General features: G+C 64.8%; 55 protein-coding genes (1 of these 55 cut by a window edge). 28 read left to right on the top strand and 27 right to left on the bottom strand.

From position 1 onward, the window contains the following. The first annotated feature begins 25 nt into the window (after window positions 1-25). A complete protein-coding gene (gene ubaA, locus NATPE_RS01935; protein ID WP_006180279.1) occupies window positions 26-862 on the top strand; it encodes an SAMP-activating enzyme E1 in 837 nt (278 codons plus the stop codon). A 35-nt stretch (window positions 863-897) separates the two neighbouring features. On the opposite strand, the gene NATPE_RS01930 is transcribed toward ubaA, so the two are convergent. The 7 genes from NATPE_RS01930 to NATPE_RS01900 form a co-directional block, all read right to left on the bottom strand. Then, window positions 898-1,800 (bottom strand): DUF5518 domain-containing protein, encoded by a 903-nt coding sequence (locus NATPE_RS01930; protein ID WP_006180280.1) that lies wholly within the window; start codon window positions 1,798-1,800, stop codon window positions 898-900. Between the two features lie 93 nt (window positions 1,801-1,893). Next, entirely contained in the window at window positions 1,894-2,865 is a 972-nt protein-coding gene (locus NATPE_RS01925; RefSeq protein ID WP_006180281.1) for a hypothetical protein, read from the bottom strand. A gap of 109 nt (window positions 2,866-2,974) precedes the next feature. After that, window positions 2,975-3,760: an SDR family oxidoreductase gene (locus NATPE_RS01920; RefSeq protein WP_006180282.1), complete on the bottom strand. Its 786-nt coding sequence runs from the start codon at window positions 3,758-3,760 to the stop codon at window positions 2,975-2,977. 59 nt (window positions 3,761-3,819) lie between these two features. Beyond that, the gene (locus NATPE_RS01915; protein WP_049804852.1) at window positions 3,820-4,278 is read right to left on the bottom strand and encodes a Tfx family DNA-binding protein; all 459 of its coding nucleotides are present in this window, start codon (window positions 4,276-4,278) and stop codon (window positions 3,820-3,822) included. Window positions 4,279-4,401: 123 nt separating this feature from the next. Next, a complete protein-coding gene (locus NATPE_RS01910; protein ID WP_015298697.1) occupies window positions 4,402-4,758 on the bottom strand; it encodes a hypothetical protein in 357 nt (118 codons plus the stop codon). Window positions 4,759-4,860: 102 nt separating this feature from the next. Next, window positions 4,861-5,853, bottom strand: coding sequence for an MBL fold metallo-hydrolase (locus NATPE_RS01905; RefSeq protein WP_006180285.1), 993 nt, complete (start codon window positions 5,851-5,853; stop codon window positions 4,861-4,863). A 124-nt stretch (window positions 5,854-5,977) separates the two neighbouring features. Further along, on the bottom strand, window positions 5,978-6,460 hold the full coding sequence (locus NATPE_RS01900; protein WP_006180286.1) for a TRAM domain-containing protein: 483 nt from the start codon (window positions 6,458-6,460) through the stop codon (window positions 5,978-5,980). Window positions 6,461-6,661: 201 nt separating this feature from the next. Here NATPE_RS01900 and NATPE_RS01895 point away from each other — a divergent pair, with 201 nt between their 5' ends. From NATPE_RS01895 to NATPE_RS01885, 3 genes are all read left to right on the top strand, one after another. After that, entirely contained in the window at window positions 6,662-7,453 is a 792-nt protein-coding gene (locus tag NATPE_RS01895; protein WP_006180287.1) for an electron transfer flavoprotein subunit beta/FixA family protein, read from the top strand. After that, window positions 7,450-8,406, top strand: coding sequence for an electron transfer flavoprotein subunit alpha/FixB family protein (locus NATPE_RS01890; RefSeq protein ID WP_006180288.1), 957 nt, complete (start codon window positions 7,450-7,452; stop codon window positions 8,404-8,406). Before NATPE_RS01895 ends, NATPE_RS01890 begins: the two co-directional genes overlap by 4 nt. A 236-nt stretch (window positions 8,407-8,642) precedes the next feature. Beyond that, a complete protein-coding gene (locus tag NATPE_RS01885) occupies window positions 8,643-9,485 on the top strand; it encodes a polyprenyl synthetase family protein (RefSeq protein WP_006180289.1) in 843 nt (280 codons plus the stop codon). 5 nt (window positions 9,486-9,490) lie between these two features. Here NATPE_RS01885 and NATPE_RS01880 read toward each other — a convergent pair whose 3' ends face one another. From NATPE_RS01880 to NATPE_RS01865, 4 genes are all read right to left on the bottom strand, one after another. Further along, on the bottom strand, window positions 9,491-10,606 hold the full coding sequence (locus NATPE_RS01880; protein WP_006180290.1) for a DUF373 family protein: 1,116 nt from the start codon (window positions 10,604-10,606) through the stop codon (window positions 9,491-9,493). 138 nt (window positions 10,607-10,744) lie between these two features. Further along, complete coding sequence (locus NATPE_RS01875) at window positions 10,745-11,047, bottom strand: sensor histidine kinase (protein ID WP_006180291.1); 303 nt, start codon at window positions 11,045-11,047, stop codon at window positions 10,745-10,747. A gap of 72 nt (window positions 11,048-11,119) precedes the next feature. Then, window positions 11,120-12,232 (bottom strand): IS630-like element ISNpe13 family transposase, encoded by a 1,113-nt coding sequence (locus tag NATPE_RS01870; protein WP_015298696.1) that lies wholly within the window; start codon window positions 12,230-12,232, stop codon window positions 11,120-11,122. Continuing rightward, on the bottom strand, window positions 12,232-13,542 hold the full coding sequence (locus NATPE_RS01865; protein WP_006180294.1) for an ATP-binding response regulator: 1,311 nt from the start codon (window positions 13,540-13,542) through the stop codon (window positions 12,232-12,234). The genes NATPE_RS01870 and NATPE_RS01865 overlap by 1 nt, the downstream gene beginning before the upstream one ends. 114 nt (window positions 13,543-13,656) lie before the next feature. On the opposite strand from NATPE_RS01865, the gene NATPE_RS01860 reads away from it, so the two are divergent. Further along, window positions 13,657-14,652 (top strand): radical SAM protein, encoded by a 996-nt coding sequence (locus tag NATPE_RS01860; RefSeq protein ID WP_006180295.1) that lies wholly within the window; start codon window positions 13,657-13,659, stop codon window positions 14,650-14,652. 551 nt (window positions 14,653-15,203) lie between these two features. Continuing rightward, a complete protein-coding gene (locus NATPE_RS01855) occupies window positions 15,204-15,926 on the top strand; it encodes a hypothetical protein (protein ID WP_006180297.1) in 723 nt (240 codons plus the stop codon). A gap of 29 nt (window positions 15,927-15,955) precedes the next feature. Here the strand turns inward: NATPE_RS01855 and NATPE_RS01850 are convergent, their stop codons facing one another. Continuing rightward, the gene (locus NATPE_RS01850) at window positions 15,956-17,128 is read right to left on the bottom strand and encodes a helix-turn-helix transcriptional regulator (RefSeq protein WP_449406625.1); all 1,173 of its coding nucleotides are present in this window, start codon (window positions 17,126-17,128) and stop codon (window positions 15,956-15,958) included. Between the two features lie 373 nt (window positions 17,129-17,501). On the opposite strand from NATPE_RS01850, the gene NATPE_RS01845 reads away from it, so the two are divergent. Both NATPE_RS01845 and NATPE_RS01840 read left to right on the top strand, forming a co-directional pair. Further along, window positions 17,502-18,731: a DUF7096 domain-containing protein gene (locus NATPE_RS01845; RefSeq protein WP_015298694.1), complete on the top strand. Its 1,230-nt coding sequence runs from the start codon at window positions 17,502-17,504 to the stop codon at window positions 18,729-18,731. A gap of 113 nt (window positions 18,732-18,844) precedes the next feature. Further along, a complete protein-coding gene (locus NATPE_RS01840) occupies window positions 18,845-19,339 on the top strand; it encodes a type IV pilin (RefSeq protein WP_015298693.1) in 495 nt (164 codons plus the stop codon). A 12-nt stretch (window positions 19,340-19,351) separates the two neighbouring features. On the opposite strand, the gene NATPE_RS01835 is transcribed toward NATPE_RS01840, so the two are convergent. Continuing rightward, on the bottom strand, window positions 19,352-19,975 hold the full coding sequence (locus NATPE_RS01835; RefSeq protein ID WP_006180302.1) for a methyltransferase domain-containing protein: 624 nt from the start codon (window positions 19,973-19,975) through the stop codon (window positions 19,352-19,354). 157 nt (window positions 19,976-20,132) lie between these two features. Here NATPE_RS01835 and ahaH point away from each other — a divergent pair, with 157 nt between their 5' ends. From ahaH to NATPE_RS01770, 13 genes are all read left to right on the top strand, one after another. Next, window positions 20,133-20,465, top strand: a complete 333-nt coding sequence (ahaH, locus tag NATPE_RS01830; protein WP_006180303.1) for an ATP synthase archaeal subunit H — start codon at window positions 20,133-20,135, stop codon at window positions 20,463-20,465. Then, entirely contained in the window at window positions 20,452-22,704 is a 2,253-nt protein-coding gene (locus tag NATPE_RS01825) for a V-type ATP synthase subunit I (RefSeq protein ID WP_015298692.1), read from the top strand. Before ahaH ends, NATPE_RS01825 begins: the two co-directional genes overlap by 14 nt. A 3-nt stretch (window positions 22,705-22,707) precedes the next feature. After that, window positions 22,708-22,968 carry a hypothetical protein gene (locus NATPE_RS01820; protein WP_006180305.1) on the top strand — a complete coding sequence of 87 codons (261 nt, stop codon included), beginning with the start codon at window positions 22,708-22,710 and terminating at the stop codon, window positions 22,966-22,968. Window positions 22,969-22,988: 20 nt separating this feature from the next. After that, window positions 22,989-23,570 carry a V-type ATP synthase subunit E gene (locus NATPE_RS01815; protein ID WP_006180306.1) on the top strand — a complete coding sequence of 194 codons (582 nt, stop codon included), beginning with the start codon at window positions 22,989-22,991 and terminating at the stop codon, window positions 23,568-23,570. After that, window positions 23,567-24,634, top strand: coding sequence for a V-type ATP synthase subunit C (locus NATPE_RS01810; RefSeq protein WP_006180307.1), 1,068 nt, complete (start codon window positions 23,567-23,569; stop codon window positions 24,632-24,634). Before NATPE_RS01815 ends, NATPE_RS01810 begins: the two co-directional genes overlap by 4 nt. Further along, window positions 24,631-24,963 carry a V-type ATP synthase subunit F gene (locus tag NATPE_RS01805; protein WP_006180308.1) on the top strand — a complete coding sequence of 111 codons (333 nt, stop codon included), beginning with the start codon at window positions 24,631-24,633 and terminating at the stop codon, window positions 24,961-24,963. Before NATPE_RS01810 ends, NATPE_RS01805 begins: the two co-directional genes overlap by 4 nt. 3 nt (window positions 24,964-24,966) lie before the next feature. Next, window positions 24,967-26,730 (top strand): ATP synthase subunit A, encoded by a 1,764-nt coding sequence (locus NATPE_RS01800; RefSeq protein ID WP_006180310.1) that lies wholly within the window; start codon window positions 24,967-24,969, stop codon window positions 26,728-26,730. A 2-nt stretch (window positions 26,731-26,732) separates the two neighbouring features. Next, window positions 26,733-28,142: an ATP synthase subunit B gene (locus NATPE_RS01795; RefSeq protein WP_006180311.1), complete on the top strand. Its 1,410-nt coding sequence runs from the start codon at window positions 26,733-26,735 to the stop codon at window positions 28,140-28,142. A 316-nt stretch (window positions 28,143-28,458) separates the two neighbouring features. Then, window positions 28,459-30,072: a long-chain-fatty-acid--CoA ligase gene (locus tag NATPE_RS01790; protein ID WP_006180312.1), complete on the top strand. Its 1,614-nt coding sequence runs from the start codon at window positions 28,459-28,461 to the stop codon at window positions 30,070-30,072. Window positions 30,073-30,190: 118 nt separating this feature from the next. Further along, on the top strand, window positions 30,191-31,336 hold the full coding sequence (locus NATPE_RS01785; RefSeq protein ID WP_015298691.1) for an extracellular solute-binding protein: 1,146 nt from the start codon (window positions 30,191-30,193) through the stop codon (window positions 31,334-31,336). Between the two features lie 6 nt (window positions 31,337-31,342). Next, on the top strand, window positions 31,343-32,263 hold the full coding sequence (locus NATPE_RS01780) for an ABC transporter permease (protein ID WP_006180314.1): 921 nt from the start codon (window positions 31,343-31,345) through the stop codon (window positions 32,261-32,263). A 1-nt stretch (window position 32,264) separates the two neighbouring features. Then, entirely contained in the window at window positions 32,265-33,224 is a 960-nt protein-coding gene (locus tag NATPE_RS01775) for an ABC transporter permease (RefSeq protein ID WP_006180315.1), read from the top strand. 79 nt (window positions 33,225-33,303) lie between these two features. Next, window positions 33,304-34,317, top strand: coding sequence for an ABC transporter ATP-binding protein (locus NATPE_RS01770; RefSeq protein ID WP_006180316.1), 1,014 nt, complete (start codon window positions 33,304-33,306; stop codon window positions 34,315-34,317). 576 nt (window positions 34,318-34,893) lie between these two features. Here NATPE_RS01770 and NATPE_RS01765 read toward each other — a convergent pair. Beyond that, window positions 34,894-36,372: a PH domain-containing protein gene (locus tag NATPE_RS01765; RefSeq protein WP_006180317.1), complete on the bottom strand. Its 1,479-nt coding sequence runs from the start codon at window positions 36,370-36,372 to the stop codon at window positions 34,894-34,896. Next, window positions 36,369-36,806, bottom strand: coding sequence for a PH domain-containing protein (locus tag NATPE_RS01760; protein WP_006180318.1), 438 nt, complete (start codon window positions 36,804-36,806; stop codon window positions 36,369-36,371). Before NATPE_RS01760 ends, NATPE_RS01765 begins: the two co-directional genes overlap by 4 nt. 215 nt (window positions 36,807-37,021) lie before the next feature. On the opposite strand from NATPE_RS01760, the gene NATPE_RS20920 reads away from it, so the two are divergent. The 3 genes from NATPE_RS20920 to NATPE_RS01750 all read left to right on the top strand — a co-directional run bounded on the left by NATPE_RS20920 (window position 37,022) and on the right by NATPE_RS01750 (window position 39,147). Continuing rightward, entirely contained in the window at window positions 37,022-37,843 is an 822-nt protein-coding gene (locus NATPE_RS20920) for a halocin C8-like domain-containing protein (RefSeq protein ID WP_015298689.1), read from the top strand. Between the two features lie 139 nt (window positions 37,844-37,982). Beyond that, window positions 37,983-38,696, top strand: coding sequence for a V-type ATP synthase subunit D (locus NATPE_RS01755; RefSeq protein WP_006180321.1), 714 nt, complete (start codon window positions 37,983-37,985; stop codon window positions 38,694-38,696). A 43-nt stretch (window positions 38,697-38,739) separates the two neighbouring features. Next, window positions 38,740-39,147, top strand: coding sequence for a DUF6276 family protein (locus NATPE_RS01750; RefSeq protein WP_006180322.1), 408 nt, complete (start codon window positions 38,740-38,742; stop codon window positions 39,145-39,147). A 30-nt stretch (window positions 39,148-39,177) separates the two neighbouring features. Here the strand turns inward: NATPE_RS01750 and NATPE_RS01745 are convergent, their stop codons facing one another. The 4 genes from NATPE_RS01745 to pepF form a co-directional block, all read right to left on the bottom strand. Then, window positions 39,178-39,576: a DUF5811 family protein gene (locus NATPE_RS01745; RefSeq protein WP_006180323.1), complete on the bottom strand. Its 399-nt coding sequence runs from the start codon at window positions 39,574-39,576 to the stop codon at window positions 39,178-39,180. A 127-nt stretch (window positions 39,577-39,703) separates the two neighbouring features. Further along, window positions 39,704-40,183, bottom strand: a complete 480-nt coding sequence (locus NATPE_RS01740) for a pyruvoyl-dependent arginine decarboxylase (protein ID WP_006180324.1) — start codon at window positions 40,181-40,183, stop codon at window positions 39,704-39,706. 285 nt (window positions 40,184-40,468) lie between these two features. Beyond that, window positions 40,469-41,701: a proteasome-activating nucleotidase Pan2 gene (gene pan2, locus NATPE_RS01735; protein ID WP_006180325.1), complete on the bottom strand. Its 1,233-nt coding sequence runs from the start codon at window positions 41,699-41,701 to the stop codon at window positions 40,469-40,471. Window positions 41,702-41,918: 217 nt separating this feature from the next. After that, window positions 41,919-43,712 (bottom strand): oligoendopeptidase F, encoded by a 1,794-nt coding sequence (gene pepF, locus NATPE_RS01730; protein ID WP_006180326.1) that lies wholly within the window; start codon window positions 43,710-43,712, stop codon window positions 41,919-41,921. Window positions 43,713-43,867: 155 nt separating this feature from the next. Between pepF and hpt the strand changes: the two genes are divergently transcribed. The 3 genes from hpt (at window position 43,868) to NATPE_RS01715 (ending at window position 47,462) form a co-directional block, all read left to right on the top strand. After that, window positions 43,868-44,413 carry a hypoxanthine/guanine phosphoribosyltransferase gene (hpt, locus tag NATPE_RS01725; protein ID WP_006180327.1) on the top strand — a complete coding sequence of 182 codons (546 nt, stop codon included), beginning with the start codon at window positions 43,868-43,870 and terminating at the stop codon, window positions 44,411-44,413. A 173-nt stretch (window positions 44,414-44,586) separates the two neighbouring features. Then, window positions 44,587-45,996 carry a uracil-xanthine permease family protein gene (locus NATPE_RS01720; protein ID WP_006180329.1) on the top strand — a complete coding sequence of 470 codons (1,410 nt, stop codon included), beginning with the start codon at window positions 44,587-44,589 and terminating at the stop codon, window positions 45,994-45,996. 152 nt (window positions 45,997-46,148) lie between these two features. After that, window positions 46,149-47,462 carry a PQQ-like beta-propeller repeat protein gene (locus tag NATPE_RS01715; RefSeq protein ID WP_015298688.1) on the top strand — a complete coding sequence of 438 codons (1,314 nt, stop codon included), beginning with the start codon at window positions 46,149-46,151 and terminating at the stop codon, window positions 47,460-47,462. Here NATPE_RS01715 and NATPE_RS01710 read toward each other — a convergent pair. The 6 genes from NATPE_RS01710 to NATPE_RS01685 form a co-directional block, all read right to left on the bottom strand. Further along, on the bottom strand, window positions 47,459-47,695 hold the full coding sequence (locus NATPE_RS01710; RefSeq protein ID WP_006180331.1) for a hypothetical protein: 237 nt from the start codon (window positions 47,693-47,695) through the stop codon (window positions 47,459-47,461). The two genes, NATPE_RS01715 and NATPE_RS01710, sit on opposite strands and share 4 nt — an antisense overlap. A gap of 82 nt (window positions 47,696-47,777) precedes the next feature. Further along, the gene (truA, locus tag NATPE_RS01705) at window positions 47,778-48,617 is read right to left on the bottom strand and encodes a tRNA pseudouridine(38-40) synthase TruA (protein WP_006180332.1); all 840 of its coding nucleotides are present in this window, start codon (window positions 48,615-48,617) and stop codon (window positions 47,778-47,780) included. Window positions 48,618-48,654: 37 nt separating this feature from the next. Continuing rightward, window positions 48,655-49,629, bottom strand: coding sequence for a M48 family metalloprotease (locus NATPE_RS01700; RefSeq protein ID WP_015298687.1), 975 nt, complete (start codon window positions 49,627-49,629; stop codon window positions 48,655-48,657). 76 nt (window positions 49,630-49,705) lie between these two features. Beyond that, window positions 49,706-50,194: a hypothetical protein gene (locus NATPE_RS01695; RefSeq protein ID WP_006180334.1), complete on the bottom strand. Its 489-nt coding sequence runs from the start codon at window positions 50,192-50,194 to the stop codon at window positions 49,706-49,708. A 182-nt stretch (window positions 50,195-50,376) separates the two neighbouring features. Beyond that, on the bottom strand, window positions 50,377-51,120 hold the full coding sequence (locus NATPE_RS01690) for an SDR family oxidoreductase (protein WP_006180335.1): 744 nt from the start codon (window positions 51,118-51,120) through the stop codon (window positions 50,377-50,379). A gap of 81 nt (window positions 51,121-51,201) precedes the next feature. Then, on the bottom strand, window positions 51,202-52,728 hold the full coding sequence (locus NATPE_RS01685; RefSeq protein WP_006180336.1) for a carboxypeptidase M32: 1,527 nt from the start codon (window positions 52,726-52,728) through the stop codon (window positions 51,202-51,204). Window positions 52,729-52,964: 236 nt separating this feature from the next. Here NATPE_RS01685 and NATPE_RS01680 point away from each other — a divergent pair, with 236 nt between their 5' ends. After that, window positions 52,965-53,333, top strand: coding sequence for a hypothetical protein (locus tag NATPE_RS01680; RefSeq protein WP_006180337.1), 369 nt, complete (start codon window positions 52,965-52,967; stop codon window positions 53,331-53,333). Between the two features lie 26 nt (window positions 53,334-53,359). Here NATPE_RS01680 and NATPE_RS01675 read toward each other — a convergent pair whose 3' ends face one another. Next, entirely contained in the window at window positions 53,360-54,472 is a 1,113-nt protein-coding gene (locus tag NATPE_RS01675) for a M20 family metallopeptidase (protein WP_006180338.1), read from the bottom strand. Window positions 54,473-54,535: 63 nt separating this feature from the next. After that, on the bottom strand, window positions 54,536-55,729 hold the 3' portion of the coding sequence (locus NATPE_RS01670) for a globin-coupled sensor protein (protein ID WP_006180339.1). It continues 453 nt past the right edge of the window; the window shows 1,194 of its 1,647 coding nt (coding positions 454-1,647); its start codon lies beyond the right edge, outside the window; it ends in the stop codon at window positions 54,536-54,538.

Raw genomic sequence — 55,729 nt, 5'->3', positions numbered from 1 at the left:
CTCGCTCTCGAGCCTACGACGACGTATGAGCGACCTGCGTCTGGACGCGACCCAACTCGATCGCTACTCGAGACACGTCATCATGGACGAGATCGGTCCGGAGGGCCAACAGCGGCTGCTCGAGGGATCGGTGCTGATCGTCGGCGCGGGCGGGCTGGGATCGCCGGCGATCCAGTATCTCGCGGCCGCCGGCGTCGGCCGGTTGGGGATCGTCGACGACGACGTCGTCGAGCGCTCGAACCTGCAGCGCCAGATCGTCCACGGCGACGACGACGTGGGGCGACCGAAAGTCGACAGCGCGGCCGACTACGTCGCAGCGCTGAATCCCGATATCGCCGTCGAGACCCACGAGACGCGCGTCACGGCCGACACCGTCGCGGACCTCGTCGCCGACTACGACATCGTGTTAGACGCCAGCGACAACTTCGCCACCCGGTACCTGCTGAACGACCACTGCGTCCTCACCGAAACGCCGCTGTTTCACGGCGCGATCTACCGCTTCGAGGGCCAGCTCACCTCCTTCACGAACGAACGTGGCGGCGACGAACCGCGGCCGTGCTACCGGTGTCTCTTCCCCGAAGCACCCGAACCCGGTACCGTCCCCGACTGCGCGACGACCGGCGTCCTCGGCGTCCTCCCCGGGACCGTCGGCTGCATTCAGGCCACCGAGGTCGTCAAATACCTGCTCGGGAAAGGCGACCTGCTCGAGGGTCGGCTGCTGCTGTACGACGCGATGGACATGAGCTTCGAGGAGGTCCCCGTCCAGCCGAACCCGGCGTGTCCAGTCTGTGGCGACGACCCCGAGATCGAGTCGGTCTCGGACGTGGCTTACGAGGGGACCTGCGAGATTTCGGCCGACTGACGGGGTCGACGCGGTCGGTCTCGAGGAGTCACCGACTACGAGGCGCTGGCGTACCGACGGCGATGGTCGAGATAGGCAACCGACGAGATCCAGAGCGCGATCAGAAAGGCGTAGACGCCGACTCCCGACGGATTCGTCGACTGGGCGATCCGTGCCGCAACATACGCGACGGCGTAGGTTCCGAGCGGCGCGCCGACGTACGCCCAGTAGTTCGGTACCCAACCCCGACCCGCCGCGCCGAGGGCGATCGCGTCCTTGAACAGCGCGACGGCGACGAAGACGGCGAACGGAACCAGTACGAACAGCGACAGTATTGCGACCAAAAGCCCGGCATCACTGACCGGATTCACGCCGAACACGTACAGTAACACCGCCGGCGCGACGACGACGTACGCAGCGACCAGCCACCACCAGCGGGAGTCGTCGGCCGCCGCGTCCGGATCCGACCGCGAACCTGCCCCGTCTCGAGTCCAATCGATCTGACTGACCAGCCAGTCACCGACGGCCGCGCCGACGACGCCGCCGAGCCCGAAGAACGCGACGAGAAGCAGGACGATGATCGGGAGTACGACGACGGCGAGCGCTCCCTGCCAACCGAAAAACGTCCACACGATTTCGGCCGTGTGAGCGATCTCCCAGCCGATCGCCGGCACGGAGCCGACGACGCCGGCGACCACACCAGCCCGGCGGCTCACGGACGGTCGTTTGCCGTACCGAACGGCCTCGAGTAGACCGATGTCGCCGTTTCCGGCCGATCGATCGGCGTAGTGGAGGCCGGCGAGAAAGCCGGCGGCGACGACGGCTTCGCCCGAAAACGACGTCGGCGCGGACTCCCACGAGAGGGCGACGGTGAACGGGATCGAAGCGAGGCCGAGGAGGACCGCCGTTCGGAACCGCTCGTCGGTCAGGTCCGCGAGGGTATTGCGAAGCAGGGGCATTGCAGTTAGATGACTATCAGTTTCCGCGGCTCTTGAAAGTACTCCTCGTGTCGGCTAGTGATCCGGCCACAGGAGCGCGGACCGGCTCCCTCGTCAGTCGCTCGAGGCGGTGCGGCCGAGTCTCGATCGGACGACGGCGGGCAATCGCAACGTACCGGCGACGGCGAGACAGGAGGCGAACGCGGTGGTCCCGAGCTTGCCGCCCGCCCCGGACAGGGACGGCACGACCGCGAAGTAGACGAGGCCACAGAGACAGCCGGCGGCGGCGACCTGTCCGGTGGTCGCCAGCCGCTCGTCGCCCGACATGCCGACGAACGAGGCACAGAACGCGACCACGGCCAGCGTCGACCCGAGCGACGGAAAGAGCGGGGGGAACGCGATGCCGGCGACGAGTCCGACCGCGGCAGAGGCGACGACGGAGCTGGCCCCACCGCGGGTCCGGAGCGCGACGGTCGCGACCGCCGCGACGCCGGCGATGAGGACGACTGCCGGGGCGAGTCGCGGCTCGAGCGCGCTGGCGGCGGCGTAGTCGACGTCGAGCAGGGCAACCGTCGTGATGCAGCCAAAGAGCGCGATCGTCCCGTACTTGCCGCCGAAGCCGTCGAACGAGCCGGTCGTCGCGACGAACGCGAGCCCGGCGATCACACCGGCGACCGCGACCGGCTCGAGGGAGGGAAACACCGCCGGCGAGGCCATTCCGACGAACGTCCCGCAGTAGGCCGGGCCGTCGATCCGGGGGAGGCCGACCCCGACGAGCAACCCGACCGCGGCGGCGGCCACGACCGGGCCGAGGCCGGCGTGAACGCTCAGGACGTACGTGACGACCGCCGCGGCTGCGACCGCGAGCGCGTCGACGGCGTCCGCGCGAGCGAGCCCGCTCCCCTCGAGTCTCGAGAGCCGCCGTCGCTCCGTCGCGGCGACGACGGTCCCGGTGAGCCCGACACCGAGGGGCACCCAGACCGCGCCGACGTGGAGGTCGGGCGGCGCACGGACGGCACCGAGGAGCAACGCGGCCGGCGTCGCGAGCAACGCGAGGTAGCCGGCGACTCGAATCGAACCGTACATACCCCCCACTCTCCCGGGGGGCTCCGAGAGGGTTGCGATTCGGAGAATCGGGAGCCGGCTGTCGGGTCGCGGGCACGGCGATCGGTCGATCCGGCCTCGCGGACCGGTCTCAACTCCGCAATAGCCCGCCGTCGATCGGGATCTCGGCCCCGTTGACGAAACTCGCCCGCGGGCTCGAGAGGAAGGCGACGACGTCGCCGAGTTCCCGCGGGTCGCCGATGCGATCCGCCGGGATGTCGTCGGCCATCGCTGTCAGGCCCTCCTCGTAGTCGTCGTAGGTGCCGCGCTCGACGCCGGCCTCGATGAGTTCCTCGATCCGGGGCGTCTCGATCGTTCCCGGCAGGACGGCGTTGGCTCGGATCTCGGGCGCGAACTCGCGCGAAATCGTCTTCACGAGGCCGATCACGCCCCGACGGACCGAGTTCGAGAGCAGGAGGCCGTCGACGACCTCCCGGACGGTCCGGGAGGTGATACAGGTGATCGTTCCGTAGTCGGACTCGAGCAGGGGTTCGTAGGCCGCCTCAACTGTCCAGACGACGCTCATCACGAGCAGATCGTAGGCCTGGTACCAATCCTGTTCGTCGGTCTCGCGGAAGGTCGTACTCGGCGGGCCGCCCGAGGAAGTGACGAGGTGGTCGAGCCCGCCGAAGGCGTCGACCGTTTCGCTCACGAGTCGGGAGACGTCGTCGGGGTCCGTGAGATCGGTCTGGACGGCGAGGACGTCGCCCGTTCCCGCCGCTTCGAGGTCCTCGCGGGCCGCGTCGAGTCGCTCGGCGTCGCGGCCACAGATCGCCACGTTCGCACCCTCCTCGGCGAGTGCGTGCGCGCTCGCGAAGCCGAGGCCGCTCGAGGAGGCTGTCACCAGCGCCGAATTGCCGTCGAGATCGAAGTCCATACCCGACGACACGGGAGCGGCCTACAAATGGGTCGGGGAGCCGGCAGCTAGCAACGCCGTCACTCCTGATGGCGAACGCGGACCATCCCCTCCGACGTGACGCCGACGATCAGCGGCGTCGAGATCTGCCGACCCGAAACGGCCGAGCCCGCGGCGTCGCTGACGATCTTCATCAGATCCGGCGCAGTGTGGTCGACCTTGACGCCGGCCTCGTCGCAGGCGTCATAGACCATCTGGGGAACGTCGTAGAGGTCCGTCCCGGCGGCGACGCGAACGCGGACCGGTGCCCGAAGCGCCTCCGCGAACGCGACCGTCTCGCGGGCCTTCTCGACGTTCTCGCGGGCGCTCGATTCGATCGAGGAGACGTTCGCCCGCGAGGTTCCGAGTTCGTCGGCGATGTCGGCCTGCGAGACGCCCCGCTCGCGCAACGCGAGTACCTGTGCCTGCCGATAGGTCAACACGCTGGTCTCGGGGTCGAAACCGATCTCCGCGAGGAGTTCCTCGACGTCGTCGATCACGGCGATCCCCTCCCGCGGGAGCCGCAGGCTCGCGTGGACATACGGTGAACTAATCGGCGGTGGGATCAAAGCTTCCACGGTCCCAGCGCGGGGCCACGGAACGAGGGTAGAACGAGCGGGGACTCAGTCGGCTGACTGGCCGGCCGCGACGCGGTCGTCGTCGGTCGGCGTCCTGGTGACGGCACCGTGGGCCTGGCGGGCCAGCGAGCGGACGAACCGAAGGACGTTCGCGGGGCCGTCGCGGGGACCGGGCGAGCGATAGCAGACGATCAGCGACCACATCGTCGCGACGCCCAGCGAGCCGAACGCGGAGAAGCGCATCCCCATCGTCGCGTAGGTCACCGCGTAGATCGTCCCGATGGTCATCGAGGGGACGCTCGATCCGAGCGGAACGTTCGCCGTCACGTCCCGAACCGTGGGCGCGAGAAAGACGATCGAGAGGACGCTGCCGGCGAGGAACACGAGGTCTTGCCACATCATACCCATTCCTAACTCGGTGCCGAGTAAATACTTCTCGGTATTGCAGCGGCGACCGTACGGGGAAAACAGGGACAGTAAAAAAAACAGGGACAGCAAACCGGCTCAGTACTCGAGGTCCCAGCGCTCCGCATCGGCCGCTGCGAGGCGTTCGCTCACGCCGTCGGCGAGCCGGTAGTCCCCACCCTCGCGGACGACGGTTCCCGCCCGCTCCAGGTGTTCGAGATGCGCGTAGGACTCGCCGGGGCCGTGGAGGATGTGGATTCCCTCGAGGTCGCCGAACAGGTCGGCGCTGACCGTCCAGGCGTCACAGGGCCCCTTCCGGTCGAGGGCGTCGAGGACCCGCCAGGAGCGCTCCTCGTGGTGATCGATGATATGCCGAGCGCGGTCGGCGGGGTCGTCGATCGGATCGCGGTGGCCCGGCCACGCGCGGTCGTAATCCGCGTCGACGATCCCCTGCAGCGCCCGGAGGTAGCGCTCGAGCGGCCGGTCGACGCGGACGTCCGCACCCCCGACGTTCGGGGTATAGACCGGCAGCAAGGCGTCGCCGGAGAAGACCTCGTGGCCGCCCTCGAGGTCGGCCTCGAACATGGAGAGTCCGGCCGCGTGGCCGGAGGTGTGGACCGCCGTGAGTTCGGTGCCGTTAATCGAGAACGTGTCCCCGTCCTCGAACGCCGTGACGGTCGGCGTCTCGACCGTCGTCTCGCCGTCGGCCATCCGCTCGAGCAATACCTCTTGTCGGTCCTCGGGCATCCCCCACTCCTCGAAGTACCCCCGTTGGCGGTCGTACATCGCGTCCCAGGCGTCCTCGTCGCCCCCGACCAGCGCCGCGTCGTTTTCGTGAACGTATACGTCGGCCCCGCTCTCGGCCTGAATCTCGCCGGCCAGCCCGCAGTGATCGTGGTGCCAGTGAGTCAGGAAGATTCGGTCGATGTCGGAAAAGGCGAGTCCGCGGTCGGCAAGCGCCGCCTCGAGTTGCTCGCGCGTGGTCGCCATCCAGTCGCCGGTGTCGATTAGAGCCGTTTCGGGGCCGTCCGCGAAGAGGTACGCGTTGTTGTCGCCTTCGAACGCCGAGTTCGATAACGAGATGCGCTCCATGGGGTCATATCGCACGGGGGCCGAGAAAACGTTATCTGAAGCGGCACATCGGAAGGCCGGGGCCCAGATATCGTCTCAGCCGCGGCAAAACCGCCGTCTCGGATCGACTGTCCACTCGCGGGGCTTACGAGCCCCAGAAGTTGTCGCGGCTGCCGAGTCGCTCGCGCTCGGGACCGCCGTCGGCGTCGTCGGCTGCGGCTTCGTCGGCGGCATCGCCGTCAGCGGCGTCGCCATCAGTGGACGCGTCGTCGTCCACGTCGTCCTCGTCGGGTTCCATCGGCAGCAACTCGAGTTCCTCCGCACGGGCGTGGTTGCTGTGAACGCGGGTGATCTCGACGCGAGCGCGAGCCTCCGGCAGGACGCCGTCGACCATGACGATGAAGCCGTCCTCGGTCCGCCCGACACCGGCACCGCTTTCGTGCATGTCGACGACGTCGATGACGACTTCCTGGCCCGCCTTGACCGGCTGGGTCTTGAGGTCCTCGATCGGCTGATTGTAGTGGTTACACCACTCCTTGCCACCCCGGTCACCGTAGTGTTGACACCCCATCCCCGAGATCCGTTCGGAGAACTCCGGGCAGTCGTCGGCGAGTGGACAGTCTGCCATGCACGCCACTACCAGCGGTGGCGTTAAACCGTTTCCGTCTCGTGGATCGACGGTGGGGCGAAACGTTGGAAGTAAAGAGCGGGGAGCGAGGCTGCACCACTAACAGTCACCGGCGGCTAGCGAAAACATGGTAACGAAACGACGCCTGGGTGACGTGCGGTTTCGAAAAGGTTTACGGTATGGACGTAGCAGTGACAAACGATGAAAATTCTCGTAACGGTCAAAGAGGTGGCGACCGTCGAAGACGAGTTCGAAATCGAGGGAACTGAAATCGCACAGCAGTACCTCGGTGCCGACTTGAACGAGTGGGACGACTACGCGATCGAGGAAGCCGTCCAGCTCCAGGAGGACGGAATCGCCGACGAGGTCGTGACGGTCACGATCGGGCCGGAAGACTGCGAACAGACCATCCGACAGGCGCTCGCGAAGGGCGCCGACCGCGCCGTCCGCGTCTGGGACGACGCGCTCGAAGACGTCGACCTGCTCGACGTCAACGCCAAGACGGAGATTCTGAGCGCCGTCATCGAGGAAGAGGACCCCGACCTCGTCCTCTCGGGCGTCCAGGCCGGCGACGACAGCTTCGCCGCGACCGGCGTCTCCGTCGCCGAGAACATCGGCTTCCAGTGGGGCGCCGTCGTCAACCACCTCGAACACGATCTCGACGATGGGATCGCCTCCGTGCGGCGCGAACTCGAGGGCGGTGTCGAGGAGCTGACCGACATCGAACTCCCCGCCGTGTTGACGATCCAGACCGGGATCAACGAGCCCCGCTATGCCAGCCTCCGTGGCATCCGACAGGCACAGCAGAAACCGATGGACGTCAAGGCACTCGCCGACATCGGCGTCGACGAGAGCACGATCGAAACCGAACTCGAGCTGACGGACATGTACGAGCCCGAGAGCGAGAGCGACGTGACGACCTGGGAGGGAAGCGCCGACGAGACCGCCTCGGAGCTGGGTGAACTGCTCCGCGACAAGGGGGTGGCACAATGACGGACGTCCTCGCAGTCGCGGACCACCGCCGCGGCGAACTGCGCGACGTCAGCTACGAGATCATCACCGCCGGTCGCCAGCTCGCCGACGAGACCGGCGGCGACCTCCACCTCGCGGTCATCAGCGGCACCGTCGACGAGTTCGCCGAGAAGCTCAACCGCGAAGGCGTCGACGCCATCCACACCGTTTCCCACGGTGAGGAGTTCAACCACGACGTCTACTCGCAGGCGATCACGCAGCTCTACGACGAGCTGGCACCCCAGTTCGTCGTGACGCCCAACAGCGTCAACGGGCTCGACTACGCGCCGGCCGTCGCCAACGAACTCGACCTGCCGATCGTCACCGACACGGTCGATCTCGAGACCGACGGCGAGACCCTGATCGCGACCCGCGAGATGTACGGCGGGAAAGTCGAGACGACCAACGAACTCGAGGGCGACGCGGTCGTCACGATCCGCGGTGCCGAGTGGCCCGCCGCCGAGGGCACCGGCGACGCCGCCATCGAAGCGTTCGACGCCGACATCGACGAGGACGCGATCGGCTCCACCGTGAGCGGCTTCGAGGAAGTCGGCGGCGGCGACGTCGACATCAGCGAGGCCGACCTGCTGGTCTCGATCGGTCGCGGGATCGAGGAAGAGGAGAACCTCGACCTCATCCGGGACCTGGCCGACGCGCTCGGCGCGACGCTGTCCTCCTCGCGACCGATCGTCGACAACGGCTGGCTGCCCAAGAACCGTCAGGTCGGCCAGTCCGGGAAGGTCGTCACCCCTGACGTCTACATCGCCATCGGGATCTCCGGCGCTGTCCAGCACGTCGCCGGGATGAAGGGCTCCGACACGATCGTCGCGATCAACACAGACCCCAACGCACCGATCATGGACATCGCCGACTACGCGATCGTCGACGACCTCTTCGACGTCGTCCCCGAACTCATCGAAGAGTTCGAGGGCTAAACAGGCCTTAATCGTCGATTTTTTAGAGTAAGCAGAGCGTGCTGAACGGCTCGATCGGAGGCTGTGCGTCTTCCGGAGCAAGCAGTAGTACCGCGAGCGTCTGCGACGCTCGCGGCCTTTTTTGGTCGAGATTTTTTGCGCGAGTGGTGGCTCGCGGGGCGAGCCACCCGAGCGGAAAAAAGGTCGGTCGTGGTGGATCCGTTAGCTACTTTTTCACCCCATCCTAAGCGCGGGTGATGGAACTGCTGGAGCGGCGACGGGCGCTGATCGAAGAGCGTCTCGTCGAGGTCGTCGAGGGGCTCGAGCCCGAGACGCTCAGCGATGAGGTCCGCCACGTCGCGCTCTCCGGGGGGAAGCGCGTTCGACCGATGGTGACCCTGCTGGCCTGCGAGACGGTCGGCGGACGGGCCGAGGACGCGGTCGAGTTCGGCGTCGGAATCGAACTCGTCCACACGGCCTCGCTGGTCGTCGACGACATCATCGATCGATCGGAACTCCGACGCGGGACGACCAGTGCGTGGGCCGAGTTCGGCCACGGACCGGCGATCATCACGAGTGACGGCCTGCTCGGGGAGGCGTTCGCACTGTTTTCGGCGGATCCCGACGCCACTCGCGTCGTCGCCGATGCGATGGTCGAACTCGGCGTCGGCGAGGCGACCGAACTCTCGGCCCAGCCGGAAAACGAGGACGAGTACATGACGCTGGCCCGCCGCAAGACCGGCGCGCTCTTTCGGGCCGCAGCCGAACTCGGTGCGATCGCTGCCGACTCCGATCCCGTTACCGTCGAGGCGCTCGGCGAGTACGCCGAACGCGTCGGGGTCGCCTTCCAGATCAGAGACGACGTGTTAGACGCCGTCGCCGACCCCGAGGAACTCGGCAAACCGACCGGACACGACGCCGCTTTGGAACGGCCGTCGGTCGTCCAGGTGACCGACCTCACGCCCGAAGCGGCCAACGCCCGCGCCCGGACCGAGGCCGACCGGGCGATAGACGCCCTCGAACGGGTCGAGGTCGCCGATCCGGAGGCCCGCGGCTACCTGCTCGAGCTGGCGGAGTTCGTCGTCGAGCGCGAGCGGTAAGGCGGTCAGACTCGCTCCGCGCCTCGCCTGTCTTCCTCCCGCTCCGAGTCCGAAAAGCGCGATTCCGCGACGGCGAAGGTAAGCGTACTGACGATACCGAGCAGCGTCCCTGCCGTCAGCGCCGTCGCGAGGAAGGTGAGTTCGACCCGGTCGAGGAAGAAGGCACTCACCGCGTGGAGAACGACGGCGATCGAGAGGACGTAGAAGGGGGCGTTGAGGTAGCGCCACTCGAGCGAGCCGGCGATGTACTCGTCGGTGATCTGGCCGAGACTGGTCGTCAGCCCCGCGACGGCGAACCAGCGGATCGAGCCGTTGAGAAGCGCGGCCAGCATGACCGGGACCCCGAGGTCGCCGGCGGTCGATTCCCGGACCGCCTCGAGGGTATCGAGTCCGTTAACGCCGCCGAGGACGAACAGGGCGGCGGCGACGACGTAGGCGAGCAGGGTCGTCCGACCGGCATACAGCGATCGGCGAGCGCGTTCGACGCTCGTATCGAGTCGGTCGCCGAGTCCCAGCCCCCGCGAAATGAGATAGAGCCCGAGCAGGGCGGAGGTCGTCCCGAGGACGAACCCCGGCATGTCGAGGACGGTGCCGATCAGGGCAAGCGGATAGATCAACAGGAGGATACCAAGCGGAATGAGGACCGTCCCGCGGGTCTCGGGGTCGTCCAGCACTTGCTTGATCGTGTAGTACATCGACTCGAGGTTCTGTGCCTGCCGGACGACGACGCGGCGGACGCCGTCGATCGGGACTCGCGAGCGGATGATCGGAATGACGGACTCGTCCTGTGCGCCGTCGGTAACGACCAAGGCGGTGACGTCTTCCCCGGTCGAGAGGCTCGCGAGAACGGTGTCGACCTCGTCCCCGACCTCCCGGTTGGCGCTGACGTCGCCCTCGTCGTTACCGGTGACGACGGCGACCTCGACGCTCTCGTCGCGGTCGGCCAGATCGTCGTAGACGTGCAACCCCTGAAAGATCACGTTGACGTCCGAGTCCTCCGGGTCCGCGGTCGCGAGGGCAACGGCCGCCTCCTCGACGGGCTCGCGACCGATGACCGGCGTCGAAAAGCCGGTCTTGCGCCCGAGGTCATCGTCGAGGTCGACACAGAGGACCAGCAGCATCAGTCGGACGTTCGAGGGCGGGGTATTTCCATCTTCTGGGGACGGAAGAAGACGCTCGAGGGGCTCGAGGGCGACACGGGTGTCGTGGTCCGCAACTCCGCTCGAGGGTCGGCGACCGACGCCCGTCGACCACCGACCCTACGTCGATCGCGTCGATGTCGTCCCGTCGGTCGGAACGATGACGTCACGGAACTCGAACCGCGCACCGCCGTCGTCGCCGTCGCACGCGGCGACGGTCCAGCCGTGGGCCTCGGCGATCTCCTCGACGATCGCCAGTCCGAACCCGGTCCCCTCCGCCGCGGTCGTGTGGCCGAACTCGAACAACGACTCGCGATCGGTCGGCAGCCCCGGTCCCGTATCCTCGACGTAGAAGCCGTCGGGACGGTCGCCGCTGCCGGCGGACTGGGGCTTGCGCTCGAGCGGGCCGACGGTGACGGTCAACCGATCGGCGTCGTCGCCGTGTCCGACGGCGTCCTGACGGGGGTGGGAGTCAGGGCTCGTCGAGCCTAGTGATTAGCAAATCTTATTGAGAAATCCACTGAGGTGATTGTCAATCCACGATGCAGCGAAACTCAGTTTCTCGGTCAGTTGGTCGAACAGTTCGTCAAGGAGTCTCCGGTACTCGTCTTCGCCGTTAACAATCAACGGCGAAGACTCCCACTTGAGACTCTTCCAGACAGGTTCGATTGGGTTGAGGTCCGGGGAACCAACCGGAAGGAACACCAGATCAATCCCGAGTTCATGAGCACGCTTGCGCGTGTGCTTGCAGACGTGTGACGAAAAGTTATCCAACACGAGCAGAATCCGCTTGCCGGGATTCTGCTCGCGGATCTCCTCGAAACACCCACAGATTTGTTCTTTCTCCTGGTTCGGTGGGAACGACAGCACGCTCTCTCCGTTGAGCGCATAGAACCCGGCCGCTGGTGTATCGATTTTCACCAGCGGCCGAGTGATATGTGGTTCATCGACCGTATACAGTCGCTGAGAGTTGTCCCATGGTTGTGGATGCGAGACATCGAAAAATCCCACCACAGTCCCGCCATCAGTGCAGATATCCTCATCGGTACGCCACTTCTCTTCGTCGTCATCGTCGTCACTCTCGCGCTTATTATGTGGCTGGTCGTGAGCATCCTCGTCGAACGCGTACTCAACGCGTTCGTCGAGGATCTCTTCGGCGTTGTCGGGTCGATCAGGCCGTTTTGTCCGAGGAATGGCGTAGGAAAGGCCGAGATTGTGTAGGAACGTTGGGAGGTAGTGTGGATGATATTCGACGTCGAACTCCTCGTCGAGAAGGTGCTGAATCTCCTGTTTTTTCCACGGTTGTCCCTCACGTAGTCGATCGATGAGTTCGTCTTGTTGGTCTTCGTCGAGCTTCGGGGGCCGACCGCCCCCGAAGTTCGGAGTGAGTTTGCCGAGACCTCCTTCGTTCCAGCGGTTAACCCAGTTCGTGGCGGTGCCCTCAGATTTCCCGACGTCGTCGGCGGCTTCCTTCAGCGTGGCACCCTTGTACAGCCGTTTGATGAACACGAGGCGTTCGAATTCCTTCTGATCGTCTGCCTCGCCGAGAAGACGATCCAGATCTTCTTCACTCAGGTGTCGCACGATTTTCTTCTCTCGACCAGTCACTACACTAAAGAGATACTTCTACTCAATAACTTTCCCGAATCACTATGCTCGACGGCGTCCTGCTGAGCGTGGGAAGCAGGGGTTGTCGAACCATGTTCGACGGCGTTTCGAAAGAGGTTCTCGAGCAGCGATCGAACACGGTCTTCATCGCCGTACAGCATCGGATCGGTTTCGATCTCGAGGCGGGCATCACCGGTGTCGACGGTCGCCCAGGCTGCTTGGGCCGTGTCAGCGAGCGAAAACCGCTCCTCGTCGCCGATCGCTTTTCCCTGTCGGGCCAGCTGGAGGAGCCCGTCGATGAGTTCCTCGATCCGGACGAGCGACCGCTGTAGTTTCTCGACGTGGCGGTCGTCGGCCCCGTCCGCGATGAAATCGAGGTGCCCCTGCGCGACGTTCAGCGGGTTCCGCAGGTCGTGACTCACGAGGCTCGCGAACTCCGACAACCGCTCGTTCTGGCGCTCGAGTTCGCGTCGGTAGCGTCGTCGGCGCGTGACGTCCCGAATCGCGTGTACCGTTCCGGTGAACTCCCCGTTCTCGAGCGGCAGGAGTCTGGTGTGGACGTCGTGGATTCGTTCCTCACCGTCCGGTGACTGAAACCGAACCTGATACTTCGCCCGCTCCCGGTCGGTCGTCGAGGAGAGCAGGCCACGGACTTCCTCGATGTACTTAGTCGTTACCTGCTCGTCGTAGTAGCCGCGATCGATGAGATCCGGGAACGGCGTTCCGATCAGTTCCGTCCGTCCCTCGACGAAAGGGTCGGCGAACTCGTCGTTACACCAGTTGATGACGGCGTCAGTGTCGAGGGTAAACAGCGCGGTCGGCACGAGTTCGAGGATTCGAACGTTCTCGACGAGGGCCCGGTATCGCTCGAGTTGCCGTTCGCTCTCGCGGCGGGCCCGTTCGGCGCGGCGTTTCGCGACGGCGTTCTCGATCCGGTTTGCAAGCACGGTGTACTGGGCGGTTCCCGACCCCTTCCGGAGGTAGTCGGTAACGCCGGCCGAGATCGCCTCGCTCGCGATCTCGTCGGGGGCTGTGCCGGTAAAGAGAACGAACGGGACTGACGGATCGCGCTCCCGTATCGCCACGAACAGCTCGAGGCCATCCATCTCCGGCAGCTCGTAGTCACTGACGACGCAGTCGATCGGTCGGCCGGCCCCGTCGCTCGCACCGTCGAAGACCGCCAGCGCGTCGCGACCGTTCGCCGCGGTCGTCACGTCGATCTCGTCGTTCCGTCGCTCGAGAACGGTGGCGGTCAGCTCGCGCAGTTGGAGGTCGTCATCGACAGAGAGAACACGGATCCCCGGAGACATTGGTTACGTTACGTACAATCTCATCGCATAATAATATGGGGTTGTGTGGTGCCACGACACATGGGCCGGCAGTTTCGCACGGCTTTTGAGGCTCGGGGGGGTACGTACCCTCGAATGATCTCGAAGGGCTGTGAGCAGTGCGCGAAAGGCGGCAAGATGGTGCTGTTCGTCTACGGTTACTGCGACCAGCGCGACTGCTTTTACTGCCCGCTCGGCGAAAATCGGAAAAACGTCACCGACGTCTACGCCAACGAGCGACTCGTCGAAAGCGACGAGGACGTCCTGACCGAGGCCCACCGCATGGATGCGCTGGGCACCTCGATCACCGGCGGCGAACCGCAAGAGGCCTTGGGCCGGACCTGCCACTATCTCGAACTGCTGAAAGACGAGTTCGGCGAGGACCACCACACTCACCTCTACACCGGCATCACCGGCGGCCGCGAGAACATGCGCCGTCTCTCGGAGGCCGGACTCGACGAGATCCGGTTCCACCCACCCTACGAACAGTGGGGCGACCTCCACGGCACCGAATGGGAGGAGATCCTCTACATCGCCCGTGAAGAGGGGCTGACCCCCGCGTTCGAAATCCCCGGTATCCGCCCCGAGGAGGAGTTCCTCGAACTCATCGACGAGGGCGCGGCCGAGTTCTGTAACGTCAACGAGTTCGAGATGAGCGACGGGAACTACCGTCGGATGCAGGAACAGGGGTACGAACTCAAGGAAGACCACATGAGCGCCGTCGACGGCGACCGCGAGGAGATCCTCGACGTGATGGGCAACCACGAGAAGGTCTACTTCTGTACCTCCGTGTTCAAAGACGCCGCCCAACACCGCCGCCGCCTGAAACGCATGGCCCGCAACATCCGCCGCGAGTTCGACGACGTCACCGACGACGGCACCCTCGTCTACGGCAAGACGTACGCCGACCCCGACCGCTTCGAGGCACTGGGGGTCCCGGAGGAGTTCTACACCGTCAAGAGCGACCACGTCGAGGTCGCCTGGTGGCTTCTCGAGGAGATGATCGAGGAGGGTGACCTCGAGGACGGCGAAATCGTTGAGCAGTATCCGACCTACGACGGACAGGTCGTCGAACGGACGCCACTCGCGTAAGGACCGCTCGCTTCGTTCGCGGTCTTTTTGGTGCAGATTTTTCGAGGAGTGGGGAGCATCGCGAACCCGACGAGAAAAAGGTGCGCGCAGATCGTTGAGCAGTATCCGACCTACGATGGACAGGTCGTCGAACGGACGCCACTAGCGTAAGGACCGCTCGCTTCGTTCGCGGTCTTTTTGGTGCAGATTTTTCGAGGAGTGGTGAGCATCGCGAACCCGACGAGAAAAAGGTGCGCGCAGATCGTCGAGCAATATCCGACCTACGACGGACAGGTCGTCGAGCGGACGCCGCTTGCGTAAGTACCGCGAGCGTTGCGCGGTTCGGAACGAGCGAAGCGAGTGAGAACCGCGAATGCGAACGGGGAACGAAGTGAGCCGTGAGCGAGCAGCCGTCTTGCTGCAGGTTTTTGCATGGGATAAGGATCGTTTCGCATCGTTCAACACCACGGGACCGCCGACTCGGGACCGTACTGACGCGTCGGTCGTCGAATGAGTCACCGACGCTTATCAGGGCTGTAATAATGGTCTCCCCGTCGGAAGCGGGAGCCACGATGGAACTTCGAAACGTCGCCGTCGTCGCGGTTGCGCTGCTCGTGGCCCTCTCGGGATGCAGCGCCCTCGGGGGATCGCAAGCGGAACCGTCGAACGACACCGAGACGGACACGAACGGCATAGCAGACGATGAATCCGAGTCCCCCGGCGATGACGTCGAGTCGAGCGGAAGCGAGAACAAAACGGAACCGGACAGCGGAGACGATACCGGGGACGCAGACACCACCGCAGAGTGGTCCCCGCCGGAAGAACCAAACCGGCCCCTCGAGGACAAGCGCGAGGACCGAATCGAGAGCGTCGAGTTCGTCGACAAAGAGCCGGCGGAGAACGGGGACGGCTACTCGAACTTCAACCTCGAGGTCGTCGCCAACACCAGCATGGAGAACGTCGATCCGCCGGAACACGGTGACGTGGAGGGCGAGCCGTACTTCTTCGTCAAGATCAACGAGGACGAACAGAAACTCGTCGAGCGGACGGACGAGGTTCGGATGGAAGAAAACGGCACGTTCCACATCGAGGTTCGCCCGGCCGGGCTCGAGGAGTTCGACTCGGGGTCACTAACCGTCGAAGTCTTCCTGATGGACGAGGACAAGGACTGGGACGACATCTACGACGCCGTCGGCAAGGACGTTCAGTTCAATCCGGAGACGGGCACTGATGGCTCGAGTTCGACCGACGGCGATTCGGAATCAGGCGAGAACTACTCGGTAGCCGTACGGTAGTCGCGGATCGGCTACTCCGGGTCGAACGATCAGTCGACTTCGGTCGGATCGACGCCCGGCAGCGTGATGAGGTTCTCCCGGCCGATCCGGAGTTTCTCGATCTCGTCGTCGTCGTCCATCTGCGAGAGCAGTTGCGACACCTTGGCGTTGGACCAGCCGGTCTCCGAGACGATCGAGGCCTGTTTCATCCGGCCGCCGTTTTGCTTGAGCATCCGAAGGACGCGCTCCTCGTCGCTCAGCAGTTCCGGATCGACTGCGTCCCCGACCGGTTCCTCGAACTCGAGGCTGGTTCCAGTGTTGCGATCGTCGTCGATTGCGGCACCGGTCGAAGAGGTCGGGCCAGTCGGTTTCCTCCCTGGCGAATCCGGGCCATCGGACTCGGCCGCCTCAGTACCGTCCCCGTCGCTGGCAGTACTGGTGGCGATCCCGATCGCTTCGATCGAGGGTAGTCTATCGGTCGGAATTGACGGGCTGGTCCGGCCGTCCCGTCGTACCACGAGGTACCCCACACTCATGAACCCGACGACGAAGAGGAGACCGCCCAGAAGCCACCCCCACATCGGTATCACCGAATCACTGGTTCGGATAAAAACGATCTCGAGTTCGGTAGCGTCGAACTCGTAGGGACCGTCCCAAGAAAGTTGTGTTGGCGTCTCGAGAGCGTACTGTTGGGGTGTTTCGACAACGAGGCGCTGTCCGTCGTACAGTTGAAACCAGACACCGTTCTCCGTTCGGAACGCGTCGCCGAAATTAACACGATCCCCGTCGACAGTAGCAAAGTTCGTCCAGGTGAACGAGTAGGAGATGACGCCGACCTGAACGTCGTCTGTCGTCGTGTTGTTACGAACGACAGTGTCGTTCGGCGACTCGACGACTGTCGGGTCGTCCCACCCGGGGTCCTCGATCGACATCTCACGTCCGGTCTCCTGTTCAGCAGTTCGACGGAAGTCTTCGAACACGTCGAGATCGTAGCCGACGTTACGCTGGTTATTCGTGACTTCCGCGGCGTATTCCCGGAACACCGTCTCTTCGCTCTCGTTCGTTATGAGAAAGCGACTCTCGATCGTCCACCTGACATCGCCGTTGTCGCGAACGGTAAGTCGAAATACCTGCCGAGTAGCGGGTCGCTCGAGCGGCTCTGTCGATTGGGCAGTGATGGCCGACGGTGGTGAACCAGCCGTTCGGAATCGGGAGTCGGCCAAGCGATAGTCAGTTGGCGACCGTTCTATCGTCGTTGGGGACCGATCACCGATCGTATCGGCCCGCTCCGATGCCGGTGTCGAAGCGGACATAGCCGGTTTCACGGCCACCGCCCCCAGAAGAGTCGTGATGAGGAGGATTGTGAGGGCGACTGTGACGGCGGTGGATACCCGCATGCGTACCATCGGGTGGTCGCCCGGGGGAAAAAACCCTTTCCATCGAAAATAAAACGTCACTACCGGTCCTAAAGCGTTTCCGGGCCAGAGAACACTTCTGGTAGAGGCGGTAAAACATCAGTAGCACGAATTTAATCCAGGTATTCGAGTGAATTGAAGTGCGACCAGTTTTTGTATCAGGAGAACATACGGTCGTTCGATGAACCGCGCGATTCCGCCCCTCCTCGCAGCCGCTCTAGTTCTATCGCTGACAGCGATTCCAGTGGTTGCAGACCCCGTAACCGGAGCGAACGACCCTCTCGAGACGCTCCATCAAGAGAACCTACGTGCGGCTAACAGCCCGTCTCCACAGACAATCGAGAACACGACGAACCGCCTCTCACTCGATGAAACATCCAGAATGAGGTACGCCGAATACGGCTCCGACCTCGGCGCAGCGCTCGCGAGTGCGGACGACAAAATTCGAGTCGATCACGCCCAGTACACGACCGTCGATAAGGAGTTCGACGATGCAACCGCGGACGAACGGCGAGAGCTGCTCCAAAACGGCTACGAGCGGTTGAAAGAGCAATCGGACGGGCTCGAAGAACGGGAACGACGCGCCGTCCGTTCCCACGCTAACGACGAACTGTCGGACGAACAGTTACTGCAGGTCTTGGTTCGGAATCATCGGGAAGCAACAGTCCTCTCCGAGTCGTTCGCCGAACTCGATGAGCGATCGGATCGGGTTCAGAATTTCTCACTCTTGGTCGACGACGAGCGGGACAAACTCGAGATGCACCGAACGGAAATTCGGGCACAACTCGACTCGGCATACAGGTACGGCGGCTCGGTCGACGGCAACGTAATCGCAATCGAGACGTCACGGAACGGGTACGTACTCTCCCTACTCGGAGAGAGTTACGTCCGCGAAGCGACTCGCTTCGATAACCGGAACGCGTCACAGTCGACTCAGTTCGAGGACATCCTGGATGCATACGACCATGCCCGCGAACTGTACCCTTGGGCGTACGAAACGGTCCAGTCTCCGTCGTTCAACGAATATACTACGGTACAGTTGTACAAGATCGACAATAACCACGAACACGGACATCTCGAGGCGTATCTCGACGGAGGAACGGGTGAGATTTACCGAGAAGTCCAGGTTATAGACCGGACTTCGTTGCCATTCGAAAATAGAAAAACTTCAGTTAAGGAAGGGGTAGAAATATCCGTCATGGAAACGAAAGCGGACGGGCCAGCGACCGTATCAGTGAACGATTCGGAAACGGGCGATCCCATCTCTGTACCGATCACCGTCGACGGATTCGCAGTTGGAACGACCGGTGACGACGGCAGTCTCTGGTACGTACCACCCAAGGGTGAGTACGAACTGCAAGTAAAAACAGCGGACGGAACGAGCGTCCCCGTCACACTCTCGAGTTCCTAACCACGAAGTTCGAATTCGGGGCTCGAAACTTCCCGCTCTCGCTTGCCGTTTGATCGAACGAGTACCACTGTGAGACCGATCTTTTATACCACAAGGCGTGGCCAAGAGGTGGTGTGACCGAGAGGACGAACCGAGCCGCGACTGCAGATACACGGGCCGTGAGCCCGATTATCGGCGTACTCGCGCTGATCGTACTCACCGTCTGTCTGGCAGCCGTCGTCGCAGTCGGTGTCGGAACGTGGTCGCTCGAGTCATCTAGCCCGACCGCGACGTTCGAACTTTCGGCTGACGGCGATCGCTCCACGATCGTGATCACCCACGTCACGGGGGATGTCATCGACGTCGAGACGCTATCAGTAAGGATTGCCGTAAACGGGACAGCGATTGCCGAACAACCGCCGATTCCGTTCGTCGGTGCAAGTGGATTCGACGGCGCGCCCGATGGTCCGTTCAACGCCAGAAGCGATTCCGAGTGGACAGCAGGAGAGCGCGCCGGTGTTTCGGTCGCTGCGACGAACAGTCCAACGTTTGCGACAGGTGATTCCGTCACCGTCACGCTCGCTGTCGACGGACGGCAGATAGCTACTCTCGAGACGACGGCGACCTGAATCGGGATCGGACTACTCGGGCGCGCGACCGATCGTCGTGATCGCGACGTCGGGCTCGTAGGACGGCCCCATGAAGGCGTGTTTCACGTCCTCGAAGCCAGCGGCCTTGAACATCCGGTCGGCTTCATACTCGTCGTAAAAGAGCATGATCGAGTCGGCAAGCAGTTGGCTGACGACGTTGTCGGGGTAGTTCGGGCCGACGACCAGCACCTGCCCGCCGGGTTTGAGGACGCGGCGGAACTCCCGGAGCGCGAGGATCGGGTTCGGCCAGTATTCGATCGAGCCCGACGACCAGACGACGTCGAACGTGTCCGTCGCGAAGGGCAGTCGTTCGGCATCGCCGCGGTGGAAGTGAACCGGCGGCCCGCGCTTGCCGAACTTCTCGTAGGCCTGTTCGAGCTGGTGTTCGCTCTGGTCGAGCGCGTAGACCTCGTCGACGTGTTCGAGCAGTCCCTCGGTGGCGAACCCGGTGCCACAGCCGACGTCGAGTACCGTCATGTCCGCTTCTAACTCGAGCAGGGACAGGGCCTCGGTGCGCATCTCTTCGGTCCAGACGAACGGATTGACCTGGTCGTAGACCCGCGAGAGGTACTTATAGAACAGTCGAGCGCGGGCCTTGTTCTCGAGAAGTCCCATTAGGATCGAGTTTCGGTCGGATCGGCATATGTCTGCCGTTCCCGGGGGCTCGCGGCTGGAACGTAAGCCGCTATTATCCGCGATCGGTCCGGTTCCCGCTGAGGCACTTTCGCAACTACCATATACGCGCTCTGGCAAACGTCCGGTTGCTTAGAGTATGCCGAGGCCAGAGGTTCTCGAACGAATTAAGTCGGCGGAAGAGGAGGCCGACGAGATCGTCGCATTGGCAGAGAACGACCGCGACGAGCGAATAGCCGAGGCCCGGGAACGTGCCGAGGAGATTCGCACGGAAGCGGAACAGGAGGCCCAGGAGTTGCGGGAGCGCCGCCTGGAGGAAGCTCGCGAGGAGATCGATGCGGAATGTGAGCAGGTCCTCGAAGAAGGCGAACAGGAGCGCGAGGAACTCGCCGAGCGCGCCCGGGAGCGGGTCGACGAAGTGACCGACCACGTCGTCGAACTGTTCCAGGAGGACGTCCATGCTCAGACCTGAGCAGATGAGCAAGGTCTCGGTGACCGGATCCAGAGCCGTCATGGCTCCGGTCATCGAGACGATCCACGAGCTGAACCTGGTCCATCTCTCGGACTACGACGGCTCGTGGGAGGGGTTCGATAACGGCAACCCCATCGAAGGTGCCGATCAGGCGTCGGAAAAGCTCGTGACCGTCCGAGCCCTCGAAAACACCCTCGAGCTGTCGGCCGACGAGGCCGAGCCGGGGCGACTCGAGACAGGCTGGGAGGATCGACTCGAGGAGATCCGCACGCGAGTCAACGAACTCGACGACCAACGCGGTGAGGTCACCGACGAGCTGCGACAGGTCAACGAGAAGATCGACCGCGTCGCGCCCTTCGCGGAACTCGGGATCGACCTCGACCTGCTGTCGGGGTACGAGTCGGTCGACGTGGCCGTCGTCGAAGGTCCCGTCGGTGCGATCGAGGACGCCGTCGCGGCGTCCGACGACATCCGGGCGTTCGAAACGTTCACCGGCGGTGACGTCGTGGCGATCGTCGCCGCACCGACCGCGGACGCCGACGACGCGCCGATCGACGACGCCCTGGTCGGCGTCGACGTCACGCGCCATTCGGTGCCCGAGACCGAACAGAGTCCCGAGGCGTACGTCGCCGACCTCGAGGACGAGAGGGCAGACCTCGAGAGCAGACGCGAGGAGATCGACGCGGAACTCGAAGAGATCAAGCGGGAGGAAGCCGGCTTCCTCCTGCGGGTCGAGGAGGAACTGACCGTCGAGGTCCAGCAAGCGGAAGCGCCGCTGCAGTTCGCGACGACCGATCGTGCCTTCATCGCGGAGGGCTGGATCCCGACCGACGAGTACGACCGACTCGTCGCCGCGCTGGACGACGCCGTCGGCGACAGCGTCGAGATCGAAGAACTCGAGCGGGCGGACTACGACCGCCACGGGGCACACTCCCATACGGAGGACGTACAGGAGGGTGCGCCGTCAGCAGCGGACGAAGACGACGCAGCCGCCGACGCGGACGACCAACAGCAGAAGGCGGTCACCGACGGTGGCTCGACGGTCACGATGGGCGACGAGCCGCCGACGGTCCAGAACAATCCGGGCGTGGCCAAGCCGTTCGAACTGCTCGTACAGGCAGTCAACCGACCGAAATACAGCGAGCTGGATCCGACGATCTTCCTGTTCCTGACGTTCCCGGCGTTCTTCGGGTTCATGATCGGGGACGTCGGCTACGGGATCATGTACGTCGCCATCGGTGCGTACATGGCCACGCAGTTCGACAGCAAGGGAATCTCCAGCCTCGGCGGCGTCGCCATCTGGGCGGGGCTGTTCACGATCCTCTTCGGGATCATCTACGGCGAGATATTCGGCCTGCACATCCTCGGAGAGGTCATCTGGCACGACCTGTTCCACTCCGAGCTGTTGCCACTGAACAAGGGCCTCGAGCCGGCCGCGAGTGACTTCGCGCTCGGCTGGATGGTCGTGAGCGTGCTGGCCGGGATCGTCCACCTGAACATCGGGTACATCCTGGACTTCTACGAGAATCTCAGCCACGGATTCAAGGACGCGCTGTTCCACAGCGGCTCCTGGATCCTGATGATCAACGGGATCTGGATCTGGATCTTCTCGGCACAGGGCAAGGGATCGAAGCCCGGGTTCCTGTTCAAGACGTTTGCCAGCGACGGGCCGTTCCCGATCGGCTTTACCGGATTCCCGATGTGGGAGCTATTCGCGTTCCCCGAAGCGATTCCGCTACTCGGTGGATTCCCCCTGACGGCGCCGCTGCTTGTCTTCCTGATCGGGTTCGTCATGCTCGTCGTGAGCGAACCCGTCGAGGCAGTCGAATCGCTTGACGTCGTCGTCAACGTGTTCTCCTACACCCGGATGGGCGCAGTGTTGCTCGCGAAGGCCGGCATGGCCTTCGTGGTCAACCTGCTGTTCTTCGGGGCCTACGAGGACCCCGACGGCGAGTTCCACTTCCTTCGGAATCACGAACCGAGCTACGTCGCCGAACACTACGGCGAGGGTGCAGACGTCATCTTCAACGGGCTCATGCACTCGGGGACCGCGGCCCTGCTCGGTGGACTTGTTATTCTCGTACTCGGACACATCGTTGTGTTAGTGCTTGGCGTGACAAGCGCCGGCTTACAGGCTGTGCGCCTCGAGTACGTCGAATTCTTTAACAAGTTTTATGAAGGCGGTGGGGAGAACTACGAACCGTTCGGAACCGATCGAAATCACACAGAGGACCCATAAACAATGATTGAACTCGCAGACGTCGCACTTCAGAACGGAGACGCAGCAGTCGAAGCAGCGCCCACGCTCAACGACGCCGGTGCCGCGGCGATCGCCGTCGGTCTCGCCGCGCTCGCAGCAGGATACGCCGAGCGCGGTATCGGCGCGGCCGCGGTCGGTGCCATCGCCGAAGACGACGACATGTTCGTCCCGGGCCTGATCATGACCGTCCTTCCGGAGACGCTCGTGATCCTGGCGCTGGTCGTCGTCTTCATCGTCGGATAACCACACCCCCTTCTCTCACAATGAGTTTGGACACAGTCGTCAAAGACATTCGAGAAGAGGCCAACGCGCGTGCGGAGGACATCCGCAGTGAGGGCGAGACGCGCGCCGAGGAGATCGAATCGGCGGCCGAGGCCGACGCCGAGGAGATCCGCGCCGATGCGGAGGCCGAGGTCGACCGCGAGATCGACCAGCTCCGCGAACAGCGCCTCTCCAGTGCGAAGCTGGAGGCGAAACAGAAGCGTCTGGAGGCCCGCCGCGACGTCCTCGGGGAGGTCCGCGAGGCCGTCGAGGACGAACTCGCCACCCTCGAGGGGGACACCCGCGAGGACCTCACTCGTGACCTGCTCGAGGCCGCGAGCGAGGAGTTCGACGAGGGCAACGACGTCAACGTCTACGGTCGAAGCGACGACGCGGAGCTGCTCGAGTCGATCGTCACGGACTACGACGGCTACGAGTACGCCGGCGAAGTCGACTGTCTCGGCGGCGTCGTCGTCGAGAGCGACCAGTCCCGGGTCCGAGTCAACAACACGTTCGACTCGGTCCTGGAAGACGTCTGGGAAGACAACCTCCAGGGGATCAGCAACCGACTCTTCGAGCAATGAGCGCAGGTGCCTCGAATCCGGAATACGTGAACGCTCGCGTTCGGTCGCGCCGAGCCTCGCTGTTCTCGGACGAAGACTACCGCAAGCTGATCCGGATGGGGCCGAGCGAGATCGCGCGGTTCATGGAGGAGACCGAGTACGAACGCGAGATCAACGAACTCGGCGCGCGGTTCTCGGGCGTCGACCTGATCGAGTACGCGCTGAACCGCAACCTCGCGAAGCACTTCGAAGACCTGATCGACTGGGCCGACGGTCGCCTCTACGACCTCATCGCCCGCTACCTGCGGAAGTTCGACGTCTGGAACCTGAAGACGATCATCCGCGGGATCTACACCGATACCGCCCCCGATGACATCCGGACCGACCTCATCCGGGCCGGCGAACTCGAGGAGCGGACGATCGATCGGCTCCTCGAGACCGACGACATCGAGGACGCGATCGAAGTGCTGTACGGGACGATCTACTACGAGCCGCTGACCGTCGCCTACGAGGAGTTCGAGGAGACCGGCGCGCTCGTCCCCCTCGAGAACGCCCTCGACCGGGAGTTCTACGAGAACCTGCTGGCAGACGTCTCGGGCGGCCCGGGCAACGAGCCACAGGAGGGCCCGGAAGCGAAATACATCGAGTTCCTGCAGGCCGAGATCGACTTCCGGAACGCCCGGAACGCGCTGCGGCTCGCCCGCAGTGGGGCCGATCTCGATCCCGCGACCTACTACATCGACGGCGGCGTCCTGTTCGACGAGTCGGAACTGAGCCGACTGGTCGGCGATTACGATGCGCTGGTCGATCACATCGCCGAGAACCGTCGGTACGGGGACCGACTTTCCGAGGCGCTCGGTCGGCTCCGCGAGGCTGACAGCCTTATCCAGTTCGAACACGCACTAGACGCTGCGTTGCTCGAGTACGCCGATACGCTCTCGAGCATCTATCCGGCCTCGGTGTCGGCCGTGTTGTCGTACATCCTCGCGAAGGAACGGGAGGTCGAGAACATCCGCGCGATCGCGCGTGGTCGCGAGGTCGGACTCGACGAGAGCGAGATCGAAGAGGAGCTGGTGATCCTATGAGCCAGGAGATCGCAGTCGTCGGCAGCCCGGAGTTCACGACCGGCTTCCGCCTCGCGGGCGTCCGCCGGTTCGAGAACGTCCCGGACGACGAGAAAGACGAGCGACTCGACGACGCTGCAACGGCAGCCCTCGAGGACGAGGGCGTCGGCATCGTCGTCATGCACGACGACGACCTCGAGTACCTGTCGCGCAACGTACGCCAGGAAGTCGAGACGAGCGTCGAGCCGGTCGTCGTCACCATCGGCAGCGGCACCGGTGGCGGCGGGCTGCGCGACCAGATCAAGCGTGCGATCGGTATCGACCTGATGGACGAGGACGAAGACAGCTAAACTATGAGCCAGGCAGAACAAACCGAGACCGTCGACGAAGACGGTGTAATCGAAAGCGTGAGCGGTCCCGTCGTGACCGCCACGGACCTCGACGCCCGGATGAACGACGTCGTCTACGTCGGCGACGAAGGACTGATGGGCGAGGTCATCGAGATCGAAGGGAACCTGACCACGATTCAGGTCTACGAGGAAACCTCCGGCGTCGGCCCGGGCGAACCCGTCGAGAACACGGGCGAACCCCTGAGCGTCGACCTCGGACCCGGTATGATGGACTCCATCTACGACGGCGTCCAGCGTCCGCTGGACGTCCTCGAGGACAAGATGGGGACCGCGTTCCTCGACCGTGGGGTCGACGCCCCCGGTATCGACCTCGAGAAGGAGTGGGAGTTCGAACCCACCGTCGAAGCGGGCGACGCGGTCGAGCCCGGCGACGTCGTCGGGGTCGTCGAGGAAACGGTCACCATCGACCACAAGGTCATGGTGCCGCCGGACTACGAGGGCGGCGAAGTCACGTCTGTCGAGAGCGGCGAGTTCACGGTCGAGGAGACCGTCGTCGAACTCGACAACGGCGAAGAGATCCAGATGCACCAGGAGTGGCCGGTTCGTGAAGCCCGGCCCGCCGGTGAGAAGGAGACGCCGACCGAGCCGCTGGTGACCGGCCAGCGCGTCCAGGACGGCCTGTTCCCGCTCGCGAAAGGCGGGACGGCGGCGATTCCGGGCCCATTCGGCTCCGGGAAGACCGTCACCCAGCAGCAACTCGCCAAGTGGTCCGACGCGGACATCGTCGTCTACATCGGCTGTGGCGAACGGGGCAACGAGATGACCGAGGTCATCGAGGACTTCCCGGAACTGCCGGACCCACAGACCGGGAACCCGCTGATGGCCCGGACCTGCCTCATCGCCAACACGTCGAACATGCCCGTCGCAGCCCGGGAATCCTGCATTTACACGGGGATCACGATCGCGGAGTATTACCGCGACATGGGCTACGACGTCGCGCTGATGGCCGACTCCACCTCGCGGTGGGCCGAGGCCATGCGGGAGATCTCGAGCCGACTCGAGGAGATGCCCGGCGAAGAGGGCTATCCCGCGTATCTGGCCGCTGCGCTCTCGGAGTTCTACGAGCGCGCCGGCAAGTTCCAGCTGATGAACGGCGGCGAGGGATCGATCTCGGTCGTCGGGGCGGTCTCGCCGCCGGGCGGTGACTTCTCCGAACCGGTCACCCAGAACACGCTGCGTATCGTCAAGACGTTCTGGGCACTGGACGCCGACCTCGCGGAACGTCGGCACTTCCCCTCGATCAACTGGAACGAGTCCTACTCGCTGTACAAGGACCAGCTCGACCCGTGGTGGACGGACAACGTCGCCGGTGACTGGGCGGAAACCCGCCAGTGGGCCGTCGACGTCCTCGACGAGGAAGACGAACTCCAAGAGATCGTCCAGCTCGTCGGCAAGGACGCGCTGCCGGAGGACCAGCAGCTGACCCTCGAGGTCGCCCGCTACCTGCGTGAGGCGTGGCTCCAGCAGAACGCCCTGCACGACGTGGACACCTACTGCGAACCCGAGAAGACCTACCGGATGCTCGGCGCGATCCAGACGTTCAACGACGAGGCCTTCGAGGCGCTCGACGCTGGCGTGCCGCCGGAAGAGATCACGGACGTCGACGCCGCGCCGAAGCTCAACCGGATGGGCACGGCCGAGGAGTGGGAGGAGTTCATCGACGAGATCGAGAACGACCTCAAAGAACAACTACGAACACTGTACTAACGATGAAAGAGTACCAGACTATCACGGAAATCAGCGGTCCGCTGGTGTTCGCCGAGGTCGACGAGCCCGTCGGGTACGACGAGATCGTCGAGATCGAGACCGAGGACGGACGGACGCTGCGCGGCCAGGTACTGGAATCGAGCGAGGGTATCGTCTCGATCCAGGTGTTCGAAGGGACGGGCGGGATCGACCGCAACGCCTCCGTTCGCTTCCTGGGCGAGACGATGAAGATGCCCGTCACCGAGGACCTCCTCGGGCGGGTGCTGGACGGTTCCGGGAACCCGATCGACGGCGGCCCGGAGATCGTCCCCGACAAGCGACAGGACATCGTCGGCAAGGCGATCAACCCATACTCCCGGGAGTACCCCGAGGAGTTCATCCAGACCGGCGTCTCCGCCATCGACGGCATGAACACGCTGGTCCGGGGTCAGAAGCTGCCGATCTTCTCCGGATCCGGCCTGCCCCACAACGAACTCGCCCTGCAGATCGCCCGTCAGGCGACGGTGCCCGAGGAAGACGAAGAAGGCGAGGGCTCGGAGTTCGCCGTCATCTTCGGCGCGATGGGGATCACCCAGGAAGAGGCAAACGAGTTCATGGACGACTTCGAGCGCACGGGCGCGCTTGAGCGGTCGGTCGTCTTCATGAACCTCGCGGACGACCCGGCAGTCGAGCGCCAGGTCACCCCGCGACTCGCCTTGACCACGGCCGAGTACCTGGCCTTCGAGAAGGATTACCACGTGCTGGTCATCCTGACGGACATGACCAACTACTGTGAGGCACTGCGCGAGATCGGTGCCGCACGTGAGGAGGTCCCGGGCCGCCGTGGCTACCCCGGCTACATGTACACCGACCTGGCACAGCTCTACGAGCGCGCCGGTCGAATCGAGGGCAAAGAGGGCTCGGTCACGCAGATCCCGATCCTGACGATGCCCGGCGACGACGACACGCACCCGATTCCGGACCTGACTGGCTACATTACCGAGGGCCAGATCATGATGGACCGGGACTTAAACAGTCAGGGCATCGAACCGCCGGTCAACGTCCTGCCCAGCCTCTCGCGGCTGATGGACGACGGGATCGGCGAGGGCCTGACCCGCGAAGACCACGGCGACGTCTCCGACCAGATGTACGCCGCCTACGCGGAGGGTGAGGACCTGCGCGACCTCGTGAACATCGTCGGTCGCGAGGCGCTGTCCGAGCGTGACAACAAGTTCCTCGACTTCGCCGACCGCTTCGAGGCGGAGTTCGTCCAGCAGGGGTACGACACCAACCGCTCGATCGACGACACCCTCGAACTCGGCTGGGACCTCCTCTCGGACCTCCCGAAGGAGGAACTCAACCGGATCGACGAGGACCTCATCGCGGAACACTACCGCGAAGACGAATCGGCCGAAGCCGTGCAGGCCGACTGACGACCACCTGCGTTTCACCGCCGCCTCCGTTTCTTCGACTCGAGCCGGGGAGTCGCTGGTACTCGAGCAATACACCAGTTTCCGCGCACGCGGGCGACACGCTCAGAACAGGCAACGCCGTCGTCGGCGCGTCGCGCCCCCGCAGCCGTGGCCGCCACAGGGGCCGGGAATTGCACCGGTCAGCCCCAACGGCGGGGCCGATTCGACGGTCGACCTCGAGCGGGCGAGACCGGCTTCTATCGATCAAATATCGTGACTATCACTGCGTGCAACAGGGGGAAAGGATCGTATGGATCGTCGGTAAAGCGTGTTATGTATGCACAAACCATTGCTCGTTCCGGAGTTCCTCGACCGGGCGCGGACCCATTACAGCGACGACGAGGCCGTCGTGGCGACGACGGGCGAACGGTTCACCTACGACGACCTCGGCGAGCGCGCCGATCGGTTCGCGGCGGCGCTGCAAGCACGGGGGATCGAGAAGGGCGACCGCGTGGCCGTGCTGGATCCGAACACCCACTACCACCTCGAGGCGGCGTACGGAAGCATGCAGACCGGGGCGGTCCACACGCCGCTGAACTATCGGCTCACGCCCGATGACTTCAAGTACATCCTCTCGGACGCGGGCGTGGATGCGATCTACGCCGACTACGAGTACGCCGACAGGATCGAGGCGATCCGCGACGACGTGCCGACCGAGACGTTCATTACGAACGACGCTGATGCCGTCGAGGGCGACTGGGAGAGCTTCGACGCCGTCCTCGAGGACGCGGGTCCCGAGTACGACCGCCCCGAGATGAGCGAGGACGAGATCATCACGATCAACTACACCTCGGGGACGACGGGGGATCCGAAGGGGGTCTGTCGCACGCATCGTTGCGAGACCATCCACGCCTACTTGCTGGTCGGCCATCAGGAAATCACCGACGACGACACCTACCTGTGGACGCTGCCGATGTTCCACGCGAACGGCTGGGGACACATCTTCGCGGTGACGGGCATCGGCGCGACCCACGTCTGTACGCGCGGGGTCGACGCCGCGGAGATCTTCGAGACGGTCCGGGCCGAGGACGTCTCGTACATGTGTGGCGCACCGACGGTGCTGAACATGCTGATCGACTACTATCGGGACCACGAACCGGAGACGACCGGCGAGGCCGACGTTCGGCTCGCGACCGCGGGCTCGGCCCCGCCGGAGGCGACCATCCGGACCGTCGAGGACGAGTTCGGCTGGTACCTGAAACACGTCTACGGCGCGACCGAGACGGGGCCGCTGATCACCACCTCCGACGCGCGCCGGCACTTCCAGGCGGACAGCGACGACCGGTTCCGGATCAAGAAACGGCAGGGGCTGGCCTATCTGGGCACCGAGATCCGCGTCGTCGACGAGGACGGCGCGGACGTTCCCCGGGACGACGAGACGCTCGGCGAAGTCGTCGTCCGGGGCAACCAGATCATGGAGAAGTACTGGAACAAGCCCGAGGCGACCGAGGAGGCCTTCACCGACCGCGTCGAGGGCTACTACCACACCGGCGACCTCGCGACAGTCGACGAGAACGGCATGATCGCGATTCAGGACCGCAAGAAAGACATCATCATCTCGGGCGGGGAGAACATCTCGAGCATCGAACTCGAGGACACGCTGTTCGATCACGAGGCGGTCGCGGACGCGGCCGTGATCCCGGCACCGAGCGACGAGTGGGGCGAGACGCCGAAGGCCTTCGTCGTGCCGTCGAACGGTGATCCAAACGACCCGCCGGTCTCGGCCGAGGAACTGACCGAGTTCACCCGCGAGCAGCTCGCGGGGTACAAGGCCGTCCGGCGGATCGAGTACGTCAACGAGTTGCCGACGACCGCGACCGGCAAGGTCCAGAAGTACGAACTTCGCCAGGAGGAGTGGGACGACGAAGAGCGGATGGTCGGACAGGGCTGACTCGAGCCCAGGGTCGGGTGGGGATCGGTCCCCACCGCTCCGTGTCACTACGGCCTCCTATATAGGTAAGAATTCCGAACATAGCAACAGATTAGTAGGTTTTGACGGATTCTTGGGTATGTCCGACCCGACAGGGACGACACGACGCGCAGTGCTTTCGAGTGGGGCCGCCGCCGGGACCGCCGCGATGGCGGGCTGTCTGAGCGACCTGACCGGCGGTGGGAGCGGGCAGACGTTCACGGTCGGCCACGGCGAGTACGAGACCGAGGTCGACTCCGCGGCGTTCCCCGACGAACTGCAGATCTACTGCGTCCAGACCGGCTGGTCGAACTGGGGTGCCGTCATGGAGGCGTTCGAAGACGAGTACGACCTCCCGCTGTACGACGCGCAGGGTTCCTCCGGCGAGGCCCTCGAGGACATGCGGGCCAACGCTCGGAACCCAACCCACTCGGCGTACAACGGCGGCTACTCGTTCGGCCTCGAGGCGATGAACGACGAACTGACGACCGACTACAAGCCGGCCAACTGGGATGTCGTCCCCGACGATCTGAAGACCGACAACGGACACGTGACCGCGACCCGGCAGATGACGACCGCGGTGACCTACCGGGCCGACGTCTACGAGGAGCGGGGACTAGACGCCCCCGAAACGTGGGAGGACCTGAAACACCCCGACATCGCACAGGACCTGGCGTTCACGCCGCCACACACCGCCAACGGACAGGCGTCGGCGCTGTCGGTCAACCGGGCCTACGGCGGCGACCTCGACAATCTCGATCCGGTCATCGAGTACCACGAGGAGATCGCCGACCACGGCGCGGACTTCCGGCGTAACGTCGAGGGGCCGATGACCAGCGGCGAGATCTCGACCGTCATCGAGTACGACTACACCGGGCTGAACCTCAAGTACAACAACGACGAGTTCGACGAGAACCAGATCGAGGTCGCGATCCTCGAGGGGCCCGAGGGCGAGCCGGGCGCGATGAGCGTCCCCTACGGCTACGCCCTCCTGCGGAACGCGCCCAACCCCGAGGCGGCGAAACTGTTCATGGACTACGTCCTAACCGAGGACTGTCAGGAGCTGTTTTTCGACGCCTACGTCCGCCCGATCCGAGCGAACGAACTCGACCAGCCCGACGAGTTCCCCGACCAGTCGTCCTACGAGGCGGCGGGCTTTACCGTCGATCAGGAGACCCTCGTCGAGAACCAGACCGACATTCAGGAGGAACTCGTCGAGCGAACCCCGCTGCAGGGAGCCCAGTGATCGAGGATGTCGGTCCGGAAATCGGCGACAACGTCGGTCCGGCGCATCGCGACGCTCGCGTCGACGACCGCCCGTCCGACGACCGAACGCGAGCGCGAGCGCCGGCGGATCGCGGTCCTCTGTCTCCCCTTCTTCGTACTCGCGATCGTCGCGGGCTTTGTCCCGCTGGCGATGCTCGTCCGGATCAGCCTCGCGGAGGACACGATCTGGATGGAGGGCTGGTCGCTCGGGGCCTGGGAGACGCTCGTGACGACCCCGACGTACCGACGGGTCGCCTGGAACACGCTGTGGTTCGTCGGGCTGGCGACGGCAGTCAGCGTCGCGCTCGGGGTCGCCGTCGCACACGCCCTCGAGAAGTACGACTTGCCGGCGGAGCGGGTCGTCGTCGCGGCGGTGTCGTTTCCCATCGCGCTGCCGGGGATCGTCGTCGCCTACCTCATCACGGTCCTGCTCGGCAACCAGGGAGTGGTCACCAACGCGATCGCGACCGTGACCGGTGCGAGCGCGTTCGATCTCGCGAGCGCGACGGCGATCACCGGCCTCTTTCTGGGCTACGTCTACTCGCTGTTGCCGCGGGCGACGATGGTGCTTCGGGGGACCTACGCGGAAGTCAACGCACAGGCCGAGGAGGCGGCCCGCGCACTCGGTGCCAGCCGCTGGGAGACGTTCTATCACGTGACCCTCCCCGAGATCAAGCCGGGTATCGCCGCCGCCGCGATCCTCACCTTCCGCTCGGGGCTCGCCATCTTCGGGACGGTACTCATCCTGCAGAGCCACCAGGTCGTAACGCTGCAGATACACAACGAGGTCAGCGTCGGCTCGTACGCCCCCGACGTGGCGGCCGCGATCGGGCTCGTCTACGTGGTCTTCATCGTCGCGTTCACGTTCGTCGGGCTGCGGTTCGTCGACGACGCGGTGGAGGTCTGAGATGACCGGGGACACGCCACCGCGAGCGGACGACGGCTCGAGCGCGGCCGAGAACGCGGACTCCACGGCCGCCGCGTCGACGACTCGTCTCGATGGCGGCTCGGCGACGGGGGCCCGGAACCGCCGCTGGTCACGGTCCGGCAGGGCCCTCTCGACGCTGTTCGGTCGGCCGATCGTCGCCGTCGTCGTCGCCGTCGTGACCGCGTTCCTGACGGTGCCGGTACTCGTCGCGTTCGTCTCTTCGTTCGCGGAGAGCGGCAGCGGCGTCCTGCCCACGGGGTTCGTCACGTTCGATCACTGGCGGAAGGTCCTCGGGTTCGGCGAGTACGGCGTCCGACAGAACGCGGTCCCCGGGCTGACCTACAGCCTCCTGATCGCGACCGGCGGGATGGTCCTGAACGTCCTGATCGGCGTCCCGATCGCGTACGCGCTCGCGCGGTACGACTTCTACGCCCGTGACTGGATCAACACGTTCGCGATCCTGCCGCTCGTGCCGGGGCTGATCCTCGGGATCGCCTTCATCCAGACGTACCCCGAACACGGCCGGTCGTCACTGGGACTGCTCGCCGGCTACTGTCTGCTCAAATCGCCCTACATGGTGTTGACCGTCCAAAGTTCCTTCCAGTCGATGGATCTGGTCCGCCTCGAGGAGAGCGCCCGATCGCTGGGAGCCTCGTGGCCGCGGACCTTCCTGACGGTCATCGTTCCGCACGCCAAGCGGGGGATCGTCGCCGGCGCGATCATCACCTGGACGCTCGCGGCTGCGGAGTTCAACTTCACGCACAAGGTCGCCAGCGGTAGCCCCGATCCGTTCGCGATGTTTCTCTATCGTAACATCGCGAACAACGCTTTGTACCTGCAGTCGGCCGCGGCGGTCTCGGTGTACTTCCTGATCGTCGTGGCCGCGATCGTCGTCCTGCAACTGCTCGGCAAGCGAGGCTTCTCGACCGCACACCAATGAGACACGCTACGAACGGAGTACGGAATCGGATCGCTCACACACCGACAGAACGGAGCGTACTCGAGGGGGGTGACCACCCGTGAGTGACGTCACCCTCGAGTCACTGACGAAGGCCTACGGCGACGAGGTGGCCGTCGACGGGATCGATCTGACGATCCGGGACGGCGAAATCCTCGGGGTCGTTGGCCCCTCGGGCTGTGGAAAGACGACGACGTTGCGGACCATCGCCGGCTTCGAGACGCCGACGCAGGGCCGGGTGCTGTTCGACGGGGTCGACGTGACACACGTCCCACCCGAAGAGCGCAACGTCGGTCTGGTCTTCCAGTCCTACGCCCTGTTCGACACCATGACCGTCCGCGAGAACGTCGCGTTCGGGCCGAAGATGCAGGGGGTCCCGAAAGCCGAGCGCCGCGAGCGTGCCGACGAACTGCTCGCCATGCTCGATATCGCCGAACTGGCCGACCGCCGGCCGACGACGCTGTCGGGCGGCCAACAACAGCGGGTCGGCCTCGCGCGTGCGCTCGCGATCGAACCTCACGTCCTCCTGCTCGACGAGCCGATGACGGGGTTGGACGCCGAACTCAAGACCCGGCTGCGCGACGAGATCGGCGACCTGCTGGCCGATCTCGAGGTGACCGCTCTCTACGTCACCCACGACCAGGAGGAGGCGATGGCGATGTGCGATCGGATCGCGGTGCTGGCCGACGGCACGCTCGAGCAGGTCGGCCCGCCTGCGGAGATCTACCGCCGACCCGAAAATCCCTTCGTCGCGAACTTCGTCGGGAGTTCGACCCTGCTCGAGGGCGTCGCCGAGAACGGCCACGTCGATCTGGGCTTTACCGAACTGCCCGTGGCGGCCGAGACGAACGGCTCGGTGCGGGTCGCGGCCCGGCCCGCCGCGTTCGAACTCGGCGAGGGGTCGCTCGAGGCAGACCTGACCGACGTGACGTATCTCGGGGACCGGACCCGGCTCACGGCGACGCTGCCCGACGACACGACGGTGACGCTGCACGCCCACGGGATCGACGGCTACCGGGTCGGCGACTCCGTCGGGCTCTCGATCGACGAGCAGCGGGTCCACGTCCTCGAGTGAAAAGGGATCACGTTCGTCAGCGATCCATATTCAGAGGGTATCGCTTGGCCCGATTTCAACAGTACCTGATACGATCGATATACGAGGAGAAATGTAGCCACTGAAAGCTATTGCACATCAGATTTCGAGCAACATGAATCGTTTCAGTGGCACCTATTGGCGAGACAGTGATTCACTCATACAAGAGAGCGTGTAATTCACAGTCCCGTTTTGGCAAAGCTATGTCGTCCATCCTGAAACCGCCTGTGCGATTCCGTACGAGAGGCTACCAACGAGAAGAAATCAAACTTATCCCCGAACTTCGGACGCTCGCCCGTAGCGGCTTCGACAGTGCTATACTTTGATCCGCATGAGGAATTAAGAATAGCGGCCAGTCATCGGTCGGTGGCTATTGGACACGCTCGAGAACGCTGGCAATCTTCGCAAGCAGATCACCAGCACCGATGCGACGAAAACCGACATTAGACACGTCAGTAATCATTTTACTGTCTAAGTCTGAATCGAAGACGAGGCACCTGTGTTTCAAATTAGCGTGTCGTTTGGCCCCGAGTACTGACGATTCGGGCAGACCGAGTCCTAAGTGGCCGTTGGTTCCGACGACCGTTCGCTTGATGGCTCGGTCTCGAGAAATCGTCGCTTGAGGTGCCCTCCGACTGACTCGCTGATGTCGGGGAGCGGAACTCCAGGCAGGAACGGCAGCGACGCAATGTCTAGGCGTACCGAGACGAGGTCAACGCGTTTCTGAAATGGTGACTGTGAGATGGTCAGATTCTGGATGTTGTCGGTCGGAACGACATAGATCCGTTGCGTCCAGAAGCCGTACCGGACGACAATAGCGTCGTCGAGCAGTGCGTACCCGCGATGTGTCCATGCGATATGGCCGGCGAGCGGAGCGAACACGAAGAGGACACTACACGACCAGAGCGGAATTACTCGGATCGTCGCAACGAATTGCTGTGCAACTGCCGTTACGACGGTCAGTATGATGATCATGAGACAGTACCTGACAACGTATCGTCGGCGCGCGTGAGCGGGAAGGGACTGAAACGTCGGTTGTGAAGTCCCGGCGGCCCGTTCAACGAGGTCCCAAGCGACATCGCGCCGGGCGAGTGGTGCCAACGGCCACTGTAAGCCGAACGGAAGGACTCCAGAGAGACCAGCGGTACCGACATCTACCTGTACTACCCCGAAAATTCGGTGCAGCGGATTTGATCTGATGCGGGCGACCTGAATCCGATCAGTCGAGACATCTGCATCGATTGTTCTGAGTATACCGTGGCGTCGTCGGAACGAGTCGTCACCCGCTGAGAGCCGAAACATAGCCATCCGTTCGATTGCGAGGACGACACCGACGAGCCACCCGCCGGTGGCAACCAGTCCCAGCGTGACTGCCGAGGACAGCGGTAGCAGATCCGAGAAGAGCGCGACCACAATCGATCGGAGGCTGGCTGCCGATTCTAGCTCGAAGTAAAGCACTGCTGCTCCCGTTAACACGGCCGGGAGAACCGTCCGGAGGTGGAGACGTGCCACACTGTATAGGACAAGTGTTCGTGTCCCGAACGAGAAGATGCGACCACGGTTCGGTGTCTGTGATGACGCTGCATCGGCACCGGAGCGTATCCGCTGTTGAAGTGCTTCGGCGTCTTCGGGCTCAAGGTAGCGAACCGAAACATCGGCTTCGTCGGGGTTTCCTGCGGTTTCGCACTTTAACGCGGCAAGTCCGAACAAGCGGCTCACTGTGGTCGTCGAAACCGCCGAGTGCTGAATTCGGTCGAATGGGATCCTCCGACGCTTCGGGCGAACGATCCCCGAACGAACGACGATCGACTCGTCCTCTAAGTGAAGTTCGTAGTTCCACCACTGACCGATCTGGAGAATAAGCTGGAAGAGTCCATAAAACAGGGCGACCAGAACCAGAGACTGAAGGCCAGAAATAATTGCTTCGGTACCCGACTTGTCACTGAGGACCGTCAGCAACACGGATAGCATCGCAAACAATCCGAGGTCATACTGCTCGAGTACTCTGGCTAGAATAGCGCGCTGACTCAGTTTCATATGTCAGAATTTCCCCTTGCGAGTCGGTCGAGTCGATTCGCGAGATCGATCGCAGTGTCCAATTTGATCCCGGGGATCGTACTTCGACCCCCAAACGTCCCTGCAGTGTAGATCTGTACGTGAACGAGCCCAAAGGGTCTGTCTAGAAGTGGTTTGTCGACATCGATCTGCTGAACACTACCGACTGGGATGACCGTCTCTTTCTGGGTGAGTATACCGCGTCGAAGGTATATACCGTCGTCGCGGAGTTCGTATCGGAACGCTCGATAACGAAGGCTAGCGACCGCGATACCGATGATAGAGGTCACAGTCACGATTGAAATGACGTGCGTGTCAAAGCCGGTGACGAACGAGGTGACTATTCCAACACCAACGCCGAATAGGATCCATTTTACTCCCCAGACAACTCGAACACTAGGATGCAATCGGTTCATCGTCGTCTCGACTCTTGTATTGGACGGAGAGGCACTTGGACCAGCCAGTACATCCATCAGCCTTACTTTAGCACTCTTTTACCAAGAGATTTCCCATTATACAGTAAAAAGATTTATGTATTTGGCTTATAACACAACATATTAATTTCCACTATTGTACGAGACTGTTATCGCGAGAAAATAATATTGTCCACCGAGGATGATTTTAGACTGCAATGTCTGACGAGAGTCAAGATAGCGAGTTCAATCGGAGAGACATACTCAAAACAGGCGCGATAACCGGTATTGCGTCAGTCGGATTAATCGGAGTTAGCGGAGTTGGGAGCGCCACTGGTGACGGAGAATTGAATAGTGGAGATATTGATGATCTCAACGTTATTGATACGAACAAACTTTCCGAAAGCGAAACCGAAGATGCATTAGAAGTGGTGAAACGCTCCGAAATCGGGAATCCGTTTGTTGATGATGTTAAGGACAAACACGGCCTAGAAGAGGCAGGAGCGTTCGCAACGCAAGTAATCACTAGTAACGAATCAATTAACGAGAAAAATCCGGTCGTCATAATTTTTGGTCTCAAACCTAAAGAAGAGACTCATAAGGCGGGGATAATCTATGCCGTTACTGTCGATGGCGAATCGGGTGGTCGTAACACGGCCATTGCTCGAGGTATGGTTAGTACCGAACAGGCCATGGATTCAGGGGTGTCTGAAGTAATGGACTATGCTCCAGATGGCGAAAACGGAGCAAAAAGCAATGGTACGTACGAGGTGGAGCCTTCGTCCGATAACTTGTCCACGCAGAGCTTCCATGACACAATTGGTCAAGAAACATGTATTGCGATAATTGTGACGGCTTGCGAAAAGTTCGGAGATAACATTCAACGAAGCCAGTGTGCGGGCGTCTGTACCTCAGTTGGACCTAGCGGTCCTGTCGGGTATACCGCTTGCCTAGCGTTCTGTGCTGCTGCCGTAGAGGTAATTCAGCGACATGGCTGCTCTGCTGGTGGATCCGCACTTTGTAGTTATATATTTGATTAATGCTGTTGATTACGGAATGAAAATCCGTTCGTAAACTCGAGTTGGGCGCCGATCGATCGTCGCCTCGAGTCAGTGCGACGCCGTCGCTCACGGAAAACTGCAAACAGTTATCCGACTGGGGGCGTTACCCCTCGACAAGATGGCCAACGACGTCAAGCCCACCCGCAAGAACTTGATGGCGATCGAGGATCGCATCGAGCTCTCCGAGCGGGGTCACGGCACGCTCGAGAAGAAACGCGACGGGCTGATCATGGAGTTCATGGACATTCTGGACAAGGCCCAGGACGTCCGCGGCGACCTCGCACAGGACTACGAGGACGCCCAGAAGAAGATCAACATGGCCCGGGCGATGGAAGGCGACGTCGCGGTCCGCGGTGCCGCGGCGGCGCTGCAGGAACACCCCGAGATCACTACCGAATCGAAGAACATCATGGGCGTCGTCGTCCCCCAGATCGAGTCCTCGAAGGTCACCAAGAGCCTCGATCAGCGCGGCTACGGGATCATGGGCACCTCCGCACGCATCGACGAGGCCGCCGAGGCCTACGAGGACCTCCTTGAGAGCATCATCCTCGCCGCCGAGGTCGAGACGGCGATGAAGAAGATGCTCCGCGAGATCGAGACCACCAAGCGTCGCGTCAACGCCCTCGAGTTCAAGCTCCTGCCCGAACTCTACGAGAACCAGGAGTACATCGAGCAGAAACTCGAGGAACAGGAACGCGAGGAGACGTTCCGCCTGAAGAAGATCAAGGAGAAGAAAGAAGCCGAGGAAGCCGCCGAGCGGGAGGCCGAAGCGGCCGCCGAAGCCGAGGTCGAAGCGGACGACGAACTCGAGCAGGCCACCGCGGACGACTGACTCCGCCGGGCCGTCACGTTTGCAGCCCTCTCTTCACTGATCGATGGACTGTCCCGAGTGTGACACGCCGACGCTTTCGATGTCCGTCCCCGCCGAGTACCGCGACGATGTTCCCGTGACGGCCGCAACCGTTGCCGTTTGTCCACGCTGTCTGACGCTCGAGCCGATCGACGACGGAGCCGCGGCGGCCGCGGGCAACGACACCGACGTCTCGCGGATCAGCGACGCGTTCCCGACCGATCCGGAGAGCGCCGTCCCGCTGGCGCTTGCGATCGGGCTGTGTTCCTCGCTCGCGACGAACCGTCCCGCGATCGAGGGGCTCCTCGAGTCGGTCGAACGGGCCGGGACGGACCCGCTGCTCGTCCTCGATCGCCTCGTCGCGGACCCGTCGGTCGAACCCGCGATCGATCTCGAGCGGCGACGCCACCAACTCGAGGATCTACTGTACTGACGGCGGCGAAAACGGATCTGGAGCGATGGACTACTTTCCAGTCGGCGTGACGTTGTTGCTGACCGCCTGTTTGACCTGCAAGGCGGCGCTTGCGGCTAGTCCGCGGGCAACCTCGTCGCGTTCGTCCGCAGTGATGGCCTCTTCGGCGGCGGCCGCGTCCTCTAGATCGGGCGTGAAGCCGGCGGAGACGGCGTGGCCGACCGGCGGGCGGACGGCGACGGTGACCTGCGGGCCGCTCATCCCGCTCGAGATATCCGAATCGACGATGTATTCGTTGGGAAGAAACTCCCGCGTGCGGGCGGCGATCCGCGAGACGTCGCGGTGGAGGAGCCGCTTTTGCGCGTTCGAGAGGTCCGGAACGTCCGCCGCGGCTCGCTGCCCAGCCCCAGTCTCGCCCGGTAGCCCTGCGTACGGCGTGTTTCCGTTCATGAGAAGTGTGTGCCAGTAGCAACGAGCCGACCGGTCAAAAGGGTTCGCTTTGGGACAATCCCGTGGGGCTGGTGTCGCGGTTCCCGGCTACCTACGGGAGTGTGCCGGCACCGACTGACAGTCCGGACTAGATGATCGGCTCGCTGTCACCGTACACGGCGAGGACGACCGCCGTCGTGTGCTGGCCCGAGTCGGCCTGCCGACTCTCGACGGTCACCCGCGGGTCGGCAAACGACCAGTCGCGAAGCTCTTGCCCTGCGGCCAGTCCTTCCCGGACCCCCCGCTCGACGTCTTCGCGATCCATCTCGCCGGCGGTCTCGTAGAACAGTCCCGGGCCGTCGTCGGCGGACTGGGCCCACGCGAGCGCCGCACTCACGCGGCCGGGGCCAGCGGTCGTCGCGCGTGCTTCGACGACGGTCAGGCGCTCGCCGGCGGGGCCGAGATCGGGTGCGGTGCCGACGGCCTCGACCTCGGTATCGGCCGGGATCACCGAGGAGACCGAGACGAGGTTGTAGTTCTCGATGCCGGCCTCGGCCAGCGCCGCGTCGTAGGAAGCCATCGCCGTGGGCGCCGACGCGGCCCCCCAGACGACTCGGATCGTACTCATACCTGAACTCGGAGACGGGCAGCGTAAGGGCTTGCGATCCGGGATCGAACACATCGTCTTGGTAGCGAGTACAGCGGCCGGGAGCGCGGCTCGAGCAGCGGCGAGAGTCGCGCGAACCGGGGAAAGGCAGGCGACACTCACCGACAGTCACCGCGAGCGAAGCGAGCGGGCCGACGACCGATGTGGAGAACGCTTTGCGTTCGGAACGGAGGGAGGAGTGCTTTTCATCGACGTTTTGCCGAGTGGGGTCGCTTCGCGACCCCACGTAGAGCAAAAGGTCGGTGGTTATTGGTAGAAGTAACCAGCCGAGGAGACCACGTCGCTCGAGTCGTCTTCCTCGATCTTCTCTAAGGCCTCGGTGAAGTCCTGATGGGAGACCTCGTCGCGGTCGTTGCGGATGGCGAACATGCCGGCCTCGGTGGCGAGACTCTCGATGTCGGCTCCGGAGTAGCCGTCGGTGTCGGCCGCCAGCGCGGCGAAGTCGACGTCGTCGGAGACGTTCATGGTCCGCGTGTGGATCTCGAGGATCTGTTCGCGGCCCTCGGCGTCGGGCTCGGGGACCTCGATCAGGCGGTCGAACCGGCCGGGCCGAAGGATGGCGCGATCGAGCATGTCGAAGCGGTTGGTCGCGGCGATGATGCGGACCTCACCGCGGGCCTCGAAGCCGTCCATCTCGCTGAGTAGTTGCATCATCGTCCGCTGGACCTCGGCGTCGCCGGAGGTCTTCGACTCCGTGCGACGCGTGGCGATGGCGTCGATCTCGTCGATGAAGATGATGGCGGGCTGGCGTTCACGGGCCATCTCGAAGAGGTCACGGACGAGCCGCGAGCCCTCGCCGATGAACTTCCGGACGAGTTCCGAGCCGGCCATCTTGATGAATGTGGCGTCGGTCTCGTTGGCGACGGCCTTCGCGAGCATCGTCTTGCCCGTCCCCGGCGGCCCGTACAGTAGCACGCCGCTTGGCGGATCGATCCCGACCTCGTCGAAGAGTTCGGGCTCGGCGAGCGGCTGCTCGACGGCTTCCCGGACCTCACGGACCTGTTCGTCGATGCCGCCGATGTCCGTGTATGCGACCGCCGGCTTCTCGGTGATCTCCATCGACTGGGCGCGGGCGTCGGTCTCGGCGTTGAGGATGGTCTGGATCGCGAAGGAATCGTTGACCGCGACGCGGTCGCCGGGCTCGAGGTCGTCGACGAGTCGGGAAGAGACCTCGGTCAGCACCTCCTGGTTGTTGCCGTGTTGCTTGACGATGACTTCCTCGTCGTCGAGGACATCCTCGACGGTGGCGATGTACAGCGAGGAGCTTTTCAGCGTCTCGTTTTCGCGTTCGACGCGGTCGACTTTCTCCCGCAGGCGCTCGCGGCGGTCCTCGGCGTCGTCGAGCTGGTCGGACAGTTGCTCGTTGACGTCGACGAGGTCCTCGTAGTGTCCCCGAAGCGCCTCGAGCCGTTCGTCGTCAGGGAGATCCGAGTCGATATCGCGGTGAGGTCGGTCGGGAATAGACGGGCTTCGAGACATCCTGATGTACGCCGATAGGATTTCGACGGTAAATGTGCCTTTGGGTCCCGGAGGGTTTTCTGACGCGATTGGGAAACAGAACCCGCAGTTTGACGGTTTCGGCGCGAGCGGTCCGTCCGGCGTGAGAAGCGGTGATCGCGCATGGACCGCTGGAAGTTATTTCGGAGCAACCGCGACCGTCCCGCGAGCCGCCGAGAAGTCGGTAGAGGGGATCGTCTCAGTCGAGCAGTGATTCGAACTCCTCGAGGCGCTGGCCGTAGGTCTCGAGGGCGCGATCGATCGGGGCCGAGGAACTCATATCGACGCCGGCGATCCGCAGGAGGTCGAGGGGATACTCCCGGGAGCCGTGCCGGAGGAACTCGAGGTAATCCTCGGCGGCGGGTTGGCCGTTCTCGAGAACGTCGTCGACGATCGCCAGCGCCGCCGAGATACCAGTGGCGTACTGGTAGACGTAGAACGCCCGGTAGAAGTGGGGGATTCGCATCCACTCGCGGGCGATTCGGTCGTCTATCTCGGCGGGTTCGTAGTAGTCCGCCTTGAGTCCGCTGTAGAGGTCGTCCAGCCGGTCCGCGGTCAGCGGCTCGCCGTCCTCCTCGAGGCGGTGGGTTTCGTGTTCGAACTCGGCGAAGAGGGTCTGGCGATAGAGGGTCGAGCGGACCCGCTCTAAGAACTCGTTCAGGACGTGCTTGCGGAACTCGGGGTCGTCGACGGTTTCCAGCAGGTGGTTGGTCAACAGGGCCTCGTTGACCGTACTGGCGACCTCGGCCACGAAGATCTCGTAGTTCGAGTAGATGTAGGGCTGTTCGTCCTTCGTGAGTTCCGAGTGCATCGAGTGGCCGAGTTCGTGGGCCAGCGTGTACATCGAGGCGATGTCCTGCTGGTAGTTCAGCAGGATGAACGGCTGGGTGTCGTAGGTGCCGCCGGAGTAGGCTCCCGACTGTTTGCCCTCGTTCTCGTAGACGTCGATCCACTGGGAGTCGAGGCCGTCCGCGACGCGGGATTGGTACTCCTCACCGAGCGGCGCGAGCGCGTCGACGACGTACTCGGTGGCCAGGTCGTACTCGAGGTCGGGGCCCTCGTCGCCGGTCAGTGGCATGTAGAGGTCCCACATCTGCAGGTCGTCGACGCCGAGCGCCCGCTCTTTGAGTTCGGCGTGGTGGTGGAGCTTGTCGAGGTTATCATGGACAGTATCGACGAGCGTATCGTAGACCTCGACGGGGACGTTCGGCCCGTCGAGGGCGGCCTCGCGGGCGGTGTCGTAGTTGCGCGCTCGAGCGGTCTTGACGTCGGCCTTGACGCTGTTCTTGTAGCTGGCCGCAACGGTGTTGCGAACCGACTCCCACTCGTCGAAGTAGCCCTCGTAGACCCGTTTGCGAAAGTCCCGATCGGGACGCTTGAGTAGGTTCGTGAAGTTGCTCTGGGTGATCTCGACGGCCTCGCCCTCGGGATCCTCGACGGTGGGGAACGCCATGTCCGCGTTCGAGAGCATGTTGTAGACCTCGCCGGTCGCCCCGGTCACCTCGCTCAGGTCGGCCAGCAGCGCCTCGACCTCGGCCGAGCGCGTGTGGGGTTTCATCCGGAGAACGTCGTCGACGTAGTGGTCGTAGGTCTCGAGGGCCGGTTCCTCGTCGACCAACTCGTCGAAGGCCTCGCGGGTCAGGTCCTGGAGTTCGGGTTCGATAAAGGAGGCGGCGGACTGGGCGTCGGCCGCCAGCGACTGGGCGCGGGCGGTCAGGGCCTGGTACTGCTGGTTCGTCGTGTCCTCGTCGCGGCGCATCCGGGCGTAGGCCGAGACCGTCGACACCTCGCGCATGATCTCGTCGCGTAACTCGAGGGTCTCGAGGAGGGTCTCGGCGTCGTCGGTGACCTGTCCCTCGTAAGCCTCGAGGTCGTCGACGCGCTCGGCGACGGCCTCGTAGGCCGCCTCCCAGTCGTCGTCGGTCGCGTAGATGCTCTCGAGGTCCCACGTATACTGCTCGTCGACCTCCGAGCGTTCGGGTACGGAACTCATAGCCACGCGTTCGAAGCGGTGGCGGTAAAGCGTGTCGGACCCCTTCAGGGGACGGGAAGCCGGGAGCAACCCGATCCCGTCCGCCGAGCGTTCGCAGCGGGTGCCCCGACCGGAAGAACGAACGGCTTTTCACTCTCATTTCCCGAATCGCCAGTATGAACCGGCTCCTCGAGTCGTTAGACGACGCGCCGATTATCGACAAGGACGGGTACGAGTACCTCGTCCATCCGATCAGCAACGGGGTCCCACAGCTCGATCCCGCCCTGTTGCGGGAGGTCGTCGTCGAAGTGATGCGAACCGCGGACCTCGACGTGGACAAGATCGTCGCACCGGAGGCGATGGGCATCCACCTCGCGACCGCGCTCTCCCTGCAGGCCGACGTGCCGTTGGTCGTCATCCGAAAGCGGGCCTACGGGCTCGATGGTGAGGTCTCCCTCCATCAGGAGACGGGCTACTCGGAGTCGGAGATGTACATCAACGACGTCGAGGCGGGCGACCGCGTCCTGATCGTCGACGACATGCTCTCGACCGGCGGCACGCTGGCGGCCATCTGCACCGCGCTGGACGATATCGGTGCCGACATCGTCGACATCGTGGTCGTCCTTCGAAAGATCGGCGACTCCGCGCTCGACGACACGAAGTTCGATGCGACGAGCCTCCTCGACATCACCGTCGAGGACGGAGAGGTAACGGTTCACTGATCGACCCCGTTGGTTTCCGTCGTTGTCCCGCAAGAGTAGTAGGTAGCGGCGGCTCCCCGTCGCCGCCCCCGAAACATATGCACGGTTGTGGATATAGTCGGCCCCAATCGACCGCTCGATGAGCGCATATACGAGATTTTTTGTACATCGATTCGCTACGGGGTGGGTATAGTATGTCGAACGGAACTGACGGGGGCATTCGGATCGAATACGGCGTCGACGAAAAACCGCCGTTACCGAAGTCCATCCTGCTGGGCTTGCAACACGTCGCGGTCATGATCGTGCCGGCGACGGCAGTGGCGTACGTCGTCGCAAACGGGGTCGGTGCCGAGGCCGACGCGGCCTACCTCGTTCAGATGGTCCTGCTGTTTTCCGGACTGGCAACGATGGTCCAGGCGTACACCGTCGGCCCGGTCGGTGCGCGGCTGCCGATCGTCATGGGCTCGAGTTTTACCTTCGTCGGCGCGACGATCGATATCGGCGCTAGCTTCGGGCTGGCCGCCGTCTTCGGTGCGATCCTCGTGACCGGCTTCGTCGTCGAGGGCCTGATCGGCTGGCAGTTCAAACGTATCAAGCCGTTCTTCCCGCCGCTGGTGACCGGTCTCGTCGTCGTCATCATCGGCCTCTATCTCGTGCCGGTCGCGATGGACTACGCCGCCGGCGGGGTCGGCGCGTCGGACTTCGGTGCTTTGCACCACATCGGACTCGCGGCGCTCGTGCTGGCGATCGCCGTCGGTCTCAACATGTTCACGCGCGGCGTCACGCGACTGTTGTCCGTGCTGTTTGCGATCTTCGTCGGCTACGCGACCGCCATCGCTCTCACGTTCGCGACCGGGCTCGAACTCGTCGACTTCTCGAGCGTCGGGAGCGCCGCGTGGATCGCGCTCCCGTCGCCGACGCGCTTCGGCTTCGAGTTCGAACCGATCGCGATCGCCACCTTCGCCGTCCTCTTTCTCGTCTCCTCGATGGAGACCGTCGGCGACATGTCCGGCGTCACGGCCGCCGAGGGGCGCAATCCGACGAACGAGGAGTTCCGCGGCGGGCTGTTCAACGACGGACTGTTGAGTTCGATCGGCGCCGTCTTCAGTGCGTTCCCGATCACGTCGTTCTCCCAGAACGTCGGCATCGTCAACTTCACCGGCGTGATGAGCCGTCACGTCGTCGGCATCGGCGGCGTCTTCCTCGCCGTCCTCGGACTGAGTCCCAAAGTCGGCGCTGCCGTCACGACGATCCCCAGCGCGGTCTTTGGCGGTGCCGTCCTGCTGATGGCCGGGATGGTCGCCGCCAGTGGGTTCCGACTGGTCGTCACGCACGTCGACCTCGATCGGCGGAACACGGTCATCGTCGCCGTCTCGCTCGGCCTTGGACTCGGCGTCGCGACGACGCCCGAAGCCCTCGCGGGACTCCCGAGCGGCGCGGAACTGTTCTTCGGACAGTCGGTCATCGTGACCGCGCTATCGGCACTGGTCCTCAACACGTTCGTCCCCGGTACGGAGAGCCCGCTGTTCGACGCCCCGCCGACCGACGCGGAGCCGGCTGCGGACGCCGTCGACGCCGAACCCGCCAGCTCCGTGGACGACTGAGCCACGCGCCGGTCTCGACGGCGTGCTTGCGGCGATCGGGGACGGATCGAATGGGGGCGGGCGACGAACCCGACCGACATCAGAACTGATTCGATCGCGTGACTGTCAGGTCTGCGAACTACTTTTGACGGATCGGTCCCGAAACGGGGACGATGCGACCGATCTCACGCCGCGGGGTACTCGGAACGTGCGGGGTGGCCCTCGCGTTCGGGGCCGGCTGTCTCGGGGACGGAACGGACGACGAAGCGAACGGGGACGGCGACGGATCGGCGGCCGAAAGCGGGACGTGGCCGTCGTTTCGCGGCGGCCCGTCCAACGCGGCGGTCGCCGACGTGGATGGGTTCGACGAGGAGCCGACGGAACGCTGGACGGTCGACCTGCCGACTTCCCCGGGAACGGCCGCGATCGCCGACGGCACGGCCTACCTCGCGGCGGGCTCGAGGCTGTCCGCGATCGATCTCGCGAACGGCGACGAGCGCTGGACGGTCGCCCTCGAGGGGACCCGAACCGGATCGCCGGCCGTCGCGGCTGACGCCGTGGTCTGTCCCGACGCCGAGGGGCTACTCGTCGTCGACCACGAGGGGAACGACCGGCGTCACGTCCCGTACGACGGTACGACGACTGCTCGGCTGACCGCACAGCAACAGGCCGGCCCGTCAGTACCGTCCTCGCCGACCGTCGTCGACGGCACGGCGTACGTTGGGACGCCGGCCGGCGACCTCGTCGCGATCGGGCTCGCGGACGGCGCGGTGACGTGGCGCTCGCCGGCGACCGACGGCTGGGCGTCGCTAGCACGGCAGCGCCAGACGGCCGGCGGGGTCACTTCCCCGGCCGTCGCCGACGGCCGCGTCGTCGTCGGAACGGAAACCGGGATCGCCGCGTTCGACGCCGCCGACGGCTCGAGCGAGTGGACCCACGATACAGAGCGTGCGGTCCGGTCCGCGCCGGCGGTGGTCGACGGAGCCGTCTACGTCGGGGGAGCGACGCCGGTCGCGCTGGCGGCCGAAAGCGGCGAGATCCAGTGGGGCGGCAAGGGGGCTGCGTCGCTGTCCCTGCAGGGGACTCGAGCGAGCGGTCGCCGACAGGAACTCCCACCGATGGCCCCCTCAGTGGCTGTCGGCGACGAACGGGTCGTGCGTCATGACTCCGACGAACGACTGGTCGCGCTGGATCGGAGCGATGGGAGCGAGCGATGGGGAGCCCCGCTCGAGGGAATCGAGTCGCTCTCGCGATCGGGCGGCAGCGCCGGGACGGCCCAGTACGCGCCGAGCTGGTCGTCACCGGTCATCGCGGGCAATGCGGTCGTCGTCGGAACCACGGCGGGCGTCGTCGCCGTCTCGCTGGCCGACGGGGCGGGGCTGTGGCGGCTCCCGACCGACACTCGCGTGGTCGCGTCGCCGGCGGTCACGGACGGCGCGATCGTCGTCGGTGACGGGAACGGGACGGTCCGGGCGCTCGAGACCTAGGTCTCCGCGTCGACGGCGGTCCGGACGACGCGGGCGAGCCCGAGCGTGGCGAGATAGGTACCGACGAGGACCAGCAAGACGAACAGGACGACGCCGAGCGCGGACGCGCCGATCTCCGGATGGGTCCGCAGCGGCGCGGTCAGCCGCGTTCCGAAGAAGATCACGAGCGCGCCCGCGGCGACACGGATCGACGCCCGCCAGTAGGCACCGTACTCTTCAGGAGAGAGTTCCATGCGCCGACGTGTGCGTTCAGGGGCCAAAAGCGCTGGTACGCAGGCGCGAGGCGAGCAGGGAGACGGGGGTGCGGCCGGGCAGTCAGCGCATTCCGTCGGTGAGCTGTCCGGCGACCCGCGCACCCGTTCGCCGGTCGATCCGGCGGCGATCGAACACCGAACGAGCGCTCTGGGCCGCCTCATCGTCGATCTCGAACTCGAGGTCGGGATATCGAACGTCGGTCAGGACGAGTGGCTCCGGCGGGGCGGGTGCGATCCCCTCGTGGCCGGGCAGCGGCTCGGGCTCGAGGACGCGGTCGATCTTCTCGCGGGGGGCGTCGCCGGTCCCGACCGCGCGGGCGAGCGAGACGAGCCGACGGACGAGTTCGCGGGAGAACCCGCCCGCGGCGACCGTGAGGACGATGTAGTCGCCGTCCCGCTCGGCTGCGAGAGTCAGCGAGCGCTCGGTGTTGTGATCGTCCGGCGTCAGATTGCGAACGTCGTGTGTTCCGGACAGCGCCTCGCAGGCTGCGTGGAACCGGTCGTCGTCGACGGCGGGCGCGCCGTCCGTTTCGGTGGCCGGTGCGTACAGATGGTAGGTGTAGGCCCGTCGGGTCGCGTGGTGGGTCGCGTGAAAGTCCGAGGGCGCGTCGGCCGCCGCCCACGCCCGGACGTCGGCCGGGAGACGGCCGTTCAACGCCCGCGGCGCGAGCCAGTCGGGGGCCTCGAGCGCGATCGTCTGGGCGAGCGCGGAGACGCCCGCGTCGGTGCGGCCGGCCGCGGCGTAGCCCGCCGGTTTGTCGGCGTCGGGCTCGAGGACCGAGAGGTCGCGGAGGGCGTCGAAGATGGCGTCCTCGACGGTCGGCACGTCGGGTTGGGGCTGGCGCTGAAACCCGTGATAGTCGGTCCCGTCGTAAGCGATCCGGAACGCGCGGCGAGCCATCAGGTCGACCCAGCGCGGCCAGGGTGTTATAACCGTCTCACTGTCGTCGCTCGAGGGCGGCGAGCGCGGCGATTCGATCGTCCGTCGCTGGGTGGGTATCGAAGAGGTAGCGCTCGAGGCGGTAGAGCCGTTTGCGGAGCTGCCAGTACGATGGTTCGGTCTCACCCTCGGGCCCAAGCATAATCTTCTCGGGCTCGTCTGGTTCGAGTGAGAGGACGGACAGCGAAGAGACGCTCGAGGCCTCCCGCAGGTCTCGATCCGGCGTCTCGTCGATCTCCCGGTCGAGCCGCCGGAGCGCGCTCGCGAGGGCAGCGGGCGAACCGGTCGCTTCCGCGGCAGCCCGGTCGGCCGCTCGTTCCCGTGCCCTGGAAAACCGCGCCGTAATCGTTCTGCCGACGACCCAAACGGCTGTCGACAGGAACCCCAGTGGGACGGTGACGACGGCCGCCCAGCCGGGGTTCTCTATCCGGTCGAGTCGAGAGCCCAGTCCGTCGGCGAGTACCACGGGAAGCGACGCGGCCGTCATCACCATCGCGTCGCGATTGCCGACGTGGGCGAGTTCGTGTGCGATCACCGCCTCGAGTTGGTCACCGTCGAGCGCGTCGATCGTTCCCAGCGAGAGTACCAGATGGACGGCGTCCGGTCGGAGGCCCACGGCCAGCGCCTCGGGTGCGTCGCGATCCGAGACAGCGATGGTCGGCGCGGGGACGCCGAGCTGGGCGGCGACCCGGGTCGCCGTCTCGTAGAGGTCCGGTGCCGTCTCGCGGTCCACCGGATGGGCGTCGGCGAGGTACTCGATCGTCTCGAGCTGTCTGTACTCGAGGTAGCCGATCGTGACGACCGTCGCGACCGTCGTGCCGAACGCCAACCGTGCGGCAATCCCGACGTCGAGCAACTGGAGTACGCCGTAAAAGACGGCCCACACGCCGGCGAGAAAGGCGACCGTCACGACGCCGAGGGCGACGATTGCAGCGACCATTCGTATCCGGAGGGCAGTCAGCCCGGAAGGCATGGCCGTCGCTTCGAATCGGCTCCCGAAATTGGTACCGAATCTACGGGCGGGAGGGCGGCAGCACGACCCGCCGTCGTCAGGGCTCGTTGTCGTCGAACTCGTCGGTTCCCGACTCGCCGAGATCGTCGTCGGCGAGGTCGAACGCGTCGGTCTCGAGGGGAGCGCCCGCGGCACTGACGGCTCCGTCCTGAATCTCGATGGTGACGCCGTCATCGCCGTCGCCCATGCCGAGCAGTTGCCCGGTCGCCGACTCCACTTCCCGATTGACCGACCAGACGAACCGCAGCACCGACTCGAGTTCGGTGCCGGCCTCGCCGACGCCGCGGCGACGGGAAAGATCGCCCAGACTCCGCGCGCCTTCGGGGTGGAGATACTGGATCGGGTGGTCGGTCGGCACCTCCCGTAAGTCGACGTCGAACGACCAGAGGTACGGCAGGGCCTGCAGGGCGTACCCCTGGGGTTTCGGCGCGCGGCGGCCGGCGGCGGTCAGGGCGACGTTGATCGCCAGCGGTTCCGCATCGGTGTCGAAGTAGACGCCCGGAGCGCCGGGGATGGAGAGTCGCATACTCGAGGGAGGGGGCCGGGGACGGGTGAGTCCCCACCCGGCACTCACAGCCCGGTTTTATACGGGTCGCGGGCGGCGCCGGTCGCCAGCGTCCGTCGCGTCATACGGTCTCCTGTCCGTCATTGCCGGTGGGACCGCGACTGCCCTGCGGTCCCACCGGGAAATCGGGACAGCAAACCGTATCAGTGGAAGGTGTCGGCGAACTTGTCCCGACGGTTGATGTCGAGTTCGCTGATGCTCGAGCCCTCACGGCTCGCGGCGAAGCGGATCGCTTGCGCGACCTCCTCGGGTTCGCTGACCTCGCCTTCCTCGAACCGCTCGGCGAAGCTTTCGCCGTCGGCCGCCCCGAACTCCGAGCGGACCTCGGCGGGGTTGACGATCGTAATGCCGATATCGTCGTCGCCGACCTGGGCCGCGAGGCTCTTGGCGAAGCCCCGAACCCACCACTTCGTGGCCGCGTAGACCGGGTTGGCCGGCCGCGGATGTCGGCCAGCGAAGCTGGCGACGAAAACGAGGTGGCCCTCGCGCTCACGGAGGTGCGGCAACGCCGCTCGAGACGCGTAGAAGACGCCGTCGACGTTGGTCTCCTGCATCGTCTCGTATGCCTCGGTCGTCATCGATTCGACGTCGCTGCCCCGGGCCAGCCCTGCGTTGTTCACCAGCACGTCGATCCCGCCGAATCGGTCGACGGCGGCCTCGAGGAGCGCGTCGACATCGCTCTCCTCGCGGACATCCGTCGGTACGGCCAGGGCCTCGACGCCGTGGTCGGCCTCGAGATCCGCCGCGAGGTCGGACAGGCGGTCCTCGCTGCGGGCCGCGAGGACGACGTTCGCACCGCCGTCGGCGAGTTCGTGACAGGTCGCCGCGCCGATACCGGAACTCGCCCCGGTGACGATTGCCGTCTTCGACTCGAGTGTTGCTGCCATCGCCGGTGAATAGGGGCGCAGCGGTCGTAAAAACGAGGGTCGTCCGGATCGGTGAGCCGACGGTACCCGGTTCGAAACGCGTCAGTACTCCTCGAGATCGTATAGATCACCGTACTTCGACTCGACGTACTCGAGGAAGTAGTCGGCGGTCAGCCCCTCGCCGGTGGCCCGCTCGATCAGGTCGGGAGTGACGTACCGTTTCCCGTGCTGGTGGACGTTCTCGCGGAGCCAGCCGTTGAGGTCGTCGAACTCGCCCTCGCGGATCTCGTCGTCGAAGGGACCGCGGTCGGCCTCGGCGGCGGCGTATAGCTGAGCCGCAAGCACCGAGCCCAGCGAGTACGTCGAGAAGTAGCCGAAGTCACCGTGAGACCAGTGGATGTCCTGCAGACAGCCCTCCGCGTCCGTCTCCGGCCGGACGCCGAGGTACTCCTCGTACTTGTCGTTCCAGACCTGCGGGACCTCCGCAACCTCGAGGTCGCCCCGGATCAGGTCGCGTTCGATCTCGAAACGGATCACGATGTGGAGGTGATAGGTGAGTTCGTCCGCCTCGACCCGGATGAGGTTGTCGTCGTGGACCTGATTCGCGGACTCGTAGGCCTCCTCGGGGGTCACGTCCGCGAGTTCGGGGAATCGCTCGCGGGCGATCGGCAGGAAGTGTTCCCAGAACGGCCGCGAGCGGCCGACATGGTTCTCCCAGAGCCGCGACTGGGATTCGTGGACCGAGAGGTCGCGGGCCTCGCCAAGCGGCGTGCCGTAGCCGTCGTCGGGCAGCCCCTGCGTGTAGTTCGCGTGGCCGAATTCGTGGATGGTCGAGGTGATCGAGCCCAGCAGGTCGTCTTCCTCGAACCGGGTCGTCACGCGGGCGTCGAACTGTGTGCCGGAGGAGAACGGATGGGGCGCGGTGTCGAGCCGCCCGCGGTCCCAGTCGTAGCCCAGCGAGTCCAGTACGTCCCGCGCCAGCGCCTCCTGATCCGCGTCGTCGAACTGCCCGGCGAAGGCGTCCGTTGTCAGCTCGACATCGCTGTCCTGAACGGCGTCGATCAGCGGCACGAGGGTCTCACGTAGGCGCTCGAGGACGCGCTCGGCGGTCTCGAGATCGATGTAGGGCTCGTAGTCCGCGAAAAGAACGGCGTAGGGATCGGCATCGGGATCGATGTGATTCGCGTACTCGCGTTTGAGATCGACCAGTTGCTCGAGGGTGGGCGCGAACTGCTCGAAGTCGTCTTCCTCCTTGGCCTGTTTCCACGTGGGATGGGCGTTCGACGCCGTCGCAGAGATCTCCTCGACGAGGTCCTGTGGGACGCTGGTCTCGCGGTCGTACCGGCGGCGGATCTCGCGGACGACGGCGGACTGCTCGTCCGCCAGGGACGTCTCCTCTAACTCCGCGAGCAAGTCACCGGTCTCGTCGGCGGTCAGGAGTTCGTGACTGAGCGAGGACAGCGTCGAGAGTTGCTGTGCCCGGGCCGGGGTGCCCTCGTCGGGCATTACGACTTCCTGGTCCCACCGGAGGACGCCGGCCGCGTTCCCGACGTTCGAAATCCGCTGCACTCGCGTTTCGAACTGCTCGTAGGTGTCGGCCTCGCTCGCGTCGGCCTGATCGGTCGCCATGGGCGTACCGTTCGACCGGAATCGGTATCAACGTCGGGGTTCCGGACAGCGCAACCCACCCACGAACCACCCGTCAGGGTGTGGGACAACCCGAGGTGTCGGGTCTCGAGACGGTACGTACTCGGTACCGATGCCGCCGTCAGTGGCTCACGGGCCCACATCGGAGAACGGATGCGAACGATGCGGAACGTGCAAGCAGCGAACTGTTCCGCCGACCTGACGTACGTCGAGCCACCATGGCCCTCGCTTCGCCAATCGCGGCAGCCGTCGTGTTCGTCGTGAGTCTGCTGATCGGTGCCCTCGGTATCTACGCCGGGGCACGCGTCATCGTCGGCCGGGGCGATTACGACCACGCCATCGTCACCGCGTTGATCGGCGCGATCGTCTGGGCGATCGTCGGCTTCGTCGTCGGCTGGATCCCCCTTCTCGGCCCGCTGCTGGCGCTGGTCGCCTACGTCGGCGTCATCAACTGGCGGTATCCCGGCGACTGGACCGCCGCGGCGATGATCGGCCTCGTCGCCTGGGTCACCGTCCTGCTCGTCCTCTATGCCCTCGCCGCGCTCGGGGTCACCGGCTTCGAAGCGGTCGGGGTCCCGGGGCTCTGAGTCGCGGGCGCACTGCAAACCATTGGTCACTCCACCGGCCACTGCTCCGCCACCCGCCGGTAGGTCTCCCGACACCGCTCGAGGACGTCGATCGAGACGCTCTCGTCGTCGGTGTGGGCCTCGCCGGGTTCGGAGGGGCCGTAGATCACACACTCGGTCCCGGCCTCGGCGAGCCAGCCCGCGTCCGTCGCGTGGGGCTTCGTCACGAGTTCTGGCTCGCCGGCCTGCGCGGCGTCGGCGGCCGCACGCACCGCGTCGGCGAAGGCCCGGTCCTCGCAGCGCATCGGCGGCAGGTCCTGGTCGACGGTCCACTCGATTCCCTCGAGGTCGGCGACCCGCTCGAGGGCGGCACGCTCGCCGGGGACCGTCCGCTCGTCGACGGTGACCGTACAGCGGGCCGGAACGACGTTCATCGCCGACCCGCCCTCGATCTCGGTGACGGTGAGCCGGCCCTCGAGGGTCTCGCCCGCGACGTCGACGGCAGGGACCTCGAGGTCGCGGACCCGATCGACGGCGGCAGTGGCCCGATAGATGGCGTTCTCGCCGGCGTCGGCCTCGCTGGCGTGGGCGGCGGTGCCGCGGGCGGTGATCGTACTCCCGCGGCGGCCCTTGTGGGCGACGGCGACGTCGGTGACGTCGCGGCCGGAGTAGTTCGTCGAGCCCTCGCCGACCACGGCGTAGTCGGGGGCGAACCCGTCGTCGATCGCGTGTCGGGCACCGACGCCGCCGACCTCCTCGCCGACGAAACTCGCGAAGACGAGTTCCTCGGCCGGGTCGGCCTCGCGGAACGCCAGCAGGGCGGCCGCGAGTGCCCCCTTCATGTCCGCCGTGCCGCGGCCGTAGAGCCGGCCGTCGCGCTCCTCGACGACGTACTCGCCCGCGTCGTGGCCGGCTCCGGCAGCGCCCGCGTCCGGATTCGCGACCTGCGACGCCGCCGGCTCCACGACGTCGTGGTGGCCCACCAGCGCCAGCGTCTCCGCACCCGTTCCCGTTCGGGCGATGACGTTCCCGGCCTCGTCTCGAGTCACGGCCGCGTCGGTTTCCGTACGGAGCCAGTCCTCAAGGAAGTCGCCGGCGGCGGTCGCGTCCTCGTGGCTCGGGATCGCGGCGAGGTCGCGGGTCAGTTCGACGAGCGTCATGGCCGATCCGTCGACGGCGTCGCTGTTCAGTGCATCGGAACCGGCGGGCGAGTCAGTCGGGCGTTAGTCCATCCGCTCGTAGACCGGTTGCTCCGGCTCGGCCTCCTCGTCGGTGAGCCGGGCGACCGACTGCTGTACCTCACGCAGGCTGGCGGTCTGTTGCTGGCTCGCCGCCGCGACCGATTCCGCGGCGCTGGCGACCTTATCGGCCGACTGCGAGAGATCCGCGAGCGTCTCGGCCGTCGTCTCGACCCCGTGGGCCTGCTGGTCGGCCGCGCTCGCGACGTCTTCCATGCCGGTGGCCGTCGATTCGGCCGCATCGTGGATCTCCTCGAGCGAGTCGATCGTCTCCCGAACGCGATCGGTCCCGGTGTCGACGCGAGCGACGGTTTCCTCCGTCGTCGCGACCGTCGCCGCCGCGTCCTCGCGGACGGCTTCGACGGCGTCTTCGATCTCCGCGAGGTCGTCTTTCGTCTGCTCGGCGAACGACCGCACTTCCCCCGCGATGACGCCCATGGTCTCGCTGGCCTGGTCGCCCGAGCGGGAGGACTCGATCTTGGCGTTGGCCGCCAGCACCGTCGTTCGCTCGGCGAGGTCGTCGAGCCGATCGACGATCTCGTCGATCTGGTCGGTCCGGGCCGCGAGCCCGTCGACCGCCTCGGCGACGCGGTCGGTCGCGTCCTCGATGGCCTCGAGTTCGTCCAACGCGTCGTCGGCCGCCTCGACACCCTCGGCCGCGAGGCGCTCGGTCCGGTCGCTCTCGTCGCTGACCTCGTCGGCGACGCTTGCGACCTCCTCAACGGCGGCGCTGACCTCGTCGAGTTCGCGGGCGGCCTGCGTGATGCCCGCGGCCTGGGACTCCGTGTGGTCGCTGATCGCTTCGGCACGTTTCGAAACGGCTTCGCTGGCGTCGTACAGCTCTCCGAGGGGCGTCTGCACGTCCGTTTCGACCTCCTCGGCGAGGCGCTTCCGGCGCTCGATCGACTCCTCGAGCCGCTGGGCGTAGGAGTCGACGTACGTGTCGGTCGCGACCTGCATGTCGAGGTTGATGATCCGCAACAGCGAGAGAACGTCCATCATGCCCTCGTCGATGGCGTCCCTGACGGCCCGCTCGAACGACTCCTCGAGGCCGTCGTCATTGTCCCCGTCCTCGCCGCCCAGTCCGAGTGCGCCGACGAACCGGCCGAGGCCGCCCCCGTCCTGTTCGGCCTCGCGCTCGGCGGCCCACTCCTCGATGGCGTCGACGACCTGTGCCTG

The organism is Natrinema pellirubrum DSM 15624 (genome assembly GCF_000230735.2).
GTDB lineage: Archaea > Halobacteriota > Halobacteria > Halobacteriales > Natrialbaceae > Natrinema > Natrinema pellirubrum.
This window is presented reverse-complemented; position numbering and strand designations above follow the sequence as displayed.

Excerpts from the sequence above, each read along its gene's own strand:
- ubaA (WP_006180279.1), top strand. The coding sequence starts at position 26 with ATGAGCGACCTGCGTCTGGACGCGACCCAACTCGATCGCTACTCGAGA.
- NATPE_RS01930 (WP_006180280.1), bottom strand. The coding sequence starts at position 1,800 with ATGCCCCTGCTTCGCAATACCCTCGCGGACCTGACCGACGAGCGGTTC.
- NATPE_RS01925 (WP_006180281.1), bottom strand. The coding sequence starts at position 2,865 with ATGTACGGTTCGATTCGAGTCGCCGGCTACCTCGCGTTGCTCGCGACG.
- NATPE_RS01920 (WP_006180282.1), bottom strand. The coding sequence starts at position 3,760 with ATGGACTTCGATCTCGACGGCAATTCGGCGCTGGTGACAGCCTCCTCG.
- NATPE_RS01910 (WP_015298697.1), bottom strand. The coding sequence starts at position 4,758 with ATGATGTGGCAAGACCTCGTGTTCCTCGCCGGCAGCGTCCTCTCGATC.
- NATPE_RS01905 (WP_006180285.1), bottom strand. The coding sequence starts at position 5,853 with ATGGAGCGCATCTCGTTATCGAACTCGGCGTTCGAAGGCGACAACAAC.
- NATPE_RS01900 (WP_006180286.1), bottom strand. The coding sequence starts at position 6,460 with ATGGCAGACTGTCCACTCGCCGACGACTGCCCGGAGTTCTCCGAACGG.
- NATPE_RS01895 (WP_006180287.1), top strand. The coding sequence starts at position 6,662 with ATGAAAATTCTCGTAACGGTCAAAGAGGTGGCGACCGTCGAAGACGAG.
- NATPE_RS01890 (WP_006180288.1), top strand. The coding sequence starts at position 7,450 with ATGACGGACGTCCTCGCAGTCGCGGACCACCGCCGCGGCGAACTGCGC.
- NATPE_RS01885 (WP_006180289.1), top strand. The coding sequence starts at position 8,643 with ATGGAACTGCTGGAGCGGCGACGGGCGCTGATCGAAGAGCGTCTCGTC.
- NATPE_RS01880 (WP_006180290.1), bottom strand. The coding sequence starts at position 10,606 with ATGCTGCTGGTCCTCTGTGTCGACCTCGACGATGACCTCGGGCGCAAG.
- NATPE_RS01865 (WP_006180294.1), bottom strand. The coding sequence starts at position 13,542 with ATGTCTCCGGGGATCCGTGTTCTCTCTGTCGATGACGACCTCCAACTG.
- NATPE_RS01860 (WP_006180295.1), top strand. The coding sequence starts at position 13,657 with ATGATCTCGAAGGGCTGTGAGCAGTGCGCGAAAGGCGGCAAGATGGTG.
- NATPE_RS01855 (WP_006180297.1), top strand. The coding sequence starts at position 15,204 with ATGGAACTTCGAAACGTCGCCGTCGTCGCGGTTGCGCTGCTCGTGGCC.
- NATPE_RS01845 (WP_015298694.1), top strand. The coding sequence starts at position 17,502 with ATGAACCGCGCGATTCCGCCCCTCCTCGCAGCCGCTCTAGTTCTATCG.
- NATPE_RS01835 (WP_006180302.1), bottom strand. The coding sequence starts at position 19,975 with ATGGGACTTCTCGAGAACAAGGCCCGCGCTCGACTGTTCTATAAGTAC.
- ahaH (WP_006180303.1), top strand. The coding sequence starts at position 20,133 with ATGCCGAGGCCAGAGGTTCTCGAACGAATTAAGTCGGCGGAAGAGGAG.
- NATPE_RS01825 (WP_015298692.1), top strand. The coding sequence starts at position 20,452 with ATGCTCAGACCTGAGCAGATGAGCAAGGTCTCGGTGACCGGATCCAGA.
- NATPE_RS01820 (WP_006180305.1), top strand. The coding sequence starts at position 22,708 with ATGATTGAACTCGCAGACGTCGCACTTCAGAACGGAGACGCAGCAGTC.
- NATPE_RS01815 (WP_006180306.1), top strand. The coding sequence starts at position 22,989 with ATGAGTTTGGACACAGTCGTCAAAGACATTCGAGAAGAGGCCAACGCG.
- NATPE_RS01810 (WP_006180307.1), top strand. The coding sequence starts at position 23,567 with ATGAGCGCAGGTGCCTCGAATCCGGAATACGTGAACGCTCGCGTTCGG.
- NATPE_RS01805 (WP_006180308.1), top strand. The coding sequence starts at position 24,631 with ATGAGCCAGGAGATCGCAGTCGTCGGCAGCCCGGAGTTCACGACCGGC.
- NATPE_RS01800 (WP_006180310.1), top strand. The coding sequence starts at position 24,967 with ATGAGCCAGGCAGAACAAACCGAGACCGTCGACGAAGACGGTGTAATC.
- NATPE_RS01795 (WP_006180311.1), top strand. The coding sequence starts at position 26,733 with ATGAAAGAGTACCAGACTATCACGGAAATCAGCGGTCCGCTGGTGTTC.
- NATPE_RS01790 (WP_006180312.1), top strand. The coding sequence starts at position 28,459 with ATGCACAAACCATTGCTCGTTCCGGAGTTCCTCGACCGGGCGCGGACC.
- NATPE_RS01785 (WP_015298691.1), top strand. The coding sequence starts at position 30,191 with ATGTCCGACCCGACAGGGACGACACGACGCGCAGTGCTTTCGAGTGGG.
- NATPE_RS01780 (WP_006180314.1), top strand. The coding sequence starts at position 31,343 with ATGTCGGTCCGGAAATCGGCGACAACGTCGGTCCGGCGCATCGCGACG.
- NATPE_RS01775 (WP_006180315.1), top strand. The coding sequence starts at position 32,265 with ATGACCGGGGACACGCCACCGCGAGCGGACGACGGCTCGAGCGCGGCC.
- NATPE_RS01765 (WP_006180317.1), bottom strand. The coding sequence starts at position 36,372 with ATGAAACTGAGTCAGCGCGCTATTCTAGCCAGAGTACTCGAGCAGTAT.
- NATPE_RS01760 (WP_006180318.1), bottom strand. The coding sequence starts at position 36,806 with ATGAACCGATTGCATCCTAGTGTTCGAGTTGTCTGGGGAGTAAAATGG.
- NATPE_RS20920 (WP_015298689.1), top strand. The coding sequence starts at position 37,022 with ATGTCTGACGAGAGTCAAGATAGCGAGTTCAATCGGAGAGACATACTC.
- NATPE_RS01755 (WP_006180321.1), top strand. The coding sequence starts at position 37,983 with ATGGCCAACGACGTCAAGCCCACCCGCAAGAACTTGATGGCGATCGAG.
- NATPE_RS01750 (WP_006180322.1), top strand. The coding sequence starts at position 38,740 with ATGGACTGTCCCGAGTGTGACACGCCGACGCTTTCGATGTCCGTCCCC.
- NATPE_RS01745 (WP_006180323.1), bottom strand. The coding sequence starts at position 39,576 with ATGAACGGAAACACGCCGTACGCAGGGCTACCGGGCGAGACTGGGGCT.
- NATPE_RS01740 (WP_006180324.1), bottom strand. The coding sequence starts at position 40,183 with ATGAGTACGATCCGAGTCGTCTGGGGGGCCGCGTCGGCGCCCACGGCG.
- pan2 (WP_006180325.1), bottom strand. The coding sequence starts at position 41,701 with ATGTCTCGAAGCCCGTCTATTCCCGACCGACCTCACCGCGATATCGAC.
- pepF (WP_006180326.1), bottom strand. The coding sequence starts at position 43,712 with ATGAGTTCCGTACCCGAACGCTCGGAGGTCGACGAGCAGTATACGTGG.
- hpt (WP_006180327.1), top strand. The coding sequence starts at position 43,868 with ATGAACCGGCTCCTCGAGTCGTTAGACGACGCGCCGATTATCGACAAG.
- NATPE_RS01720 (WP_006180329.1), top strand. The coding sequence starts at position 44,587 with ATGTCGAACGGAACTGACGGGGGCATTCGGATCGAATACGGCGTCGAC.
- NATPE_RS01715 (WP_015298688.1), top strand. The coding sequence starts at position 46,149 with ATGCGACCGATCTCACGCCGCGGGGTACTCGGAACGTGCGGGGTGGCC.
- NATPE_RS01710 (WP_006180331.1), bottom strand. The coding sequence starts at position 47,695 with ATGGAACTCTCTCCTGAAGAGTACGGTGCCTACTGGCGGGCGTCGATC.
- truA (WP_006180332.1), bottom strand. The coding sequence starts at position 48,617 with ATGGCTCGCCGCGCGTTCCGGATCGCTTACGACGGGACCGACTATCAC.
- NATPE_RS01700 (WP_015298687.1), bottom strand. The coding sequence starts at position 49,629 with ATGCCTTCCGGGCTGACTGCCCTCCGGATACGAATGGTCGCTGCAATC.
- NATPE_RS01695 (WP_006180334.1), bottom strand. The coding sequence starts at position 50,194 with ATGCGACTCTCCATCCCCGGCGCTCCGGGCGTCTACTTCGACACCGAT.
- NATPE_RS01690 (WP_006180335.1), bottom strand. The coding sequence starts at position 51,120 with ATGGCAGCAACACTCGAGTCGAAGACGGCAATCGTCACCGGGGCGAGT.
- NATPE_RS01685 (WP_006180336.1), bottom strand. The coding sequence starts at position 52,728 with ATGGCGACCGATCAGGCCGACGCGAGCGAGGCCGACACCTACGAGCAG.
- NATPE_RS01680 (WP_006180337.1), top strand. The coding sequence starts at position 52,965 with ATGGCCCTCGCTTCGCCAATCGCGGCAGCCGTCGTGTTCGTCGTGAGT.
- NATPE_RS01675 (WP_006180338.1), bottom strand. The coding sequence starts at position 54,472 with ATGACGCTCGTCGAACTGACCCGCGACCTCGCCGCGATCCCGAGCCAC.